Consider the following 57,671-nt stretch of genomic DNA (forward strand, 5'->3'; position numbering starts at 1 on the left):
GTGCGGGGGCGCTTTTCGCCGGACGCATTGGCCGCAGCGGGAGCGTGGTTCTGTTCTTTTGTCTGTGCCATCGAAAACCTCCAAAAATTCAATCAGCAAAGCACAGGTCTGCCCCGGAAGACAGCCTGCCCTGCATTAAGGGAAGCATAAAAACGCATCTGCTTCCGTCGGATGCATCGTATAGAAATCATTTTATCAGCGTTGTTTTCATGCCACGCTGTTGGTTCTGCAGGAAGCCTCTTGCCCATCCAGTCCATCTGTTCGATGCGACCGCGGCGCTTCGGCAGGAACGCTGTGAGCGCACCCACGGCGCGCCCCTATACGCATTTCGTTGCAACAAGTATAGTATTTCTCGCCTCTTTTGTCAATTCCAAGCTTGGGCCGGGCGGTGGCAAATTATGCCCTGCCCCTTGACAGACGGGCCAAAATGGCTCTAAATAATAGGTACTACAAACATGATGCAGGAGAGACGCATGAAACAGGTCGAAGTTTACACCGACGGCGCGTGCAGCGGCAACCCCGGCCCCGGCGGCTGGGGCGCGGTGCTGCGCTACCGCTTTAACGGCAAGGTCTACGAAAAGGAGCTCAGCGGCGGCGACGCCTCCACCACCAACAACCGGATGGAGCTGACGGCCTTCATCGAGGCGCTGCGCCAGCTCAAGGAGCCCTGCGAGGTGCGGCTGTGCTCCGACAGCCAGTACGTCATCAATGGGCTGGAAAAGGGCTGGGCCAGGGGCTGGAAGCGCCGGGGCTGGAAAAAGTCCGACGGCTCCCCTGCCCTGAACCCCGACCTCTGGGAGCAGGCGCTGGAGCAGGAGGCCCGCCACAAGCTCACCTACGTCTGGGTCAAAGGCCATGCAGGCCACCCGGAGAACGAACGCTGCGACCAGCTTGCGGTCGCCCAGAGCCAGGCACATGGCGGGAGACAGGGACGATGAACGATGCTTTTCTGCCCGGGAACGGGTTTGACACCTACGAAGAACAGGACCGGGTCCTGATGGGCCTGAGCGGCAGTGTGCGCAGCGGCGTGGCCGTCCGCATCCTGCAGCAGCAGGGCTTCGCCGTGGCGGCAGCGGTCGTCCGGCTGGCTGACACCCCCGAAGAACACGCCGCCGTGGACGCAGCCAAAGCTCTGGCAAAGAAGCTGGACGTGGAGTGCGTCACCCTCAACGCCGAGGCTCTGGCCGGACAGGATGCCGAAGCCGCCCGCTTCGCGGCCCTGCTCACTGCCGCCGACAAGCTGGGCATCCAGTATATTGCCTCCGGCCGCTACGCCCGCATCGAGACAGACGCACAGGGCATGAGCCACCTGTTCGCCCCCGAGAGCGGCGCACCGGACGAGAGCGGAACGCTTGCCGCCCTCCCGCCCGAGGTCCTGAGCCGCCTCATCCTGCCGCTGGGCGATTTCGCCCCGGAGGACGTGGCAGAGATGGCAGCAGCTCTCAAGCTCTGATATGCAAAAAATCCCCTGTGCCGCAGCACAGGGGATTTTTGTTGTTTCTATCAGTTCTGGGGATGCACGATGTCGCGCCAGTCTAGGTCGCCGCGCTCGAGGCCGTGGATCAGGACCTCAGCGGTGGCGATGTTGGTGGCCATCGGGATGTTGTGGACATCGCACAGGCGCAGCAGGGTCATCTCATTCGGCTCGCTGGGCTTTGCGTTGATGGGGTCGCGGAAGAACAGCAGCAGATCCACCTCGTTGCAGGCGATGCGGGACGCGATCTGCTGGTCGCCGCCCTGTACGCCCGCCAGAAAGCGCTGCACCTGCAGGCCGGTGGCTTCGGCGATCATCTTGCCGGTCGTACCGGTTGCCACCAATTTATGCTGGCTCAAAATCCGGCAGTACGCCGTACAGAACTGTACCATCAGCTCTTTTTTGGAGTCATGCGCAATCAGTGCAATCGTCATCGGTCAACCTCTCCTTTTCCCGCGCCCCTGTCTGGGGCAATCATCTTGCACATATCATAGTATCACAGTTTCCGTCTTTTTACAACTGTTTTTCGAGCAAAAGTTCTAATTTTTCATAGATTTCTGCCAAATCCACGCACCATCGCTCAGGCGGCGGGCTGCTCTGCGGGAGCTGTGTCGTCTGCAAGGGCGTCGTTGTTTTCCACCGTCTCCGGCACAGCATCCTGCCCGTCAGCTGTCGTGTCAGCCGTCTCGCCTGCTCCTGTCTCGTCCAGCGTCAGGCTGCCGTCCTTCATGGCGTAGTAGGCGTCGAAGATGTCGGCCACGAGGTTGCCCGCGCGGGCGCCGCCGCCGCCGTACTCGATGACGATGCCGAGGGCGATCTCAGCGTCCTCTGCCGGGCCGTAGGCGATCATCATGGTGTTGGTGTAGTGCTTGCGGGTGCTGCCGACGTAGTACGTCTCGCTGCGCTGAGGGGTGCCGCTCTTGCAGGCGATGGTGACGGGGTAGTTCTTCAGGCCCGACACCGTCTCCGACACGCCGATCATACCCTGCCGCACGAGGTCGAAGGTGTCGCCCCGGTCCTCGACGACGTCCATCACCTCGGGCTGGGTCTCCTGCAGGACTTTGCCGGTGTTGGTGTCGAGGATGGCCTTGACGAAGTGGGTGCGGTAGCGCACCCCCCGGTTGGCCAGCGTGCCGGCGTAAGTCGCCAGCTGGACGGGGGTGACGACAGTGTTGCCCTGACCGATAGCGGCCTGGACGTCCAGTGAGGCGATGTAGTTGGAGTCCTTCTTTGTGGTCAGGCGGCCGGTGGCCTCGTTGACCTCCACGCCGGTGCGGGTACCAAGGCCCATCTTGTAGGCGTAGGCGTCGTAGACGTCACTGGTGGTGCGGCGGCCCACATCGTAGAAGAAGATGTTGCAGCTCCACTTGATGGCCGTGATGACGTCGATGTTGCCGCTGTGGCCGTGGCGGGTACACTTGGGGCGGTAGTCGTCATAATAGGTATAGACACCGTTGCAGTAGACGGTGGAAGAGCGGTTGATGACGCCGGAATCCAGCGCCGCCACCGCCACCGCAGGCTTGAAGGTGGAGCCGGGGGTGTACAGGCCCTGCAACGCGCGGTTGAGCAGGGGCAGGCCCGGGTCCGAGCTGTACTGGCTGTACTGGGTGGCGAAGAGGTTCTGGTCGTAGCTGGGGTAGTTGGAGGCGGCCAGCACACTGCCGTCCTTGGTGCTGATGACCACCACCGCACCGGCGGCAGCCTTGGCAGAACTGCTGTTGTTGTAGGTGCTGTTTATCATCTCGATGTTCTTGGCCAGCGCCCTGTCCACCGCCTGCTGGAAGGCGCTGTCGATGGTGAGCTGTACGGTATGGCCCGGCTCCGGCACGGTGGTCATCGCAGTCCCCACGATGACGCCGTCCGAGCTGCGGGTGATGGTCTCAACGCCGTCCTTGCCCCGCAGCTCGTCTTCGTAGACGGCTTCGAGGCCCGACACGCCGATCATGTCGTTCATATTATAGCCCTTTTCCCGCAGAGGGTAGGTGGTCTGGCCGTTCTCGTCGGTCACCTTCCACTTTTCGGCGGTGATCTTGCCCACACGGCCCAGCACATGGGGGATGATGCCGCCCTCATCGTAGCTGCGGGTGCTGGTCTCCACGATCTCCACACCGGGCATGGTCAGGCTGTTCTCCTTGATGGTCGCCACGGTCACTTCGCTGACATTCTCGGCCATGACGAAGTTGTTGACGTTGGAGAACGCCTGCTGCTGCATCTCGTAGTGGATGCCGCCCAGCACCCTCTGCCAGTGGAAAGGATAGCTTTCCAGCTTGTAGTCCTCCACCAGCTTTTCCATCACGTCATCGGCGGTGGCGTACTGCTGTAAGCCCAGCGAGTCCTTCATGGCCGCGAGAGCCTTCTGGTCGCTGGTGCTGTCGGGCTGCGCAGTAAAGCTGTAGTGGCCCGCCGCGTCCGGCTCGCCGATGAGCAGCGAGTCGTTCCACTTTTCGCCGTGGGCTTCCAGCAGCTCCACGATGCGCTGCAGCATAGTGTCAAGGTCTTCGTCCCCCATCAGCAGCTTGCTGAGCACCACATTGTAGCTGGTGGTGCTGGCCGCGATGCGGCGTCCGGCGCTGTCCACGATGTCGCCGCGGGCAGCGGTGACGGTAAAGTTATAATCGGTGGTGTTGGTCGCCTGCGCCTTGAAGCTGTCGCTGTTGACGAGCTGCAAAAATATCAGCCGCAGCACATACACGGCGATGAGCACCGAGGCGGCAGCGATGAGTCCAGCCATCCGGCGCACCACGATCTTGTGTTCGTCTTGATTCATCCGTTTTCCTCCCGGCAGGGTCTGGCATCATACCACGCCGTTGTCTATCTTGAATTCCGTGCTGATGCGCTGCACTGCACGGTGGAGCAGCCAGCTCCCCGGGGCCGTCATCAGGGCCGACGGCAGCACGACCCAGAGAAAACGCTCCCCTGCGCCCGCATAGCCCGGCATATAGTAGAAAAACAGCCAGTCCGCCGACAGCACCAGCAGGGCGCAGGTCACGGCCAGCAGCACGAAGTTGGAGGGGGTGTCCTTCAGATAAAGCTGCACGACCACCGACACGCCGAAGCAGAGGATCATCAGCTCCAGCGCCAGCATCCCCACGGTGCGGCCGGCGGTGTAGTCCCACATCAGGCCGCACACCGCGCCAAAGATGGCCCCGGCGAACTCGCCCTCTGCGGCAGACACCGCCAGACAGAGCGGCAGCAGCCAGAGCGGCTTCGCGGCCCCGAACTGGAACAGCCCCGGCATGGTCTGCAGCACCGTACACACCACCAGCAGAAGGATATAGCAGCCCCATTTCAGCCTCTGGCTGCGGCTGCGCTTGCGGCGAGATTCCATCTCCGGCCCTCCTCAGTAGTTGGTGATGATGAACACATGGCGCACCGTGCGGGGGTCTGCGCCCGGCCGGATGACGGCCAGCGTCGATTTGCCGCTGGCCTCGGGGGTCAGCTCCTTGATGACGCCCACCAGCACGTCCGGCGGGAACACCCCGCCCAGACCCGTGGTGATGACCTGGTCCCCCTCTCTGCTCAGGGTGCTGCGGGCGAGGTTCGAGAGGATGCACAGGCCGTCGGCGGCGTAGTCGGCGCTGCCGGTGATGATGCCGTTGTCCCGGGTGCGGGACACGACGCCCGCCGCATTGAAGCTGGGGTGCAGGATGGTCATGATCTTGCAGCTGGTGAGGTCGGCTTCCCGCACCACGCCCAGCAGATAGCCCTCGTCGCTGATGACGGCGTCGTTGACGGCCACACCGTCCAGTGTGCCTCTGTCCAGCGTGAAGCCCCAGAAGGAGTCCAGCGGGTCGCGGCCAATGACGAAGGAGGACGTATAGCTCATCTCCGGGTGCTGCTCCTGGATGTTGGCCAGCGCCTTGTAGGCCTCGTTCTCGGCCTTGAGCTTGTCGTAGTCCACCATCTGGGAGCGCAGAGCGGCGTTTTCCTCGCTGAGCTGCTGGTTTTCTTCCAGAATGGCGTCGATGTCGGCGTAGTTCTCCCACAGGGAGGCCACGCCGCTGCTCACCGCCGCTGCTGCCCGCTGGAACGGGGCTGCGGCCACGCTCAGCAGCTCCTGCGGGGCGGCGGTCAGGCGTCCGTTCGCGCCTGCATAGGCCATGATGCCCACGAGGAAGACCGCGATGGCAATGAGTATCTTAAATTTCCATGTGTCAAAAAAATCCTTCAAGGCGGGTCCCTCCCGAATCTGCAAAAAAGCGCGGACAGCCGTGCCATCCGCGCTCAAAACTCATCTTCTGCGGCGCAGCAGCGCAAAGGTCCTCCCTCAGTGTACCGCCGCAAATGGCACAGCCGAGGCTTACATATGACCGCCGTCGGTATCCAGAACGTCGTGCAGGACATCCACATGGTCCAGCACAGCACCGGCACCCTTGGCCACGCAGTCCAGCGGGTCCTCAGCCACATGGACATCGATGCCGGTCTCGCTCTCAATGAGCTTGTCGAGGCCGCGCAGCAGTGCGCCGCCGCCGGTCAGGGTGATGCCGTGGTCGATGATGTCGGCGCTCAGCTCGGGCGGGGTGCGCTCCAGAGTCTCCTTGATGGCGCTGGTGATCTTGACCAGACACTCCAGCAGAGCCTCACGGACATCCTCGGAGTGGACGACGACGTTCTTGGGCAGGCCGTCCACGAGGTTGCGGCCCTTGATCTCGAGGGTCATCTCGGGGTCCATCGGGTAGGCGGAGCCGATCTCGATCTTGATCTGCTCGGCGGTGCGCTCACCGATGAGGAGGTTATACTTGCGCTTGATGAAGGCGATGATGGCCTGGTCGAACATATCGCCGGCCATGCGGACGCTGCGGGAGGCCACGATGCCGCCCAGAGAGATGACGGCGATCTCGGCCGTGCCGCCGCCGATGTCCACGATCATGCTGCCGGTGGGCTCGCTGATGGGCAGGCCCGCACCGATGGCAGCGGCCATGGGCTCCTCGATGACCGACACCTGACGGGCACCGGCCTTCAGAGCGGCCTCACGCACAGCGCGGCGCTCCACCTCGGTGACGCCCGACGGGATGCAGATGACCACGCGGGGGCGGGAGAACATGCTGTTGCCGCAGGCTTTTTTGAGGAAGGTCTCCAGCATATTGGCGGTGATGTCGAAGTCGGCGATGACCCCGTCCTTCAGGGGGCGGACCGCCACGATGCTGCCGGGGGTGCGGCCGATGACGGCCTTTGCCTCAGCGCCCACGCAGCGCACTTCGTCGCTCTTGGTATCCACGGCCACAACAGAGGGCTCACGCATGATGATGCCCTTGCCCTTCATGTAAACGAGGGTATTGGCAGTACCGAGATCGATACCAACATCCTTTGAAAACAAACTCATATAGTCTTCTCTCCTTACGATTTTCCAGGGTCTATTCCAAAACGCAGAGCCGCCCGCTCAGACCAACGGACAGCTCATCGCAGAATAACACGTTTTTATTATAGCCGCAAGGCGCGCTTTTCTCAAGCATTTCCGTAAACTTTTTCGAGTTTTTTCATTTTTTGCCGCCGAGGCCGCTTTTCTGCGTCCCGCATCAGAATCTGCTCAGCAGACGGGCCGTCCGGCTGACGGGCAGGCCCATGATGGTGTAGTAGTCCCCTTCCAGCCGGTCGAGCCAGAGGGCTGCGCGGCCCTGGATGGCGTAGGCACCGGCCTTGTCGTAGGGCTCCTTCGTGGCCGTGTAGGCGTCTATCTCCCCTTCCGAAATCGGGAAGAAGGTCACCCTGCAGCTGTCCACGAAGCTCTCGGTGCGTACGCCGTCCGATACGCAGACGCCGGTATGCACCTCGTGGGCCGCGCCGGACAGGGCGCGGAGCATCCGCTTTGCGTCCTCCACGCTGTGGGGCTTGCCGAAGACTTCGCCGCCCACATCCACGACGGTGTCACATCCCAGCACCACCGCGCCGGGATGGTCTTTTGCCACGGCGAGGCACTTGCCCCGGGCCAGCTTTTCCACCAGCTGGCCCGGAGTGGGCGCAGTGACTCCGCTCTCGTCGAAATCGCTGACGCAGATGGTGAAGTCCGTCGTGTATAAGCTCAGAAGCTCCTTCCGGCGCGGACTGCCGGAGGCTAAGATAAGATTCTTCATCATCATTTCCCCGTCGAGCCGAAGCCGCCCTCGCCGCGGGCGGTCTCATCCAGTGCGTCGGCCTGCACGAATGCCGCCGTGTACACCGGCGCGATGCAGAGCTGGGCCACCCGCTCGCCGGGCTGGATGGTATAAGCCTCCGCGCCCAGATTGACCATCGGGACTTTCAGCTCACCGCGGTAATCGCTGTCCACGACGCCGACGCCGTTTGCCATGCAGAGGCCGTGCTTGATGGACAGGCCGCTGCGGGCGTAGACCAGCGCCACAGCGTGGGCGCCGGGCAGCTCGATGGCAAGGCCGGTAGGCACCAGCACCCGCTGCATGGGCTGGACGGTCAGCGGCTCATCCAGCACAGCGCACAGGTCTGCAGCGGCAGAACCGGAGGTGGCGTAGGCGGGCGTCTTGGCGCGGGAGTCTAACACTTTGTATTTTACAGTGATGGGTTCCATAGTATACCTCATAAATTTATTTGCTGTTCAAGGGCAGGTGCGTCTTGGTATAACCTCTCAGTCTGCTTCCCTACCGAGGGGGAGCCTCTGGCGAAGAGGCGAAGCTTTACGGAATGCCAAAGCCTCTCCTACTAGGAGAGGTGGCACGCCGTAGGCGTGACGGAGAGGTTGTACAGAGGCACAGCCTCCCTTAGGCTATATTCAGTTCGTTCCCTTAAAGTACAATCCTCTCGTGAACTCACCCTCAAACGGTGCGTGCTGACGGATGCTGTCGAGGATGGCGGCGGCCTCTTCCCTGCTTTCCAGCGTGAAGTAAGCCACGCCGTAGTCCACGGTCAGTGCGCCGGGCTTGTCGCCCATATAGATGGGGACGGGATTATAAATAGTACGGACACCCAGCCCGCACCGCACCGGGAACTTCTTCGCCTTGCGGTCGGTGAGCAGGCCGGTCTTGTCGCAGTGGGCGCAGTCGTGGATGTTCTGCAGCGGGCAGGCGCGGGTGACCATCAGCGGCATATGGCCGTAGGTGATGACGCCGGTCGGCACAGGCTTGCCGTCACGAGTCGGCGCGATGGTGCTGATGTCGCTGTCCTTCACCTCGGGCAGGATGAGCACCGAGCTCAAGCCAAGGTCCGCGTAATACTGGGCCGCGAGGTCGTTGGTGACGTTGAGGCCGAAGCCGCCGGTCATGGGCAGGCCGCGGCAGAGCCGCAGATGGGCGATGTTGCTCACCTCATAGCCCGCAAAGCCCGCGTCCTGCGTAGCCGCGATGCGGCGGGCGGTATCCTCTTCCAGTGCGCCGAACATGACGCGGGGCAGTTCGAGAAGGGTCTTCTCCCGCCACTCGTGGGGGACGCGGTCGGCCTGCGCGATGGGCAGGATGAGGTATTCCACCCCGCTGAGTGCCTGCTCCGGCACCTGCTCCCAGCGCTCGAACCGGGCGCGGAGGGTACGGTGGGGCGGCAAAGTGCGCAGCGGCAGAGGCGGAAGCTCCACCTCATTCACCGGCCACGGGCGCAGGGTCTCCCGCTTTTTCAGCAGGGCGTCCAGTGCCTCACGGCGCAGCTCGTTGACGGCACTGCCCGGCACGAACCAGGGGCCGCCATCCATCTCCACGTCGATTTTTTCGGCAGAGAAAGGCGTGCCGCCGGTCTTGCTCAGGCTGCGGCTCAGGCTCTCGGTGGGGTCGGTGCGGGCGGGCTGAGGTTCGGCGTCGCCGTAGGCGAAGGCTTTGTTGGTGCCGTCGGTGACGGTCAGCTTCTCGCCGCCCTCTTCGATTTCAATTTTCATCTCCACCGGCACCCGGGAACGCTCCCGGCGGTACAGCTCCCGCAGGGCGGGCAGGGTCTTTTTGGTCAGCTCGGCGTCGGCCTCGCTGCGGACGCCGAACATCGTGCCGTCGATCTTTCCGTCCAGATAGCCGGAGGTGAAGCCGGAGCGGCTGAAGGCATTCTTCAGCAGGTCGCGGTCATAGGCGCGGCCCTCGCGGCCCGCCAGACAGGCGCTGACGGCAGCAGCGACATACTCCGGCGTCCGCAGACGGCCTTCGATTTTCGCCGATGCCACGCCGATGGCCTGCAGCTTGTCCAGCTTGTCGATGACGGAGTTGTCCTTGAGGGACAGGTGGTGCAGACGGCCCGGCTTGCCCTCGGGCAGAGCGTTGGCCTCGAAGGGCAGGCGGCAGGGGCCGGCGCAGGAGCCGCGGTTGCCGCTCCGTCCGCCCAGAAAAGCCGACATATAGCACTGGCCGCTGACGCACATGCAGAGTGCGCCGTGGACGAAGCACTCCGTCTCGATGCCGCAGTGCCTGGTGATGTGCTCCACCTCGGGCAGGCTCAGCTCACGGGCCAGCACGACCCGGGCAAAGCCCAGCTCTTTCAGCTCCAGTGCGCCCTGCAGGGTGTGGACGCTCATCTGGGTGGAGCCGTGGCGGGGCAGCTGGGGCGCGATGTCCCCGATGAGCTTCGCCACCGCGAGGTCCTGACAGATGACGGCGTCGGCCCCGCTGGCGGCGACGGCCCGCACGGCGTCGGCCAGACCCGCCAGCTCGCCGCCGTAGACGGTGGTATTCAGCGCCACATGGACGGCCACGCCCCGGGCATGGCAGAACCGGACGGCTTCTTTCAGGCTGTCGGCATCAAAATTGCCCGCACCGGTGCGGGCGTTGAAGCCGGAAAAACCCAGATATACTGCGTCCGCGCCGCTGAATACTGCTGCGCGGAGCATTTCTTCACTGCCCACAGGGGCAAGGATCTCAATTTTTGACATAGCTCTCCCTTTGACATTTATATAATGTAAGTCACTTCTGCTGCAGCTTGGCCAGCTGTTCCCGCAGAGCGGCATTTTCCCGCTTGAGGGTCTCGTTCTCCGCCTTGACCTTATCCGCTGCCAGCTTCGCCCTGGCTGCATCGGAAATGTAGTCCTGTATCTGGCTGCGCATATTCTCGGCGCTGCCCGCGCTCTTGCGGTACTCGTCCAGATAGTCCATCGCGCAGAACACCGCCGCCTTGGTCACAGAGAGGTTGCCGTTGTTGTCCAGCAGCTTCGTGATGTCATCGTCCAGCTTCTTGGCCAGTGTGGTGATGTAGTTCTCGGTATCGGTCGTTGCGATGGCGTAGGGTGCGCCTGCAATGGTCACTCTCACTTTATTTACCATATCGTCCTCACTTTGCGCGGCACACGCCCTGCTGGATCGGTCATTTCCGGTCATTTCCCGCTGTTTCCGGGATTTTCGGAAACCATTTCAGCCCTGACAGGAGCGCTTTGCTGCGGCTTTTTCATGTTCAGCCGAGTTTGTCCCCGAATTACCCGCCCGAACCGATGCATTTCGGGGCAAACACGGCCCTTGTCTCTCTTTATTATAATATAAATAGTGCGCGAGAAAAAGTGCTATTTTTGAATTTTTGGCATATTTGTCAGAAACATTGCTATAAAAATGTCAGATACGGCAAAAATGGTTCCTTTTTCTTGCAATCCCCATCCAGAGTGATTATAATACTATTGTTATGTGTTATGCGAGGGGCGAGGGAATTAGAGGAGAAATGCCCTGTCACCGTACTAATTCAAAAAATTTAAGCATTCGTGCGGATAGGAGTTCATTTATGACTACAAAAGAATTTGCAAAAATTCTTCAGGATAAGCTCACCAGCGAATATGGTGTTGACCTGAGCGTTGCATCTCATCAGCAGATCTACCGCGCTCTGGCCCTCATCTGCCGCCAGATGATGAGCGAGAACCATCAGAAGTTCCAGTCCAAGGCCATCGGCACCGGCTCCAAGCAGGTGTACTACCTGTGCATGGAGTTCCTGATGGGCCGCAGCCTCAAGATGAGCCTGTTCAATCTGGGCCTGAATGACGCTGCCCAGAAGGCTCTGGCCGAGGCTGACATCAGCCTGGACAGCATCTACGAGGAAGAGCCGGACGCAGGTCTGGGCAACGGCGGCCTGGGCCGTCTGGCCGCCTGCTATCTGGACGGCATGGCCACCACCAGCATCTGCGGCACCGGCTACTCCATCCTGTACGAGTACGGCATCTTCAAGCAGAAGATCGTGGACGGCTGGCAGCAGGAGCGCGCCGACAACTGGCTGCCCGGCGGTCAGGTCTGGCTCAAGAGCCACCCCGATCAGGCTGTGGAAGTCCGCTTCGACGGCGAGATCCACGAGAACTGGGACCATGGCTTCCACTATATCCAGCACACCAACTACAACAGCGTCATGGCCATCCCCTCTGATATGTACGTTCAGGGTTACGACGGCAAGGGCGTTGCAAAGCTGCGCCTGTGGCAGGCCAAGGCTCCCGACTTCGATATGTCCAGCTTCTCTCTGGGCAACTACAACACCGCAATGAGCAAGAACGCCAGCGCTGAGCTCATCTCCAAGGTGCTGTACCCCAACGACAACCACGTTGAGGGCAAGATCCTCCGCCTGCGCCAGCAGTACTTCCTGTCTGCCGCCTCCATCGGCGACATCGTCCAGAACCACCTGTCCACCTACGGCACCCTCGAGAACCTGCCCGACAAGGTAGCTATCCAGCTGAACGATACCCATCCGACCCTCGCCATCCCCGAGATGATGCGCATCCTGCTGGATGAGTGCGGCTTCGGCTGGGACAAGAGCTTCGACATCTGCCAGAAGGTCTTCTCCTACACCAACCACACCGTCATGGCCGAGGCTCTGGAGAAGTGGAACGTGGACATCTTCAAGATGACCCTGCCCCGCATCTACCAGATCGTGGTCGAGATGGACCGCCGCGCCCGCGAGAAGCTGGAAGCAGCCTTCCCCGGCGATCAGGGCAAGATCAACTATATGGCCCTCATCGGCGACAATCAGGTGCGCATGGCCAACATCTGCGCCTACACCGCCAACAGCATCAACGGCGTCTCCAAGCTCCACAGCGAGATCATCAAGGAGAGCGTCTTCCACGACTACTACCTGTTCAAGCCTCAGGCTTTCAAGAACGTGACCAACGGCATCGCTTACCGCCGCTGGCTGCTGGCCTCCAACCCCGAGCTGTGCAAGCTGCTGGACGAGACCATCGGCACCGGCTACAAGCACGACGCCGCCGACCTGTCCAAGCTGAACAAGTTCGCTGAGGACAAGACCGTCCTGAAGCGCCTGAATGAGATCAAGCTGGACAACAAGAAGAACTTTGCCGCTTACCTCGAGAAGAGCACCGGTCAGGTCATCGACCCCAACTCCATCTTCGACTGCCAGGTCAAGCGTATGCACGAGTACAAGCGCCAGCACCTGAATGCGCTGAACATCGCTGCTCAGTACCTGTACCTGAAGGAGAACCCCAACGCCGATTTCATCCCCAAGACCTATATCTTCGGCGCAAAGGCTGCTCCCGGCTACTATATGGCCAAGCAGATGATCCGCATGATCTGCAAGCTGGGCGACCTCATCAACAACGACCCCGCTGTCCGCGAGAAGCTGCGCGTGGTCTATCTGGAAGAGTACTGTGTCTCCCTGAGCGAGCACCTGATGCCCGCAGCCGAGGTCTCTGAGCAGATCTCTCTGGCAGGCACCGAGGCTTCCGGTACCGGCAACATGAAGTTCATGCTGAACGGTGCCATCACGCTGGGTACTCTGGACGGCGCAAACGTCGAGATCGCAGACGCCGCCGGCAAGGAGAATGAGCTTATCTTCGGTATGCTGACCCCCGAGGTCAACAACCTCAAGCAGGTGGGCTATCACCCCAACGCCTTCATCACGGGCGACGACGTTGCAAACGCCGCTCTGAACTTCCTGGAGCGCGGCTGGAACGGCGAGAGCTTCCACGAAGTCACCGAGAACCTGCGCAGCAGCGACCCCTATATGGTCATGGCCGACTTCAAGGACTACCGCCGTGCTCAGGCCGACCTGCAGCGCCTGTACGCTGACCGTGAGCACTGGGCTAAGATGAGCCTGAAGAACATCGCCAACAGCGGCATCTTCAGCGCTGACCGTGCCGTTCTGGACTACGCACGCGACATCTGGCATGCTTCTGCCGTCAAGTAATCTTTCCTAAATAACGCAACGCCCCGTGGCATCGCTGCCCGGGGCTTTTTTTGAGAAAGGACGATCCTTTTTGCCTTGTCTGTTCAATAGTTTCGACCCCTACTTCAAGCAGCCCTTCGGTGCGGTGCGCGCCGGTCAGAGTGTGCATTTGTCCCTCTGCATCCCGGAGGAGCTGGGCTATGTAGACCCTCATCTCGTCCTACAAAAAGAGGGCAGGTACGATGTCCCCGTCCACTACCGGATGAAGTTCGACGGCCAGACGCCCCATCAGAACCACTTCTCGGTGGACGTCACCCTCAACGACGTGGGCCTCTACTTTTACTATTTCGACCTCTACACCGACTTCCGCCGCATCGTGCGCGGGCCGGACAACTGCGGCGTCGTGAGCTGGCAGGAGGGCGAAAGCTGGCAGATCACGGTCTACGAGGCCGATTTTGAGACGCCCGACCCCATCAAGGGCAAAGTGTTCTACCAAATCTTCCCCGACCGTTTCTGCGAGGGTGTGGAGAACAAGCCCATGCCCTTCCCCGACCGGCTCTATCAGGCCGACAAACACGCCGAGCCCTTCTGGCAGCCCAATGAGGTGGGCGGCCACCTGAACGAGGACTATTTCGGCGGCGACCTCAAGGGCATCCAGATGAAGCTGCCCTACCTCCGCGAGATGGGGGTGGATTACCTTTACCTGAATCCCATCTTTGAAGCCCACTCCAACCACCGCTACAACACCGCCGACTACCTCAACGTAGACCCCCTGCTGGGTACCAACGAGGATTTCGAGACCCTCTGCGCTGAGGCCAGGAAGTACGGCATCGGCATCGTGCTGGACGGCGTGTTCAGCCACACCGGCTCCGACAGCCGCTATTTCAACTGCGAGGGCCGCTACGGCGAGGGCGGTGCCTATCGTGACCCCAACTCCCCCTACCGCAGCTGGTACGATTTCGATTCCAAGTATAAGGGCGGCTACCGCAGCTGGTGGGGCTTCGAGACCCTGCCCGAAGTCAACGAAGAAACGCCATCCTACGTCGAATTTATCACCGGCGAGGGCGGTGTCATCGACACCTGGCTCCGCCGGGGTGCAGCAGGCTTCCGTCTGGACGTGGCCGACGAGCTGCCCGACGAATTTATTGAGAAGGTCCGCACCGCCGTCAAGCGGGTCGGCCCGGATAAGTTCCTTCTGGGCGAGGTATGGGAGGACGCCACCACCAAGTTCGGCTTCGACAAGCGCCGCACCTACCTGCTGGGCAAGGGCCTCGACAGCGTGATGAACTACCCCTTCAAGAACGCCGTCCTGGGCTTCGTCTGCGGACGGGACGCCGGCCAGACCATGACCGACATCCTCACCCTCTGCGAGCACTACCCCGCCCCGGCCCTCGATACAGCCCTGAACTTCCTCTCCACCCACGACACCGAGCGCGCACTGACCGTCATTGCCGACGAGCCTGCCAATGGCCGGGGCCGCGAGTGGCAGAGCGGCCGCTGCGTCACCGGCGACGCCTACGAGGAAGGAATGCTCAAGCTGCGGATGGCCTATGCCATCATCTACACTCTGCCCGGCGTCCCCTGCCTCTACTACGGCGACGAGATCGGGATGCAGGGCTATCGCGACCCCTTCAACCGCGGCTTCTACTGCTGGAACAGCCACGAAGAGCGGCTGAAGCCTGTTCTGGCACAGCTGGCACAGCTCCGCCACACCTGCGAGGCCTTCCGCACCGGAGAGCTTCGTGTCCTGCGGGCCGAGGGCGGCGTCCTCCACTACCAGCGCATCGGCGAGTTTGAGGCGGCAGAGATCATCGTCAACCGCACCGAGCATATCATCGTAGAGCCGCTGGCCTCCGGCAAGCACACCGAGGTGAACCCCATGGGCTTCACCATCGTGGTGGAAGAGGTCGGCCACAACCCCAACCACAGCTACTACGACTATAAGTGACCCCCACCCCCCTGCCCTGCCTGCGGCATCCCGCCCGGCGTGAGCAAGGGGGTTATTCATAATCTGTCTCTGTACTTTTCAGACGTTTTGCTCTATAATGGGGAAAAAGGAGGGAGAACTCATGTCTGTTGACCCCATTTTCTGGCTTCTGGCCGCCATCGGCTTCGTCGTTCTCGAGGCCATGACCCTGAATCTCGTCTCCATCTGGTTCGCCGTGGGCAGCGCCGCAGCCCTGCTGAGCTGTCTGGTCACCGGCTCCTTCCGGGTGCAGGCGGTGGTGTTCGTGGCGGTCAGCACCCTCTGCCTGCTGGCCCTCAAGCCCCTGTGCGCCCGGCTGCGCAAGCCGCCCACGGCAACGAACGGCGACCGCGCCCTTGGCCGGGAGGCCGTCGCACTCACCCCTGTCTCCGCTGAGGCCACCGGCCGCGTCCGGCTGGACGGCGTGGACTGGAACGCCCGCTGCGCCACCCCCGGCGACACCCTGACCCCGGGCCAGAGCTGCCGGGTGGCCGAGATCCACAGCACCCTGCTCATCGTGGAGCCTGTCCTGACCGAGACCGCCGCACCGGCGGCTCACTGATATGAAAGGAGCGTCCCTATGCCTATCATGCTGTTCCTTATCCTCATCCTCATCTTTGTCATCCTGCTGGTGGTCGTCACCAACATCGTCATCGTGCCGCAGTCCATGGTCTACGTCGTGGAGCGTCTGGGCAGCTACTCCGAGACATGGAGCGCCGGCCTCCACGTCAAGATCCCGTTCCTCGAGCGGGTGGCGAAGAAAGTCAGCCTGAAAGAGCAGGTCGCCGACTTTCCCCCTCAGCCGGTCATCACCCGCGATAACGTCACCATGCAGATCGACACGGTGGTCTTCTTTCAGGTGATGGACGCCAAGCTCTACACTTACGGCGTCAACCAGCCCATCGCGGCCATCGAGAGCCTGTCGGCCACCACCCTGCGCAACATCATCGGCGAGATGGAGCTGGACCACACCCTCACCAGCCGTGACACCATCAACAGCAAGATCACGGCCATCCTTGATGAAGCCACCGACAAGTGGGGCATCAAGGTCAACCGTGTTGAGGTCAAGAACATCATCCCGCCGCGCGAGATCCAGGAGGCCATGGAAAAGCAGATGAAGGCAGAGCGCGAGAAGCGCGCCGTCATCCTGAAGGCCGACGGCGAGAAGCAGGCCGCCATTACTGCCGCCGAGGGCGAAAAGGAATCCGCCATCCTCCGCGCCGACGCCGTCAAACAGCAGCGCATCCTTGAGGCCGAGGGCGAGGCGCAGGCCATCCTCGCCGTCCAGAAGGCCAACGCCGATGCCATCCGCCTGCTGAACGAAGCCATGCCCACCGATAAGGTCCTTGCCCTGCGCAGTCTGGAAGCGCTGGCCAAGGTCGCCAACGGCAAGGCCACCAAGATCATCATTCCTTCAGACTTGCAGAATCTGGGCGGCGTCGTCCCCAGCATCAAAGAGCTGATGACCGACCCCAAAGATGCAGAATAAGAGGTTTCTCCTATGATTTACGATACCCTGAACAATCTCCCCAACTACCTCGGCATGAGCGACAACCTCGACGCTGTCATCGAGTTCGTCATGGCCCGGGACATCAACAATCTGCCCGCCGGAAAGACCCGCATCAGCGGCGACAAGGCCGTGGTCACGGTGAGCACCGTCACGCCGCAGACCTCGGACAAAGCGCTCTTCCAGCGCCGGGACGATCACCTGACCCTCGAGACCGACCTTGAGGGCAGCGAGCTGTTCGAAGTCTCACTTGGCGAGCTGACTCCCACCAAGCCCACCGATGAGGCTGCCGATTTGACCGTCGGCACCGCCGGCACCAGCATCGCCGGGATGCTCTGCGAGGGACGCTTTGCCCTCTATCTGGCCGGTGAGCCCTACAAGTCCGGCCTGAAGGCGCAGGGTTGCGGCAAGCTGAAAAAGGCCGTGTTCAGCATCGAGCTGGACGAGGACGAAGAAGCCGAGTAATTTCAAAAAGCAAAGCTCCACGCAGCGTAGGTTGTGTGGAGCTTTTTGTTATGGTATCCTTTGGACAGAGAGAAACAATCACAAAGGAGAGTTTTTATGGATTCTTACGTTACCGGCACTGCCATCCGGCGGCTGCGGGAAGCCAAACACATGACGCAGGCAGAGCTGGCCGAAAAGCTGGCCGTCAGCGCAAAGGCCATCTCCAAGTGGGAGACAGCCCACGGCCTGCCCGATATTTCCCTGCTGGAGCCGCTGGCGGCGGCTCTGGGCGTCAGCGTGCTCGAGCTGATGCAGGGCGAACCCGTCGTCAACCGGAACCGCTCCGCCAACCTGCTTCGCTCCAAGCTCTATGTCTGCCCCCTGTGCGGCAATGTGCTCCACGCTACCGGGCAGGCTGTCGTGAGCTGCTGCGGCATCACCCTGCCGCCGCTGGACATCTCTGAGGCGGACGACGCCGACGAACACCATCAGCTGACGCTCGAGCGGGTGGAAGATGAGCTTTTCGTCACCATCCACCACCCCATGACCAAAGACCACTACATTTCCTTCATTGCCTGCCTCACCGGCGACAAATTGCAGCTGGTCAAGCTCTACCCTGAGGGAGACGCCAGCTGCCGTTTCAAAATCACTGGTGCGGGCGTACTCTACTTCTACTGCAACCGCCACGGCCTGATGAAAGCACCGGACTTCCGCGCCGCAGCTCGCCATACGCCGTCCCAGAAACTCCATCTGCGGGAGCCGGACGAGGACGACCGGGAACAGGTCATGGCCTACCGGGAAGAATTTCTTGCCATCAGCTCCCGGCTCGACGGCACTTCGGCGCTGGACAAATACGACGACTTCGACCAGTGGCTGGCTAACATCCGCAGGCTGAAAGACCCAGCCACCACGCCTGCCGGGTTCGTACCGGCCACCCAGTATCTGGCTCTGGACGAGCAGGAACATCTTGTCGGCATGACCAACCTGCGCCACCACCTCAACGACTATCTGCTGGCCTACGGCGGTCATATCGGCTACAGCGTCCGCCCCTCGGAGCGGAAGAACGGCTACGCCAGCCAGATGCTCCGTCTGACCCTCGAAAAGGCCCGGGAACGCGGCATCTCCAAGGTGCGCATCTGCTGTGACCACTATAACATCGCCTCAGCAAAGACGATTCAGTCTAACGGCGGCGTACTGGAAGATGAGATGTTTGACTCCTCGGATGGGATGCTGACCCAGCGATACTGGATAGAGAATCGATAAGACACAAAAAGGCTCCGGCAGTGCCGGAGCCTTTGCTCTTATTCAAAAATCAGCCCAGATGGAACATATCAATGAGCACGATCATGGCCAGACCGTAGTACACCACGACGGCCACGAGGTCGTTGATGGTGGTGATGAGCGGGCCGGACGCCACGGCGGGGTCGATATGGATCTTATGGAACAGCATGGGGATGACCGTACCCACCAGGCTGGAAATGACCATCGCCACGATGAGGGAAACACCGACGCAGCCGGAGAGCAGGAACGCCTGCCCCCACGCATAGGCTTTGAAGAAGTGGATATAGCAGCCGAGGAAGCCCAGCGCCATGACGGCCAGAAGCGCACCGTTGACCAGACCCACCCGCATCTCCTTCCAGAGCAGATGCAGCTTTTTGGAGGTGGTCAGGTTCTCGTCCACCAGCACGCGGATGGTGACGGCCAGCGACTGGGTGCCGACATTGCCCGCCATATCCAGCACCATGGACTGGAAGCAGATGACGATGGGCAGGACAGCCACCACCGACTCAAAGGCACCCACCACCGAGGACACCAGCATCCCGAGGAAGAGCAGAGCGATCAGCCAGGGCAGGCGCTTCTTGACACTCTCGAAGACGCCCTCGTTCAAATCTTCTTCGCTGGTCAAGCCGCCCAGCTTTGCGTAATCGTCGCCCATCTCGTCATCCACCAGTTCGACGACATCCGCCGAAGTGATGATGCCCACCAGCTCGCCGGCATCGTTCAGGACAGGCAGAGAGCGCTCGGCGTAGTCTACGATGCGGTCGATGCAGTCGCTGATCTTTTCGTGGTCGGTCACATAAGGGTAGGACCGGGCAATGAGCTTTTCGAGGCTGTCCTCCGCCCGGGCGATGATGAGGTCTTTCAGGTCGATGGCGCCGTAGAACTTGTCGTTCTCGTCCACGACGTAGAGGGTGGAGATGTTGTCGTTCTCGCCCGCCTGCTTCACCAGCTCACTCATGGCCTGCCGGATGGTCATATCCTTCCGGATGCAGATGTAGTTGGTGGTCATGCTGCTGCCGATCTCGTCCTCGCCGTAGGAGAGCAGCATCTTCACATCTTCGGCGGAGTCTTTGTCCAGCTGGCCGACGATCTTGGCTTTATCCTCTTCCTCAAGGTCGTCCAGAGCGTCCACGGCGTCGTCCGAGTCCATGTGGGAAACGACGTTGGCGGCCTTCTCGCTGGGCAGTTCTTTCAGGTAAGGTTCTGCGTCGTCCAGATAGGAGAAGATCTCGGCCACGGTATCCACGCCCAGAACGGCATAGAGCTTCTGGCGCTCGTCGGGCGTCAGGGCTGCGAGGGCATCGGCAAGGTCGTTCTCGTGGTAATCCGAGAGCTTTTCGGCCAGCTCTGCCTGCGGCAGGCCGCTGTGGATGAGGGCGAGTATTTCCTGCTGGTAGTTCTTCTGCTGCATCTTGGGTTCCTCCTCCCCTTTTGGGGCATAAAAATACACCGCGTCGTCTTTTGGTCAGACTCCTGCGGTGTATCATGGGCAGATGCATTCAGGACGCGGCAGATTCAATCCATACTGCCCGCATCGCAGGAGGAGCGTTGTTTGGGGTTGTCTAAATGGTCGCCGGACATCGTGTTCGCTTCCTCCTGTAAAGTATTTGCCTTTTTCAGCCCCGTCATCATACTACGGCTGGACGATTTTTTCAACCCCTTTTACAGTTTTTTTACCGGATTATTGCTATATTGCACAAAGAAGAGCTTACTTCTTATACTTTCCATACCACTGCACTGACAGCCTCCAGGAAAGTGCATACAGCACCAGCACCGCTGCCAGCACACCGACGATGGCAATGGCCGCGCCCGGTTCCGGCACGGCATCCATCAGGACCATCCCGCCGCTCAGGGCAGCGCCCATTCCGGCAAACATCAGCATGTAGAGCATCCGCGCCTTTTCTGCGCCAAAACGGTAGTACAGCGGCAGCATGATCCCGTTTATCAGCAGGATGGAAGCTGCGCCCGCCCCCAGCAAAAGGCCGATCGGCATCGCAGGAAGCGGTTTTCCCATCCAGAACCGGATGCCGCAGAAAATTCCGTTCAGCGCCGCAGAGACCGCCGTGCAAAGCAGACCCACAAGATATTTTTCTGCTACCTGAAGCTCCTTGCTCAGCGGCAGGGCAAAGCTGTACTCCGTCCACCCGCTGGCGTGGTCGTAGGAAAGCAGGTAGGCGGGCATCATCCCCAGAAAAACAGCTGAATAATTCACCGCAAAGCTCGAATCCCCGGAAGTGCTCAGGATCCAGATCGCCAGCACAGCCAGCACCGTGAGGTACATCATCCACATATTTGTTTTGACTTGATACCAGTCTTTCAGCAGCAGCCCTTTCATCGCACATTCTCCCCTTTCACCATCAAAACGAACAGTTCTTCGATGCTCACCGGTGTCAGGGTGCTGCCCGCCGGGACAAGTTCCCTCTTCACCAGTGCCTCGGCCCCGTAGGCTGTCACCCGACGGCTGACGATGGCGTTTTTATCCAGCTCCTCCAATTGCCCGGCAGTGCCGTGCCAGAGAGCGTACTCCTCCCGCAGCGTGTCCTTGTCCTCACAGAGCAGAAGCTTCCCCTTGTGCAGAAAGGCAATGGTATCGCAGAGCTTTTCCAAATCGCTGACGATGTGGGACGAGATCAAAATTGCATGGTTCTCATCCCGCACAAAGTCCAGCAGCAGATCGATGAGCTCATCCCGCACCACCGGGTCCAGACCGCTGGTGGCTTCGTCCAGCAGCAGCAGCTTGGGGTGATGAGAAAGTGCCACGGCAAGGCACTGTTTCATCTTCATGCCGGTGGAGTAATCGGCGTAGCGCTTTTTCTCCGGCAGTTCAAAGCGCTTACAATAATCCGCGTAAGCTGCGGCATCCCAGTTCGTGTAGATGCCGGCCATCACTTTCCCCACCTGCGGCGCGGTCAGGCAGGTGGGGATGCCCTCGCCGCCCAGCACCACGCCGATATCGGCTTTGGCAAGCGGGGTGATTTCCTCCTGCCCGAACAGCTTCACAGTGCCAGCGTCCCCGTCGATCATGTCCAGGATCAGCTTAATGGTCGTGCTCTTGCCCGCGCCGTTCTCACCGATCAGCCCGCAGACTGTGCCGCCGGGCAGTTCCAGATCAATGGGCCCCAGCATAAAATCCGGGTAGTGCTTTTCAAGGCCGTGCAGTTCTAATGCGTTCATGGTTCATTCCTCCCACAGCAATTTCAACATTTCGGTCAGTTCCTGTTTGGTCAGCCCGCAGGGAGCCGCCAGCCGGACGGCTTCCGTCAGGTGTGCTTCGATTTTTTTCAGGTTCTCTTCCCGGAGCAGCTCGGTGTTTTTCGCTGCCACGAAAAAGCCCTTGGCGGGCACCGCATACAAAAAACCCTCCTGTTCCAGCTCATCGTAGGCCCGCTTTGTAGTAATAACACTGATGCGCAGGTCCCGCGCCAGCCCCCGGATGGATGGCATAGCTTCCTCCGGCTGCAGTTCCCCGCTCAAAATCTGGTTCTTGATCTGGGTGTAGAGCTGCTCGTAGATGGGTGCACCGCTCTTGTTATCGATGAAGAGATTCATGTCCGCCGCCTCCGTTGTGTCTGTATATTTACAGTATATACAGTAGATACACGGTTGTCAATAGGCAGATACAAAAAAGCAGCTCTCCCGTTGGACGGGAAAGCTGCTTTTCATCTGATCAGGCTCTGACTGTGGGGCGGCTTAGTAGGCCACGCCCCAGTAGACCATGGTCTTGGCGGGCTTGCCGCAGCAGGGGCAGACATCGCTCAGGTGCTCCTGCTCGAAGGGCATGCAGCGGCTGGACAGGCCGACTTCTTCCTTCATCTTCATCTCACAGGCCAGGTCGCCGCACCACATGGTCTTGATGTAGCCGGTGTTGGCCTTGGCCAGCTCCTTGACCTCGTCCATGGTGGTGGCAGCCCAGGTGCGCTTCTCACGGTTGGCAAGAGCGCGCTCGTACAGGTCCTTGCGCAGAGCCTCCAGCTGGGCCGGGATCGCGGTCTCCAGCTCGTCCAGAGAGACGAACACCTTCTCGCGGGTGTCGCGGCGGACGAGGACGCACTGGTTCTTCTCCAGGTCCTTGGGGCCGATCTCGAGGCGCAGAGGCACGCCCTTCATCTCCCACTGAGAGAACTTCCAGCCGGGAGCGTTGTCGCTGTCGTCCAGCTTGACGCGGGCGTACTTGGAGATCTTCTCGGCCAGCTCAGCAGCCTTCTCGGAGACGCCGGGCTTGTGGGCAGCGATAGGCACCACCACGACCTGGATGGGGGCGACAGCCGGGGGCAGGATGAGGCCATCGTCGTCGCCGTGGGTCATGATGATAGCGCCCACCAGACGGGTGGAAACGCCCCAGCTGGTCTGGAACGGATGATGCAGCTGGTTGTCGCGGCCGGTAAAGGTCACGTCGTAAGCCTTGCTGAACTTATCGCCGAAGTAGTGGCTGGTGCCGCTCTGCAGGGCCTTGCCGTCCTTCATCATGGCTTCGATGGTATAGGTAGCCTCCGCACCGGCGAACTTCTCCTTATCGGTCTTGCGGCCCTTGACAACAGGGATGGCCAGGTCCTGCTCGCAGACGTCTGCGTAGCAGTTCAGCTGCTGCTGGGTCTCAGCCTCAGCCTCGGCGGCAGTCTCGTGGATGGTGTGGCCCTCCTGCCACCAGAACTCGCGGCTGCGCAGGAAGGGACGGGTGGTCTTCTCCCAGCGCACGACGCTGCACCACTGGTTGTACTTCATGGGCAGCTCACGGTAGCTGTGCAGCACCCGGGACCAGTGGTCGCAGAACATGGTCTCGCTGGTGGGGCGGACAGCCAGACGCTCTTCCAGCTTGTCGGAGCCGCCCATCGTGACCCACGCCACCTCCGGCGCGAAGCCATTGACCAGCTCGCCTTCCTTCTGCAGCAGGCTCTCAGGGATCAGCACGGGCATTGCCACGTTCTCATGGCCGGTAGCCTTGAAGCGGGCATCCATATCCTTCTGGATGAGCTCCCAGATTGCCTGACCATAGGGGCGCAGGATGATGAAGCCTTTCACGCTGGAATACTCGACCAGCTCTGCCTTGACGCAGATGTCGGTATACCACTGTGCGAAGTTCTCTTCCTGACTGGTGATCGCCTGTACGAGCTTTTTGTTGTCTTTTGCCATTTTAATCTTATCCTCCCAAGGCCGTGCGCCAAACGCTCATCGTTCCGCACGAACCCATATATAAAGCCCCGCCGCCTACTCTGCCGTGTGCAGAGGCGCGGATGCGGGGCTTTTTTGCTTGTTGGTCGCTCAGCCCTTGTGGCTGTCCACAAACTTCACCACATCACCCACCGTGCGCAGGTTCTCGATGGCGTCGTCCGGCACCTCGATGCCAAACTCATCCTCCAGCGTCATCACCATATCCACGATGTCGAGGCTGTCGGCCTCAAAATCGCCCATAATGTCACTGTCCATCGTGATCTTAGCGGGGTCGATGTCCAGCTGTTCTGCCAGCAGTGCGCGGATCTTCTCAAACGTATCCATGATAGCGGTCTCCTTTTGCTTTAATTTCGCATCTTCACGCTGCGCAGACCATGGCAGCCTTTCCCTCCTCCCCTTTGGTGGGCAGACTGTCTCCCTGCGCAGAACGCTCTCTTTCTTTATATCCCATGATATGCTTATTGTCAAGCCCCGTTTTGCATCCGGCATGGTTTTCCGGGCAAAAATTCCGTTCAAAATCTCTCTGCCGCCCCTTTTCTGCTTGACAGAAGGGGGCTATTTTCTTATCATTATAGAGTGGCAAGTTTATGGGGACTGACCAGCAGCCCCAAAGGAGTTTTCAACATGAAGCTTTCATTTACCAAAATGCAGGGCTGTGCCAACGATTATATCTATCTCGACTGCCGCGAAAGCGGTGTGCCGGAGAACATCGCAGCCCTTTCGCAGGACCTCTCCCGCCGCCACTTTTCCATCGGCGCGGACGGAATCATCTGCATCTGCGCCCCGGTGACGGCCGGCGCAGACGGACGGATGCGCATCTTCAACGCCGACGGCAGCGAGGCCCAGATGTGCGGCAACGGCGTACGCTGCGTGGCCGAGTGGCTCTACACCCACGGCGTCGCCAAAGAGACGCTCGTCGTGGACACCAACAGCGGCACCAAGACCATCACCCGCAAGGGCCGCCAGCTCTGGCAGGTGGAGATGGGCGGATACTCCGCCATGGCGGCGGCTCTGCCCGCCGTGAATATGGGCGAAGGCCCGCTGGTGGACTGCCCCCTCACCGTGGAGGACAGGACCTGGCGTGTCACCTGCATCAGCGTGGGCAACCCCCACTGCGTCACCGTCGTGGACGATGTGGACAGCCTCAAGCTCGAGGACATCGGCCCGGCGTTCGAGAAGCACCCGAACTTCCCGGAGCGGGTCAACACCGAGTTCGTGCAGGTGGTGGACTCCACCCACCTGAAAATGCGGGTGTGGGAGCGGGGCAGCGGCGAGACCTGGGCCTGCGGCACCGGCACCTGTGCCACCGTGGCGGCGCTGACCGAGCTGGGCGTCTGCCCCGCCGGGGAGGACGTCCACGTCCAGCTGCGCGGCGGTGAGCTCATCATCCGGGTGCTGCCGGGCAAAAAGCTGCTGATGACCGGCAGCGCTGTCACCGTATGCGAAGGCGTCACTGAAGTTTAAGCATCCTTGCCCTCTCCGTTATGTTTTTGGCTTTCCCTCTGAGGGAGCCGGACGCGGAGCGGCCTGAGAGGGCAAGCCACTTATAAAGAAAGAATTGAGGGAAAGTATCATGAAAATGAACAAACATTACAATGAGCTGAAGGCCAGCTACCTCTTCGTGGACATTGCCCACAAGGTCGCCGCCTATCAGGAGGCACACCCTGAGAAGGAGATCATCCGTCTGGGCATCGGCGATGTGACCCAGCCGCTGGCCAAGTGCGTCGTGGACGCCATGCATGACGCCGTCACCGAGATGGGTACCAAGGAAGGCTTCCACGGCTACGGCCCCGAGCAGGGCTACCCCTTCCTCAAGCAGGCCATTCAGGGCTACTACGCAGGCCGCGGCACCAAGCTGGACGAGGACGAGATCTTCATCTCCGACGGTGCAAAGAGCGACCTTGCCAATGTGCTGGGCCTGTTCGACGTGGACAACACCGTCCTCGTTCCGGACCCCGTCTACCCCACCTATGTGGACGACAACGTCACCGATGGCCGCAAGATCATCTATGGCCGCACCAGTCAGGAGAACGGTTTCCTCGGGATGCCCGACGACAGCGTGAAGGCTGACATCATCTACATCTGCAGCCCCAACAACCCCACCGGCGCTGCCTACACCCGCGACCAGCTCAAGGCATGGGTGGAGTACGCCAGAAAGAACAACGCCATCATCCTCTACGACGCCGCTTACGAGTGCTTCATCTCCGACGGCGAGCTGGCCCGCAGCATCTTCGAGATCGAGGGTGCCCGCGAGTGCGCCATCGAGATCTGCTCCTTCTCCAAGATCGCAGGCTTCACCGGCACCCGCTGCGGCTACACCGTCGTGCCGAAAGATCTGGAACGTGACGGCATGAACATCAACAAGCTCTGGCTGCGCCGCCAGACCACCAAGTTCAACGGTGTGCCTTATGTCGTGCAGCGCGGCGCTGCCGCCGTCTTTACCGAGAGCGGCATGGCTGAGATCCAGCACAACCTCGACTACTACCGCAAGAACGCCAAGGTCATCGCCGACGCTCTGGACGAGTGCGGCGTGTGGTACTGCGGCGGCAAGAACAGCCCCTACATCTGGCTGCGCTGCCCCGGCAGCATGAAGAGCTGGGAGTTCTTCGACTGGCTGCTGGAGAACTGCGGCGTCGTCGGCACCCCGGGCGTGGGCTTCGGCGAGTGCGGTGAGGGCTACTTCCGCCTGACCGCCTTTGGTGACGCCGAGAAGACCAAAGAGGCCGCTGAGCGCATCAAGACCGCCATCCAGGCTCTGTAAATTTTATCGCACAAAAAGAGGGAGGCACCCCGCCGGGGCGCCTCCCTTTTTGCTTGCAGTTCAGCGGTTGAAGGTCGTGCTGAGGGTCGTGCTCCACTCCTCACCGGGGGCGAGGCAGGCCGCAGCGGCACGCTGCTCCCACTCCTGCGGATCGTTCACCGAGGCGGGCAGCGAGTTCCACGGCTCGATGCAGACGAAGCGCACCGGCTTGGACAGGGCCGACCAGATAAGGGTATAGGGGAAACCGGCCACATCGCAGACGATGCTGCGGCCCGTGTCCTTCTCGTAGATGCCCAGCGTCCTGGTGCGCAGGCCCGCCATGCAGAAGCTGTCGTTGTCGAAGAGGTCGTTGGTCAGCTGGATGGCCTGCTGGTTCTTCCACTGGTAGTAGCATTTGCCCGTCAGCAGGCCGCCCCCGCTGGCGTCGAGGATGACCGGGCTCTCGGGCTGGTCGAAGCGGAACTCGTAGTCCTCGACGGTGTGGCTGTCATCGAACGGCACCTGAAAGGCCGGGTGGTAGCCGATGCCGAACCGCAGCTCTTCGGCACCGGGGTTCGAGACGGTGAGGGTGTGGTGAAGGGTCTTTCCGTCCAGCCGGAAGGTACTGGTGAGCACGAAGTCGAAGGGGAACTTCTCCGCCTTCATGGCCTCATCCGGGCGCAGCTCGAGCTGGATGGTGTCGCCCTCCGCTTTCAGCAGGGTGTGCTCCACGTCCCGGGCAAAACCGTGCTGGCCGCCCTTGTAGGTCTTGCCGCCATGGGTGAAGCTGCCGCCTTTAAGCTTGCCCGTCCACGGGAAGAGGATGGGCGCGTGGCGCTTCCAGACCGCCGGGTCGGCCTGCCAGAGCAGCTCCTCCCCCGCCGCGTTCTTCAGGCTGACGGCCTCGGCACCGTGAGTGTCCACCGTAAGGCTCAGAAATTCGTTTTGAATGGTCGCCTGCATTTTCAGTATCTCCTTTGTCCTTCTTATTTTCCGGGGCCTGCTGTTTCCAGTATACTCCCCCGTGTGCCAAAAATAAAGCCCCCTTCCCATGCTTGCACAAATCGTCACTGGGCAAAAGCCTTCACCCCTTGGGGACAGATTTCCCCCGACCGGGGGAAGCCTTTATTCGGAAGCACGATTTCCATGCTCTGCTTGCTTCAACAGGGCTGTGCCAGCGGCAGGGTGACGACAAAGGTAGTGCCGTTTTCGCTGCTGCTCTCCACAGTCACACTGCCGCCGTGCAGTACGGCGATCTCCCGCACAAGGGTAAGGCCAAGCCCCACGCCGCCCATCTCCCGGCTGCGGGACTTATCCACCCGGAAAAAGGGCTGGAAGATGCTCTCCCGGCAGTCTGCGGGGATGCCCGGGCCGGTATCCGCAACGCGCAGCACGGCAGTTTGCTTTTCCCGCCGCAGAGTGACGCGCACCGCACCGTCGAGGCGGTTATACTTGATACCGTTTTCCACCAGATTGAACACCAGTCGGTAGATCAACGCATCACTGCCCACCATGCCCAGTTCCGCGCAGTCCTGCTGCAAGGAGATATTGTTTTTCTGGGCAAGGGGGGTCAGGTCGGTCAAAATTTCCTCCACCAGCGGTGCAAGGGCGATCTGGTCAGTACGGGAGATCGATTGCAGATTGCTCATCTCTAATAAAGTGCGCACAAGGGCGGTCAGGCGATCCAGTTGCTCCCGCAGAGAGCTGACCAGCCCGGCAGTCTCGGCATCCATGGCTGGGTGCTCCTCTGCAAACAGTTCCAGCTTCGTCTGCAAAATAGCCAGCGGGGTGCGCAGCTCGTGGGCTGCGTTGCCCGCAAACTGCCGTTGTAATTCAAAGGACTGTGCCAGGCCATCCAGCATCCGGTTTACCGACCGGCTCAACTGCCCGAATTCCTGCACGGTATCTTCGTCCAGACGGACGGTAGCAATGCTGTCCTGATCGACCCGCTGCGCCTGCTGCGCAAGCTGCTGCAACGGTTTCAGAGCTCTGCCGCTGACAAAATAAGCGATGGCCGCGCTGAGGATGGTGACCACAGCAGTGATGCACCAGCCCTTGCGGCCAAAAACCACCTTTGCATCGTAGACTTCCTGTGAAAAATGCGCCAGCAGGCTGGACATTTCCTCCTGCGGGATCTCGATGGTCAAGGAATCCTCACTGCCGGGCTGATACTGCATCATAAAGCCGTTGAGGGCATCCATGCCGGTTGCACCGGTGCGGTATAAAAGCAGGTTCATGCACACGCAGGCACAGGCGATGAGCAGCGCCGTCAGCAGGGTGATGCGCCATTGCAGGGACAACCGTTTCATTGTACCTCTCCTCCGATCTCGTAGCCTTCCCCGATGCGGTTGCGGATGGGGTCGTAGCCCAGCACCGCCCGCAGCTTTTTGCGCAGGGCAGAGATATGTACCCGGATGGAGTTGCTGAAACTGTCCACGCTTCCGTCCCAGACGTGCTCAATCAGCTCTTCCTGACTGACCGGGCGTCCCTGATGCAGCAGCAGATATTCCAGTACGCCGCTCTCCTTCCGCGTCAGGGCAAGGGTCTGACCATCCACCGTGGCAACGCGGCTGCGGGTGTTGAAGCTGAGCCGCCCGCAGCACAGGCAGACGTCCTGCTGGATGAACTTGCGCCGGGTCAGGCTGCGCACCCGGGCTTCCAATTCTGCAAGGTGGAATGGCTTGGAAAGATAATCGTTCGCCCCGGCATCCAGCCCCTCCACCTTATCTGAAATTTCACTGCGCGCTGATAAGATCAGCACACAGGTCTCAAGGTCGTGCTGCCGTAAGCTGCGCAACACCTGCATCCCGTCCACCTTGGGCAGATTGAGGTCCAGCAGTACAAGGTCGTACCGCTCTGCCGTCAGCGCTTCCAATGCGGCTTCGCCGTCTGCACAGGCGTCCACCTCGTACCCGGACAACCGCAGCTTCCGGGCAATGTCCTCCCGCAGGGAGTGCTCGTCCTCTACCACCAAAAGGCGCATTTTGTTTTCCACCCTTCCCGTAAAAAATCCATTTCTTGCGTTTTTCTTCATTATAACAGATTATAGCAGACGGTGTTAAGATTCGTGTTAAGATTTTCCTAGGGTGTATCTGAAAAGTCGAAAATTTAGTCTATTTCTACAAGCACAGCTGGATTTTGCGTTAAACAGCCTTGAAATCCACAAAGGATTCCTGCGGCTATTTGCCTTAAATCCCGCTTGTGCTTGCGAAATATTCGTCATTTTCTTTGTTTTCAGATACACCTTAGCAGAAATTTTATCCCGCATGGTGTATACTGGTGCCATCAAACAACAGGAGGCTATGATGTTCATGCCAAAAAAACAGGCGCAGCTGCTTTTGCTTGCTGCCGGGGTACTGATGCTGCTGTTCGGCGTATGGCGGGGCGAGGCAGACACCGTATTTTCAAAAGCCATCCGGCTGTGTATGGAGTGTGTGGGCATTGGATAAGAAAAAATTAAATCCCCTTGCCCGGTTCCGGGGCTTTATACAGGCCGGAGCGACCCTTTTAACCAACATCCACCTGCCCAACTTTGCTAAAGGAACGCTGTATCAGGGCAATGGAAAATACGTCTGCGTCCCGGGGCTGAACTGCTATTCCTGCCCGGGCGCTGCCGGTGCCTGCCCGGTGGGGGCGTTTCAGGCGGTAGTGGGCTCTTCCAAATTCCGCTTTTCCTACTACATCACCGGCATTCTCATCCTTTTCGGGGTGCTGCTGGGACGGTTCATCTGCGGTTTCCTCTGCCCGTTCGGGTGGTTTCAGGAGCTTTTGCACAAGATTCCCTCTCCCAAGCTTTCCACCAAAAAGCTAAAGCCGCTGCGCTATTTAAAGTATGCGGTGCTGCTGGTCATGGTGGTGCTGCTGCCATTGCTGGCGGTCAACGAGCTGGGCATGGGCGACCCCTTCTTCTGCAAATATCTCTGCCCACAGGGCGTGCTGGAAGGCGCCCTTCCCCTCTCCCTGACCAATGCTGGCATCCGCGCCGCGCTGGGCAAGCTGTTCACATGGAAAGCCTGCATTCTGCTGGCAGTCATTATGGGCAGCGTGGTGTTCTACCGCCCCTTCTGCAAGTGGCTGTGCCCGCTGGGCGCGTTTTATGCGCTGCTGAACAAGGTCTCGCTGTTCCAGATGCGTGTAGACACCCACAAATGCGTCTCCTGCGGCGCCTGCGCAAGGGCCTGTAAGATGGACGTAGACATTACCAAGACCCCCAACCACGCCGAATGTATCCGCTGTGGGATGTGTATGAAAGCCTGCCCCACGGACGCCATCCAGTACAAGTTCGGGCTGGGAGACCAATCAAACACCGAAACAACAAAGGAGTAAAACCATGAAATTCAACCGTGTAACCGCACTTTTGCTCAGCCTTACGCTGGCTTTCAGCCTTGCCGCCTGCGGGCAGGGCGCGTCCTCTGCATCTTCTGCATCCTCTTCTTCTGCCGCTTCCTCTGCGGCAGCGGAAACCAAGACCGAGGAGCAGCTGCTGGCCGAGGAAAACGAGATCCTTTCCGCAAACGATGCCCTGTGGGAGAAGGTGTTCGCTTCCATGGACAAAAACATGACTGAGACCACCCTCAGCACGAACTACGGCGATTTTCTGCGCAGCTCCGTGGAAAAGACAAAGGACCAATTCTCGGATGAGGAGTACAAGACCCTGACCGCCGATGCAGAAAAAATCCGTGCCATCGAGGAGCAGATTGCCACCCTTGCCCTCGCGGACGCGGCCGCTTCCGGCGCTGCCGCACAGGGCACTGCCTTCCCCCAGTTTGAGGGCAGCGATTTAGAGGGCAACCCGGTGGACAACAGTCTGTTTGCGGGCAACGCCTTTACGGTGGTGAACTTCTGGTTCAACGGCTGCAAGCCCTGCGTAGAGGAACTGGACGACCTGAACGCCCTGAACGAGAAGGTCAAGGCACAGGGCGGCGAGGTTGTCGGCATCAACACCGAGACGCTAGACGGCAACCAGCAGGGCATTGATGCCGCCAAAAAACTGCTGGCTGCAACGGGCGCAAGCTACCGCAACATCTATTTTGCCTCCGGCAGCGACGCCGGCAAGTTTGCGCTGAACATCATGGCCTTCCCCACCACCTACGTTTTTGACCGGGACGGCAACGTTGTGGGCCAGCCCCTGCTGGGCGGCATCGACAAGGAAGAAAACCTTGCCGCCCTGCAAAAAAATATTGACGCTGCCCTTTCCAAGGACAACGCCAAATAAGCTATTCTCCCCTGCCACGGAAATCAACTTTTAGAGTTCGTCCCAGAGCAGCCGGATGAGGGGCAATTTCCCGTAAGCTGCTGCTCGTTTGCGCCCTCATCAGTCACCTGCGGTGACAGCTTCCCCCCAACCGGGGGAAGCCTTTAGAGAAAATTTGATTTCTGTAATTCCCTGCCGCCTACGGGCGGCTTTTTTTGTTTGCACCGGGCATTGTCATGCACGCCCGGGCGCCGGACGGAATACGCTGGGGCAAAAGCATACTTTTACCAGCAAAGGAGCGTATCTCCATGAAGAACACCGGAACTCTCCGCATCCAGGCCTTTGCGGCCCGTCAGTCCAGCCCTGTCGAGGGTGTGACCGTCACCGTCAGCGGCAACGGCTTCACCGCCACCCGCCTGACCGACGCCGAAGGCAACGCCGACGACGTCACCCTTACCACCCCCGCCTGTGCTCTCTCGCTGGACGAGAACAACACCACGCAGCGCCCCTACGCGGTCTGTGACCTCGTGGCCTCCAAGACCGGCTACCGCACCGTCCGCATCCAGGGCGTGCAGGTCTTTCCCGGGCAGGTGACGCTGGCCCAGCCCGAGATGATACCCGACACCGAGGAGATTCGGGACACGCCCAACGTCCCCATCGTCATCCCACCTCACAGCCTCTTCACCGGCGACGGCGGCAGCGGCCCGAACCCGTTCCTCTCCTGTACGCCGCGGGTGCTGGACCGGGTCATCATCCCGAAGAACATCACCGTCCATCTCGGCAGGCCCGCCGCCTCGGCCCGGAACGTCACCGTCTCGTTCCGCAGCTATATCGCCAACGTGGCGTCCAGTGAGGTGTATCCGACCTGGGCTGACGAAAATAGCCCAGCGGGGCAGTCGAACTGCCTGCCGACTCAGAAATTCCATTCGATCGTTATTTTTTGTTCTCCGGTAAGCGGATCTTTTGGGCTGACAATAACACGATGGACCAACAGTACAACAAGTTCGCGGGTCAACTGCGAAACCTGTGACAGTTCACGGACACGCTGCCTCTGTGTCTGGACTCCACCGGTTTCTTCCTGCTGTTGTTCCAGTTCCGTTTCCAATGTATCGATCCGGGTCTCTGCCTTTTTCACTTCTTCCAGAAAGGTCTGGTTCATTTCAGAAAACTGAACGGTATCAATCAGACCAGACACCTTATCCAGATACAACTCCTGCATGGCCTTGCGCCGCCGGGCTGCTTCGCTCTTCAACCGCTTCAGCTCGTCGCGCCTGGCCTGCTCTCGCTGCCGGATGGGGTCATCCTGTTCTGGAAGGGTAACTTTTTCAGGGTCAAAATAGTCTGCCGCATACGCCCGGATACGTTCCAGTACCGCATTCTCCAATGCGTTCATATCGGTACAGGTCTTGTTGCCGCACACTTCCGGTGCGCGCTGGTGCATCCGGCAGCGAACATAGCGTCTTTGTGTTCCATCCGCTCTCGGCTGACGGCCAGTTTGCTCCATGCAGCTGCCACAGCATCCACAAACCACTTTTTTTGCCAGCGGATGGATCGTTCCCTTCTCGCCGCTCCGGGTGCGCTCCTGCATCATCCTCTGGACCGTTTCAAACATTTCCCGCTCAATGATCGCTTCATGCGTATTTTCTACAACGATCCACTGCGATTTTGGAAGCCAAATCGTCTTTTCAGACTTGTAACTTATCTTTTTATGCTTTCCCTGCACCATATTTCCGATATAAAGCTGATCATGTAATATTTGATATACGGTGGGACTGCTCCAAAGAGCCGCATTTGTATTCTTTAATGCACTGCGGTAATGGATGCCATGCAGCTGCTTATAGGCTGTTGGGCTTGGAATTTTTTCGTCATTCAGGATGCGTGCGATCTTGTGTGCGCCGATCCCGTTAAGAGCCATGGAGAAGATCCGCCTTACCACTTCGGCCGCTTCCGGGTCGATGATGAGTTTTCCTTTTGCATTTGGGTCTTTGCAGTATCCATACCGTGCAAAAGAGCCGATGAACAGCCCCTCTTTCCGCTTGTGGTCAAGCACCGAGCGGACATTGGTGGACAGATCTTCCAGATACCACTCGTTGATCAGGCCGTTGATCTGGCGGGATTTTTTGTTCGCGGTATCGTTGGTATCCACATGGTCTACCACCGCAATGAAGCGGACGCCCCACTCCATGAACTTTCCGTGCAGATACTTTTCCACGAGCTCCATGTCACGGGTGAAACGGGATTGTGTTTTGGCCAGTACCACATCAAACCGATGTTCGCTTGCGGCTTGCAGCATCGAATTGAATGCCGGACGGTTCCGGTCGATGCCGGAATAGTCCTCATCCGAATAGATCTGGTAAATCTCAAATCCTTTCTCCAGGGCGTACTGGAGCAGCATCGACTTTTGATTCTGAATGCTCTCCGATTCACCAATTTTATCTTCATCTTCTTTGCTCAGGCGGCAATAAATTGCTGCTTTCATGATCTGCCCCCTTCTTTTTGTACACGAGCATCCATGCGCAGCATAACGCATCTCTCCTTCCAATTCAGGGATGCCGCATCAGGCGCAGGAGCTTGGAGGAACGGCATTGAGCAATCCATCGATGATATATCGCTCAAATTCCTTTTGAAACCGTTCTTTGCGCTGTTCATTGTTGTCCGAACGAAATTTTTCGTGCAGAATAAAAGGAGTTTTTTTCATCGAATCCCCCTTTTCGGTCCATCTGGTCGTGATATGGGTCACTTCAGTCTATTTCCAGTCAGCGAAATTCAGAACTTTCCATATTTTTTATGCAAAATATGGAAAGACGTTCAAAATCAACTTGAAACGCCTTTGCCGCAATGGTACAATTATACTGTCATTTTATGGAAACTCGGCGCAAAGCCCCGTGCGGACAGGCCGCAAGCGTCGGAGTTCCTGTGGGATGTGTAAGAGTAGCTAAGGCAGCACTGCGCTCCTGCACTTGCGTAGTATTGCTTTCCGAAAATGTGAGAAAGTATATTTATATGATGAAAAAGATCTCCCGCCGCTCGTTTTTGCAGGTCTGCGGCATTACTGCGGCAGCGGCAGCACTGACCGCCTGCGGCGGCACTAAGACCGAAACGGCTAAAAAAGACGCTACTCACGAAGCCATCACCTTTATGGCACCTTATAAGGAGATAGAAGCCTTTATTGAGCAGGTACACAGCGTTTACCCGGAAGTGAACATCGAGGTCGTGCCCTACAGCGGCGATAACACCACCACCTGTCTGCAGAATATGTTTGCGGCGGGCGACCTGCCGGACGTCTGCACCTTGACCTACTACGACCCCCGGATCGATCTGGTCTCCGACAAACTGCTGGACCTTTCCGGCTACGATTTTACGGATAACTATGTGGAGTCCCGTCTGCAGGACGTGTTCGACAACGGTGCCATCTACCTGCTGCCCTCGACCTACAACTGCTACGGCATCACCTACAACAAGACCCTGCTGAAGAAATACGGCTGGGAGCTGCCCAATTCTTTCGCTGAGCTGGAAGAACTGGCCGCAAAGACAAAGGAAGCCGGGGTCGATCTCTGTCTGCCGCAGATCCAGTACCCGGGCTACGGTTTCCAGTACCTGTGCAACATTGCGGATGCCGATTTCCTCGGCACACTGGACGGCAGGCTGTGGCAGCGGGATTATCTGTCCGGTAAGGCAAATGTCAGCAATACCCCCGGCATGATGCAGGCCATGGCCTATGTCCAGAAGTGGAAGGACATCGGGATGCTGAACGACTCCGGCGATGCTCTTGACGACAATGTGACCCGGCAGAGGATGACCGAGGGGAACACCCTGTTTCTGATCGGAAACACCAACGGCATTGTGGAGGCAGACGGCAACGCCGATAAATTCGGCCTGATGCCGTATCTTTCCGAGGACGGCACCCAGAACGTCTTTGTGCTGAATGTGAACCGCTTCTACGGTCTGAATAAAAAGCTGGAGCAGGACCCCCAGAAACTGGAAGATGCGCTCAAGGTGATGCGTGTGCTTTCCACCGTTGCAGGCACCAGCGCTCTGCAGCCCGCAACGGCGTTGAAAAGCAGCCTGCTGCCCTTCAAGGACGCAAAAGCGGACGGCACCTACTATGCCGACATCGCCGATGCCCTGAACGCAGGCAACACCGCGCCCTTTATCTATTCCGGCTGGGAAAACACCATCGTGACCACCGGCCTTAAAATGCTGGACTTCATGAAGGGCAACGCCACCATGGAGGATGTCATCCGTCAGATGGACGAGGATCAGGATAGTGTGGTGAACAACACCCCGGATGTCATCACTACCGTCACCGAAGAACTTTCGCAGGAGGACTGCGCCATGCTGGTGGGGCGCTGCTTCGCACAGGCCACCGACAGCGACCTTGCGCTGGTCTCACTGAGCACATGGATCCCCGGCAACCCCACCGATCAGAACCACCACGGCGTAGCGGCCAAACTGTACGCCAAGGATATTACGGATTACGACCTTTCGGTCATTCTGCCCACCGGCTGGAACCGCACCATCCAGACCGTCACCCTAACCGGGCAGCAGATCAGCGGCCTGCTTGCTTCTGGTTACGATGCCTACGGCAACGGCAAGGGCTACCCCTATGTGCTGGTAAGCCCGGTGCAGCCGGAGGCGGACAAAACTTATCAGGTAGCCATCTGCGGTGTGAGCGACCAGCTGGCTGCCGAAGCAACGGTCACAGACAGCGGCGTGGTGGGCATGGATGCCGCAAAAGCCTTCTTTGGCGCATACACCACCATCAGCCGGGCAGATACCGCATGGAGCTGAACAAAACGGACAGGAGATACTGGATGTGAACAACAAAATCTATAAAAAGCTGTTTGGCGGCTTCGGCTTTGTCATCATCGTGTCGCTCCTGACCCTTTTTGTCATGAGCCAGACCTACATCCAGAACCTTGTCTACCATGAGCGGCTGAGCCAGATGGAAGAAGTCACCCACCAGATGTTCCACAGTCTGGAAGATGTCATCGACACCCACTGGGACGAGGTGGATGTACAATGCAATTATTTGTACTACACCACGCTAAAGACCGATACCGATCTCTACCGCTATCTGAAAAAGCTGTCGGAGCTTTCCAATTACCATGAAAAACAGATCGAACTGGTAGCCGTGGATTCTGCCGGACATTATTATACCGAGTATGGCCGCATGGGGCTGCTGCGGGGAATGAACTATCTGGAAAGCGCACCGGAGTGGGTCAGCTATGTTTCCAACTCGCTGACCGAGGACGACTCCCGGATGGTATTTCTGGAGCAGCTTTCCACCCCCATCACACTGCAAAGCGGAGAAAAAGAGATCACCCTGCGCTACTTTGGCATCTCCCAGAGCATGACCCAGCTGAACGATTATTTCCGCTGTGACGCCTACGAAAACAACAACAGCGTCTATGTGCTGGATCACGATGGCTTCAAGCTGTTTAACGCCAATGACACCGAGCTGCTGAAGGGACACAACGTATACACCGTCCTCTCCCAGATGTCCTATCTGCACGGCTCTTCCTTTGCGGGGGCAAAGGAGCGGCTTGCCCGCACAGGCTCCTGCTATTCCAACGCCGTGCTGGATGGGACTGAGTATTTCTACGCCCTGAAGCAGATGGAAAACGCCCAGTGGACACTGGCGTTCCTTGTTCCGGCAGAATATGTGGCCGTGAATACGCAGAAGCTGGTCAACATCGTCATGGTCATCATCATCGTCATTGCGATGATGTTCTCGGTCATAACAGTTTTCGTCGGCTGGTTTCTCCTGCGGCAAAAGCAGCAGCAGGAGCTGCGGGCTGAAAAAGAAGCGAACCTCCGTCTGGAACAATACAACATCCATCTGACGCAGGTAAACGATGAGCTGCGGCAGGCGCAGGATGCTGCCGCAGAGGCGTTACAGTCCGCAGAGCGCGCCAGCAAGGCCAAGACGGACTTCCTCTCCAACATGAGCCACGACATCCGTACCCCCATGAACGCCATCATCGGCATTACCACCCTGATGAAAAACGAGCTGCACCAGCCGGAAAAGCTGGCCGAACATCTGGACAAGCTGGAAACTTCCGGTCAGCTGCTGCTGGGCATCATCAACAATATTCTGGACATGAGCCGCATCGAGAGCGGCAAGACCACCCTGAATGTGGAAAAAATGAACCTGCCCCAGCAGGTCAGCCAGCTGGACAGCATCATCCGTCAGCAGGCAGGCCAGCGCCGCCAGACCTTTACGGTAAACACCCATCTGCAGCACGAAAACGTACTGGCAGACCCCAACCGCCTGAATCAGGTGCTGATGAACATCCTCTCCAACGCGGTCAAATATACGCCCAAGGGCGGGCATATCCGGTTGGAGATGGAAGAGCTGCCCCGGAACGAGCACTTCGCCCGGTACCGCTTTGTGGTGCAGGATGACGGCATCGGCATGAGCGAGGAGTTTCAAAAGACCCTTTTTGACCCCTTTACCCGCGAGGAAAGATCCGGCACCAATAAGGTGCAGGGCACCGGCCTTGGCATGGCCATCACCAGGAGCATCGTAGACCTGATGGGCGGTTCCATCAGCGTGGAGAGCGCCCCCGGTAAGGGTACCCGCTTTGAGGTCGTGCTGGAATTTCCCATTGATGCCGAAGCAGATACGGTGCAAGAGGCACAGGTGCTCCCGGAGGAAGAAGAGACCGCTTCTCCCCTGTCCGGCATGAAGTTCCTCTGCGCCGAGGATAACGCCATCAACGCCGAGATCCTGGAAATGCTGCTGGAGTCCAAGGGCGCAAGCTGCACCGTCTGCTCCAACGGTCAGGAGATCGTGGATGCCTTTGCCAGCGTCAAGCCCGGCGAGTACGACATGATTTTGATGGACGTGCAGATGCCGGTGATGGACGGCCTGGAGGCCACCCGCCGCATCCGCAATGGCGAAAATCCGCTGGGCAGGATCATCCCCATCCTTGCCATGACCGCCAACGCCTTCCTTGAGGATATGCAAAAGAGCAAGGAAGCCGGCATGGACGAACATCTCTCCAAACCCGTTGACATTGCAGCTCTGGAACAGACGGTGAAACGCTTCCGCGTTACCCCTCCCCATTAAAAATAGCGGAAAAGCGCGTTTCCGCAGATGAAACACACAAATGATGTAGAAGAGGGTCAGAACGTGAATACACTTTCCGAGATCGAGGAATATTACAAAGCGCGTGAGCAGCAGCTGTTGAAAAAACTTCATCAACAGGGAGCCGCTCTTGCCGCAGCGGAGCAGGCGCTGAAACAACTGACCGAAAATCAGAAAGTATCGGAGGACGAAACAGCCCGACAGCGCGCTGCACGGGAGCAGCAGCTCAAAGACGAGCTTTATCGGGATCCGCTGACAGGAATTTACAACCGCCGCTATTACGAAGAAGTTGCCCGCAAAACCATCGGCCCGGCGGGTGTCGCACTGATGGATGTGGATGATTTCAAGATCTGCAACGATACCTATGGGCATTACGCCGGAGATATGGCACTGAAAACGGTGGCAAACACCATCCAGTCCTGCATCCGGAAGTCGGACCTGCTCATCCGCTACGGCGGAGACGAATTTCTGCTGGTGTTACCCGGCATTCCGGGAGACTTTTTGCAGACCAAACTGGAACAGATCTGCACCGCCGCGCAGATGGCATCTGTACCCGGCTATTCGCATTTTCGTATCTCGCTGAGCATTGGCGGAACGATACAGTCCCTCGCCGACCCTATGGAAAACATCGTTCGCCGGGCGGATCGGCTGATGTATCAGGCAAAGTGCCGCAAGAATGCCGTCATGGTGGAGGTTCCGGGGCATAACCTGGCGGCTTTGGAAAAACTTTTGCAGAACAAGCCACAGATCTTACTTGTGGATGACTCCGCAATGAACCGCATGATGCTGACAGAGATCCTGGGAGACAGTTACCACATTCTGGAAGCCGAAAACGGACAGGAATGCATGGAAAAATTGCAGGCCGAAACCGGAAACATTGCACTGGTGCTGCTGGACATCAATATGCCCGTTATGGACGGCTTTGAAGTGCTGAAAGCCATGAATACCAACCACACCATCGAGGATATCCCGGTCATTATGATCTCCAGCGAGGACTCCGATGCGACGATCCGGCGTTCCTATGAGCTGGGCGCAAGTGATTATGTCAATCGCCCCTTCGATGCTCGTATCGTGTACCGCCGTGTGACCAACACCATCAAGCTGTACGCCAAGCAGCGGCGGCTGGTGCAGATGGTCTCTGAGCAGATCCGCGCCCGTGAAAATAATACGGATACGCTGGTGGGTGTGCTGAGTCATATCGTAGAATTCCGCAACGGCGAAAGCGGCGCCCATGTGCGGCACATCCGTATCATCACCGAGCTGCTGCTCCGCCGTCTGTTGGAGACCAGCAGCAGATACTCGATCACTGCGGAACAGCAGGATATGATCCCGCTGGCTTCTGCCCTGCACGACATCGGAAAAATCGGCATTGACGAAAAGGTCCTTAATAAGCCCGGCAAACTGACCCCGGAGGAATTCGAGGTCATGAAGACCCACAGTATGCTGGGAGCCAAGATGCTGCATGATCTGGATAATTTTGCCGAGCAGCCGCTGCTGCAAACGGCCTACGAGATCGCCCGCTGGCACCACGAACGCTGGGATGGGCGCGGCTACCCGGATGGACTGAAGGGCGATGAGATCCCCATCAGCGCACAACTGGTCTCGCTGGCTGATGTGTACGATGCACTGACCAGCGAACGCTGCTACAAAAAAGCCTTCTCCCACAAAAAAGCCGTGCAGATGATCCTGAACGGCGAGTGCGGAGCGTTCAACCCGCTGCTGCTGCAGTGCCTGACGGATATTCAGGCTGACCTGAAAGAAGAATTACAGCAGCACAACTGAGCAATGGATGCAATAAAACAGGAGAACAAAAAGCCCAAATGAAACACAGAATCTCACGCCGTGCATTTCTGCGCGGCTGCACGCTGCTGGCGGCATCTGCTGCCGTCGGCAGTCTGACTTCCTGCGACGAAACGAACGCGAAGGACAGCAGTCTTCCGCAGCTCATTGTGGGAAGCGATACCTATCCGCCCTATATTTATCTGAACAATGACGGCATTCCCGCCGGGATCGACGTGGAGATCGCCACCGAAGCCTTCCGCCGCATGGGATATGCTGCCCGGTTTGAACCGATCGATTGGGAGCAAAAAACAGATCTGGTGGAAAGCGGTACCATCGACTGCATCTGGGGCTGCTTTTCCATGGATGGGCGCGAGGAGCTATACCGCTGGGCGGGACCCTACATGGTGAGCCGTCAGGTGGCTGCGGTGGATGCCGACAGCAGCATCCGGACACTCGGCGACCTTGCCGGAAAGACCATCGCCGTGCAGAGCACCGGCAAGCCGGAGGAGATCTTTCTCAGCGGCTCCGACCCGCGCATCCCGCAGACCGTCGAGGTATTCAGCACCGAAGACCGCAGCGTGCAGTATGCGATGCTGGCCTGCGGCTATGTGGATGCCATCGCTGCCCATGAGACGGCCATCCTGCAATACATGAAGGACAATTCCGTGGAGTTCCGCATCCTCGAAGAACCGCTGCTGGTCACCGGTCTGGGCATCGCCTTTGCCAAAAACGACAGCCGCAGGCTGGACATCCAGCTGAACGCTGTTCTTGCGCAGATGCGCACAGACGGCTCACTGGAGCAGATCCTTGGCAAGTATCTTGAACATGCTTCGCAGTATCTGGAGGTGGACACCATTGGCATGTAAAAACAGAACCATCTCAGATACATGGAGATGGGGGCTCTATCTGGTCATCGGCGTGCTTTTTATGGCCGGCGTCGTTTTTTTCTCGAGTTGGCAGGCACTGCGTGCAACGGAGGCTCGTTTCTGCCAGATCCTTGATTTTGTCAAATCCCAGTCCACCAGCTTTGAAAAGCACAACGATACGGTTGTGGCCAAAGCGCTCCGCCGCGCGGCGGTATCGGTGCATCAGCTGGCACAGGACCCTGCGCTCGACCTTTCCGACCCGCAATGCCTGAACAGGCAGGCAGAGCTGCTCTGGCTCACAGGTATTTCGGTTCTGGCCCCGGACGGTACGCTCCTGTGCGAATCCACAACGAACGGCATCGGCTATGCCCGGTTTGGGTCGCAGCTCAATACGGTTCTGGACGTTTTCTCTTACCCGCAAAAAACCTATCTGAAGCGGGTCCTGCTGGAGGATGGGTCTGCCGTGGATGTTGCGGCACACCGGGCAGAAAGCAAAGAGGTCATCCTGCTTGCCTACCGCTATACCCCGGCAGAATTTGTAGAAGGAACGGCCTTGTCCATCCAGAGCGTACTGGACGGTTACTCGGTTGAGACCAGCGGCACATTGTTCATCGTGCAGAACAATCAGGTCATTGCCTCCAACCGCCCGGAGCTGATCGGGCAGGATGCTGCGGACAGTCCGCCGGTGCGGGAGATCCGTAAAGCCGGGGCTGCCAAAACGCTGACCCATACCCACGATTGGAACGGCTCCGGCTGCTATGTTGGAATGTACTGCCACGGAAGGTCTTTCGATCTCTATGCGTATACGGATGAAAAATCCGTCTTCCGTGAATCGTTTCCGTTGATTTTGATGGCGCTGGCCGGTTACATCCTGCTTGTAATGGTCCTTCGGGTGCTGCGCAGACGCTCCGTGCAGGAGATGGAGCAGCAGAAGAAAGAGCAGGAGAAGAAGTATCAGGCTCAGCTGGAGGAACAGAACCGCAAACTGGAGATCGCACTCCAGCACGAGGGTGCGGCAAACCGTGCCAAGCGGGAGTTCCTGTTCAATATGAGCCACGATATTCGCACCCCCATGAACGCCATCATCGGCTTCACCTCGCTGGCTGCGACCCATATTGATAATAAGGAACAGGTGCTGGACTACCTGAAAAAGATCTCTACCTCCAGCCAGCATCTGCTTTCCCTCATCAATGATGTGCTGGATATGAGCCGCATCGAGAGCGGAAAAGTAAAAATTGAAGAAAAAGCGGTGCATCTGCCGGACCTCGTCCACGGTGTGCGCTCCATCATCCAACCCGATGTTTCGGCAAAGCGGCTGTCGCTTTTCATCGATACCATGGACGTGGAGAACGAGGACATCATCACCGACCCGCTGCGGCTGAACCAGATCCTGCTGAACATTTTGTCCAACGCCATCAAGTTCACTCCCACAGGCGGTACGATCAGCATCCGCATTGCCCAGAAGAACGGTGCGCCCAAGGGCCGTGGCTGCTATGAGTTCCGCATCAAGGACAATGGCATCGGTATGAGCGAAGAGTTCCAGAAGCACATCTTTGAGGCGTTCAGCCGGGAGGAAAGCTCCACCGTCAGCGGCATTCAGGGTACCGGCCTGGGCATGTCCATCACCAAGAACATTGTGGATATGATGGGCGGCACCATTGCGATCGAAAGTGAACCGGGCAAGGGCAGCGAATTCATCGTAGATCTCTGCTTCGCACTCAGCGGACAAAAGGTGGAGCCCAAGCAGCTCCCGCAGTTGGAAGGGCTGCGCGCATTGGTAGCAGACGACGATACCGACACCTGCCTGAGCGTCAGCACCATGCTGTCCAAGATCGGGATGCGGCCGGAGTGGACGATCTCCGGCCGGGAAGCGGTGATCCGCACCCGATACGCCATGGAGCAGGGCGACGAATTCAGCGTCTACATCATCGACTGGCTCATCCCCGATATGAACGGCATCGAGGTCGCGCGGCAGATCCGCAAGGTGATCGGGAAAAGCTGCCCTATCATCATTCTGACGGCCTACGATTGGACGGATATTGAAGAGGAAGCCCGCGCTGCCGGAGTGACCGCCTTCTGCGAAAAGCCGCTGTTCCTTTCCGAACTGCGCAGAGTGCTGGCAGAACCGTACGGTGCAGAGCCTGCCTGTAAGCCAGCGCAGCCAGATGCCTCCGAGCTCAAGAGAAAGAAACTTTTGCTGGTGGAGGACAATGCCTTGAACCGCGAGCTCGCACTGGAGATCCTGAAGGAAGCGGGCTTTGCGGTAGACACTGCTGAGGATGGCGAGATCGCTGTCCAGAAGATGAAGCAGGCGGCCCCCGGGCAGTACGATTTGATCTTAATGGACATCCAGATGCCCAAGATGGACGGTTACGAGGCGACGCGGCAGATCCGCGCCCTGCCGGATGCTGCAAAGGCAGGCATTCCCATCTTTGCAATGACGGCAAATGCCTTTGAAGAAGACCGTCAGAATGCATTGAAGGCCGGTATGGACGGCCACATTGCAAAGCCGCTGGATATTCCGCATCTGCTGCAGGTCCTTGCAGATGTACTGAAATCATAACGGCTGCCAGCCGACAAAAGCAAAAGCACCCGCAGCAGGCTTCGCAGAGGCTCTTGACCTCTGGAAGCGAATGCTGCGGGTGCTTTATTTCTTTTCTGTCTGACAGGCGTTTGGCTCACAAAATTTTGCGCAGCTCCTGCACGAGGTCGCCGATCACGATGGGCTTGGACAAAAAGCCGTTCATGCCGCTTTCCAAGGCGTTGCGGCGGTCCTCGTCGAAGGCGTTGGCGGTCATGGCAAGGATCGGGAGCTTTGCCCGGGCAGGGTCATCCAGTGCGCGGATCTTCTGGGTGGCGGTGTAGCCGTCCATCACCGGCATCTGCACATCCATCAGCACCAGATCATAGCTGCCCGGCGCTGCGGTGCTCACCTTTTCCACCGCCACTTCACCGTTTTCCGCCGTATCGACCCGGAAGCCGTACTCGCGCAGGATCTCCTGTGCGATCTCGCGGTTCAGCTCGTTGTCCTCTACCAACAGGATATGTCTGTCTTTGAAGTCGGCATTCTTTTCCGGCAGAAGCTCCTGCGACGCATCTGTCAGCTTCTGGCCGAGAGCGCTCATCAGGGTCTCGCGCAGGTCAGACATGAACATGGGCTTTTCGCAGAAGGCAGTCACACCGGCGGCCTTTGCCTCCACCTCAATGTCAGACCAGTCGTAGGCCGTCAGGATGATGATGGGGGTATCGTCGTTCAGGCTGCGTATCTGGCGGGTGACCTCGATGCCGTTCATATCCGGCAGCCGCCAGTCGATGATATAGGCGTGGTAGACATCGCTCATCTCGATGGACTGCCGCGCGCGCAGCACCGCTTCCTTGCCGGAAAGGGTCCACTCCGCGCGCATTCCCACCTTGACCAGCATCTTTGTCACGCTGTCGCAGGTGTTGAAATCGTCGTCCACCACCAGAGCCTTCAGACCCTCCAGTTCAACGATCTTTTCCACCGGGCGGTGCTCTGCCTGCACCCGCAGCGGCACACGAATGATAAACTCGCTGCCCTTGCCCTGCGCTGTCTGCACCTCGATGGTGCCGCCCATCATATCCACGATGTTCTTGGTGATGGCCATGCCAAGGCCGGTTCCTTGGATACGGCTGACCGTGGAGGTGCGCTCCCGCTCAAACGGCTCAAAGATTTTTTTGGCAAATTCTGGGCTCATGCCGATGCCGTTGTCCTTGATGCGGAACTCGTACTGCCCGCAGCCGCGCACCTGCCCGGCAAGCTGGCGCACCCGCACCGAGACCGTGCCGCCCGCCGGGGTAAACTTGATGGCGTTGGACAGCAGGTTCAGCAGGATCTGGTTCAGCCGGGTCTTATCGCAGTAGACATCCTCGTCGGTCACATCCATCGCGTCCATATAAAGTTCCAGCTGTTTTGCGTAGATCTGCCCGCTGACGATGGTTTTCAGATCGTGCAGCACCTCCGAAAGGTTGACTTCCACCTCTTCCAGATGGAGCTTTCCGCTTTCGATGCGGCTCATATCCAGCACATCGTTGATGAGCGAGAGCAGATGGTTGCTGGAAGCAAGGGTCTTGGCCAGATAATCCTTCACCCGCTCCTTGTCGTCGATATTGCTGATCGCCAGTGTGGTAAAGCCGATGATGGCGTTCATGGGGGTGCGGATGTCGTGGGACATATTGGAAAGGAAGGTGCTCTTGGCGCGGTTGGCAGTCTCGGCGGCGGCAACGGCATCCGAAAGCGCCTGATTCACCTGTTTGTCGGCGGTGCGGTCAGACATGACAAGGATGTATTTGGTCCTGCCCTCCACCTCGCTGCCTATGGCGATGTTATGGAACCAGCGGCGCTCTTTGGTTTCCAGATGCTCAAACTCGAGATCCCATTCCCGCTGCTGCCCGCTGAGAAGCCCATCCAGAAAGTTTTTGCCCTGCTCCGGGGCGCCCAGCTTGTCCAGAGCGAAGGCATTTTGCCGGACTTCTCTCCACGGGATGCCCAGCAGCCGCTCAATGTTCGGGCTGACATAATCCACCTTGGAGGTCTCTGCGTCCAACATCAGGAAAACGTCGTCCACGTTCAGCGAGAGCTTCTGGAACAATTCATCCCGGTACAGGAGCTTGGTGTTCTTCTGGCGCAGTGCGGCATGGCTTCTGCGCACAATGAGCAGAATGGCCAGCACCGCAAGACCTGCGGCGATGCCCGCTACGATCTGTATCGTATGGAACCACAGCTTATCCAGATTGGCATTGACGATCTTGGTCGGCACAAGTCCCACCATCGTCCAGCTCTGGACAGCAGTACCCTCGTAAACCAGATAATAGCTGATGTCGCCCAGTTTGACCTTCATGTTTCCGCTGCTGCCCTGTGCAAAGGCATTGGACAGATCCAGGATCTGCGCCTCGGAAAAATCGGAATGGTCGCGCAGCATCGCAATGAAGTTGTAGATCGTTTCCGTGCGGTTTACGGAATTGTCGATGACCACCCGCCCATCCGAGTAGATGACATAGTTGCTGGCATTGCCCTCAAAGGCAGAGCTGTCCAGCAATCTAAGCACCGCATCATTATAATAAGAGATGGCAATGGCATCGTAGGCAAAGCCCCGGTAGCTGCCCTGCGTTTCAGGACAGATGAACGCCAGCATCTGGGGCTTGCCGGGCAGCGCCGTGTTCACGACGACATCCTCATCGTGAGCGAGCTTTTCGTCCAGATTGGTCTGCAGGCCAAGGTAGCCCGTTTTCCCGGTCACGGTCATGTAGTTGCCGTCATAGGTAAGAAAGTAGAATTCGGCAAACCCAGCCTCCTGCTGTGCCGCCCTGATATACGCCTGTATTTCGGCCTCATCCGAGGTACTTTCCAGAAAGCCGTTGTACAGATGCAGGTAGCTCACATTTTTGCGCACCAGCTCTTTCAGCATATTATTGGATTTATGCAGCACCTCTTCCAGATGCGAGGTACTTTCCTGATAGATGGTCTGGGACACAAACGAGATGTACCGAACGCTGAAACCTGCTATCAGCAAGACCAGAAGAAGGATGGCCGCAACAGGGAGCCACTTTTGCCGGGGATGGCAGTTTCGTTTGGATCCATGCTTTTCGTCTTCCATCCCGCTCACCTCAGTGTCATGTAGTTTTCAGGCTCTGCAAGCGCTGCGCCGCCGCCGGAGAGATGATCGCGCCATCTGTTTTTTACCCATGTATCTCCGTCCAAAGACCTGCCGCTCTCGCTTACAAGCAGCGCTTCCATCTGATTTTCCGCTGCCAGACAGGTCACGGTAACGGTGTCGTCGTCCCGGAGCGGCTGTCCGTTCCGGGTGATGCCGGTCAGGGTATAGCTGCCGCCTGCCTCTTTGACCTCCACGGCAATGCCGCTGACCACCGGCAGAGAGCCGCGGTTGAAGGGCACAAACCCACCCTCGCAGCCCTCCACAAAGGCGCGGACGGTCTCCTTCAGCTCTGCGCCGGTCATGGTGCGCTGGCGGGACATCAGACCGTTGGGCATGATCATGGAAGCGGCCATTTTCTTGTTATAATCTGCCTGCAGCACACTGCCGGTAAAGCTGTTTGCGGTGGCAAGCAGCACATCGGTGCCATAAACGCCCCGCAGCGTGTTCGCCATGACGGAGAAGGAGGCGCTGCCGCCGTTTGCGTGGAAGACATTGGAATAGCTCTTCCCGGAAGTCAGCACGATCTCGTCATCGGCAGGCGTTTCTTCGGCAAGAAGCTGGGCATTGAACGCACGATAAGCCTGCTGTGCCGTGTACTCGCCCGCGATCATTTTGGAGACAACGTCCTTGGAGACGGCAAAGAAATCGTTGGAGGCGATGCGGATATACATGTGGTTTTCTTCCACCACATCGCGCACATCCTTCATGCACTCGGTCAGGCGCAGGGGGACGTTCTGGCTGTAGCTCAGCAGGTCCTGTCCATCGGAGATAATGCGGCTCTGCGCCTCCTCAGAGAGCATGACGTTCAGCACTTTCATGGCTTTTTCGCGGCGCGCGGTGTCCTGCTCGAGGTCACGGTTCAGAGCGATCTGGAAATACGGGGTGGTCATGATCCACTTTTCGCCGTTCTGGCTGAAGAAGGGCATAAATATCGTGTCGATGCCCTCATCCCGAAACATCTTGACACCGGCAGAGCTGCCAAAGTACATGGCAACTTCTCCGTTCCGGAACATCCCGATCACATCGTCATAATTCAACGCAAGATCGTCTGCCGTGAGGTGGGTATCCTGAATGAACTGCGCCATCCGCTCAAACGCCCCCGGCCACACGGTGTCGTCCAGACCCACCCGTTCGGTGCTGGCAGGGTCGCTGTAAGCAGTGCGCCACTTGCGCCCATCAGTCGTGGTAAGCTCGGCAGCGGAAAGCCCCTGCAGCGTTTCCATGCAGGTGTAGTCGTAGGTATAATCGGCGGTAAAGCCGCGGATGCCCACCTTCTCAAACGCCTGACAGGCCGAAACGAAGCTCTCGTAATCGGTGGGCAGAGGAATATCGTACTGCTCAAAAAGGCCGCGGTTGACCACAAAGCCGTGGGCATCCGCGCAGACCGGCAGCCAGTTCACGCTGCCGTCCTCGTTTTTGAAGCTGTTGAGGTAGGTGTTGTACACAGCGCCCGCCTCGTTGGTCAAGGCAAGGTTCATCAGGCTGTCCTTCAAGGGAGCCGCATCGTGCAGCGAGAAGCGGCAGCTGGTGATAATATCCGGCAGACCGCCGTTCTCCTCCAAAAACTTGTAAAAATCCAGATCGTTGTTTCCCACGATGAATTCAATATTTACATCCGGCAGCTGGGACTGGATATAAGGCGCATAGGTCTCGTACAGGCTTGTACTCCACAGATACACCTGAATGGTCTGGGCATCCTCCTGCTTTTCCACATTTTCGGCGGTTTTTGTTCCGCAGCCGGTCAGCAGGGAGACCGCCATCACCAGTGCCATAAGCGCGGAAAACAGGCGGTGCAATGTTCTTTTGTTCATCAAATCGTTCCCCTCACAACTCTTGGGCAGCTGCCGTTCTGCACTCCCGAATACCACAAAAAGGCATCGATACAGCATGACAGAACTATAGGAATATTTTACCACCGCCATGATGGATTTTCAATAAAATTTCATATGTTGATTCATAAAAGCAGCGTGTCCGATTTCTTTGCGCCAGTCGATGCAACTTTTTTGAACAGTATATATACCAACGTATACAGTATGTAGTGTAACATTATAACAGAAGCATTTCAAGCGTTCATGCTTGTGAATACTGCTTATGTTCTATGATTATCCCTTGACAAAAAGGCAGCTTTGGCCAGTTGGGTTATTTTGCTCTCCGTGGCCCGAGCAGGCCCTGCGGGCCAACATCCACTGCCAGATCTCGCTGGCTCTCAACCGCATCTACACCGAGTGGTACCCCAGCAAGGGCTACAGTTTCAACATCACCAACTCCACCAGCTACGACCAATACTACGTCCATGGCCGGACGGTGTTCGACGTCATGGTGCGGCTGACGGACGACATCTTCAACACCTATATCCGCAAGACCGGCACCGTGAACCCCTACTACGCTGAATATTGCGACGGCAAATCCGTCACCTGCCCCGGCCTCAAGCAGTGGGGGACGGTCACGCTGGCCAATCAGGGCCGCAATGCACTGAGCATCCTCAAATACTACTATGGCAACAACATCGAGATCATCCGCACCAACAACATCCAGTCCATCCCCCAGAGCTACCCCGGAAGCCCTCTGCGGCAGGGCAGCACCGGAGCGGCGGTGTTCACCCTGCAGCGGCAGCTCAACCGCATCACCAAAGACTATCCCTTCCTCGGCCTGCTGACGGTGGACGGCATCTTCGGCCGCAAGATGACCGAGACGGTCAAAAAGTTCCAGAGGCAGTTCAACCTCACCGCCGACGGCGTGGTGGGCCGCAGCACCTGGTATAAGATCAGCTATATCTATGTCTCGGTGAAGGACCTCGCCGAGCTGACCAGTGAAGGCGAGACATTCAGCGGCACCCTCCCGGACGGCCCATGGAACTTCGGCAGCAGCGTCCTTAAACAGGGCTCCACCGGCAGCGAGGTAGAGCAGGTGCAGTTCTGGCTGAGTACGCTGGCTCAGTATGAGAGCCGCATCCCCTCTGTCACGGTGGATGGCGTCTACGGCAGCGGCACAGCGGCGGCTGTCCGGGCGTTCCAGCGGCTCTACGGCCTGACGGTGGACGGCATCGTGGGCCTCACCACATGGACCGAGCTGTACGACCAGTTCCGCAGCATCCAGTCCGACAACGGCACCCCCAACGCCTACCCCGGCACCGCCCTGCGCCAGGGCAGCAGCGGCCAGAACGTCCGGCTGGTACAGTTCTGGCTGAAGATCGCGCGGACGGTCTATTCCAGTCTCAACAACATCACCGTGGACGGCATCTTCGGCTCGTCTACCGCAGCGGCCGTGCGGCGGTTCCAGACCTACTTCGGCCTCACCAGCGACGGCGTCGTGGGCCGGACGACATGGAACAAGCTCTACGAAGTCTACAACGACATCGCCAACCGCCTGCTTTCGCCCAGCCTGCGGCCCGGCGAGTACCCGGGCGTGCTGCGCAATGGCTCCACCGGCACCGCCGTCCGGGAGCTGCAATTCTATCTCTACCTCATGAGCGCCTACCAGAGCAGCATCCCCTCTGTCTCCATCGATGGCCGTTTCGGCGCGGCCACCGAGGCCGCCGTGCGGGCCTACCAGCGGTTCGCCGGGCTGACGGTGGACGGCATCGTAGGCCGGAAGACATGGGATTCGCTCTACGGCAAAGCGTCGGCCCTCCGCTCGTCCGGGCCGGTGGTCACCCTCAAGCGTCTCCCCTACCCCGGCGCGCCGCTCACCGTCGGCACCGACAGCAGCGCCGTGCTCTACTACACCCTGCTTTTGCAGCGCATCGCCTACTACTACGACAGTGTGGCGTCCCCCGCGCTTTCCAGACAGTACACACAGGAGACCGCGGACGCCACCGCCAGCGCGCAGGAGCTTCTGGGCCTGCCCGCCACCGGCGTGGCAGACGCCGAGACGTGGACAGCAGTGGAAGCCCTGAGCTTACAGCTGGCGGCCTTCACCCCCAACCCCGACCGGCATCCCGAGCAGGGGCCGGACTACCCGGACCGGGCCATGAAGGAGGGCAGCGCAGGGCCTGACGTCAGCCTCATCGAAGGCTGGCTCAATGGCCGCTCCCAGCTCTACTGCGAGGAGGACTACGTCGCCGACAACGCTATCTTCGGCCCGGAGGACACCGCCGCTGTGAAGGAGACGCAGCAGCGGGCGGGCCTTGAGCCGAACGGCGTCGTGGACCGGCCCACCTGGGCCGCACTCCGCGCCCAGAGCCATACTGCCTGCGACAGCTGCACCGAGGAGGGATGAGAGATGGCACGCTTACTGGTCTATGACGCCTACGAGAACAGAGTCTACACCTATTCGAGCCTGCGCGAGAACGACCCCATGCCCTACAGCACCGGCAGGACTCTGACCGTGCGGGAGTTCCGGGGCAAATCGAACAGCCCGGTGCTCTGGACGACCATCGCGGCAATGGAAGCGTGGAACCTCACCCGCCGCAAATACGGCAGGGGCATCCCGGTGGGATACGCCTTCCGCCGCATCTGGGAGGGAGGCCACGGCACCCGCAGCCAGCACTATGCCGGCGTGGCCTTCGATGTGGGGCAGAGCTTCAGCCGGACCCAGCGCACCGCCATCTACAACGCCGCCCGCTCCACCGGGGCGTGGGGCTATGTCGAGCCGCTGAGCCAGACCCCCACATGGGTCCACTTCGACCGGCGCTACGGCACGCCTGCCTGCAGAGGCACCACGGCAGGCTACCCCACCCTCCGCCGGGGCAGCCGGGGCTGCTACGTCATGATCCTCCAGGACGCCCTCTCGACGCTGGGCTACCAGACCGGGAACCGCATCGACGGCATCTTCGGCAGCCGGACGGAAGAAGCCCTCAGGGGCTTCCAGCGGCGCACCAGCCTGCGCGCCGACGGCGTCTGCGGCTGCAACAGCTGGAAAAAGATCTCCACCGCCGTGCTGGGCGTGGGACGAACCAAGACGACTATTGACTGAACTTTTTGCAGACAAAATGGGAGCCCCCGGCAGTGCCGGGGGCTCCCATACTTCACTCCTCCACCACAACATCCTCGCTGAGCACCTGTCCGATGGGCTTTGCAATGCACAGATCGGCCTCGGCGTCCGCATTCGTGGGCTGCATATTGATGACAACGAGGTGGTCGCCCCGGAAGTACCGGATGAGTCCCGCCGCCGGGTAGACCACAAGGCTGGTACCGCCGACGATGAGGGTATCAGCGCGGCGGATGGCCGAGACAGCGCCGGACAATACCTGCTCATCCAGCCCCTCTTCGTAGAGGACGACGTCCGGCTTGATGATGCCGCCGCATTTGGGGCAGCGCGGCACACCGGTGCTGTTGGCGATGAAGTCCACATCGTAGAACGCACCGCACTTGACGCAGTAGTTGCGCAGGGTGCTGCCGTGGAGCTCGTACACCATCTTGGAGCCTGCCGCCTGATGGAGGCCGTCGATGTTCTGGGTGATGACGGCTTTCAGCCTGCCCTCCCGCTCGAGCTTTGCCAGACGCAGATGCGCCGCGTTGGGCTTTGCTCCCTTGACGATGAGCTTATCGCGGTAGAAGCGGTAGAACTCCTCGGGGCGCTCTTCCCAGAAGGTGTGGCTCAAGATCGTCTCGGGCGGGTAATCGTATTTCTGATGGTAGAGGCCGTCCACACTGCGGAAGTCCGGGATGCCGCTCTCGGTGGACACGCCCGCACCACCGAAAAAGACGATGTTCTGGCTCTGCGAAATGATTTTTTCCAACTTTTCAACCATATTCAACACCTCTTTTGTATCTATCGACGGAAATCAGTGCAAAATTTTATGGATTCTGCATTTTGTTTTTCACATTTCAACGGTCATTTTCCGCAAGCATCTGCCCCAGATGGGCGAAAATATCCTGCGGGAGCATCCCGTACTCGCCTTTTTGGCGGGCGGCACGGTCAGCGGCGGCACCGTGGAGCCAGACCGCACAGGCGGCGGCTTCGCAGGCGGACAGACCGCAGGCCAGCAGGGCCGACATCATACCGGCCAGCACATCGCCGCTCCCGCCCCGGGCAAGACCGGGATTGCCGGTGGGGTTGACGCAGACGCGGCCATCCGGGGCGGCGGCCACGGTCCGCGCCCCTTTCAGCACCACCACCGCATTCCACTGAGCGGCATACCGCCGGGCGACGCCCTCCCGGTCGGCCTGAACGGCCTCCACCGAAAGCCCCGTCAGCCGGGCCATCTCCCCCGGGTGGGGCGTCAAAATCAGCTCTTTGGCCGGGCGCGGCAGTTCCTCACCCGCGTTCATGAGGCTGGCGGCGGCGTTGAGGCCATCGGCGTCCAGCACCGCACTGCCCGAAAAGCCGGTGAGCAGCTTCTTCACCAGCGTCCGCGTCTCGGCGGCGCGGGCCGTGCTCTGGGCAAGATAGCCCAGCCCCGGCCCGATGAGCAGGACGGCGGCCTTCTGCCGGAGGATGCGGGGGATGCTCTGGGGGGAGATGCCCCCTTCTGCCCCCGGCTCACAGGGGCAGAGACAGCATTCCGGCAGGCGTGCCGACACCGCCGCCAGCACCGGCTCGACGCTTGCCAGCGTGACGATGCCTGCGCCGGTGCGCAGAGCGCCCTCGACGGTCAGCGACGCCGCACCGCGGTAGCAGGCACTTCCCGCCACAGCCAGCACCGCGCCGAAGCTGCCCTTGTTGCTCTCCCTCGGGCGTTTTGGGATGTGTGACCAGACAAATTCAGCCGTAATTTCGGGTGTCATGCTCACGCCTCCCCCTGAATGCAGCGCCTTATCTCTTTTTCCACGTCCTGCACCTCTTCGTGGAACATCCGGGCCGAGACGCGGAGGGCGCCGTGGCCCAGAATGATGACCTGTTCCATGCCGTCGGAGGTCGCCACCCGGACCCGGCGGTTTTTGCCGATCTCGTGGGTGACGCGCTCGATGAACATATCCGCCGTTTCGGCCTCTTTGGTGTAGACGACGTGGATGTTGTGGTACTGCTCGATGCTGCCGGGACTGCCCGGCACACGGTAGGCATCGAACACGAGGATGAGGACGCACTTTTTGAAGCCCTGATAGTTGCAGAGAATGTCCATCAGCCGGTGGCGGGCGGCGTCGAGGCTCTCCTTGGAGAGGGCGTTCAGCTCGTCCCACGCAAAGATGATGTTGTAGCCGTCCACCAGCAGGTATTCGGGGGCGATCTCCCACTGCTCGGCGGCGAAATCGGGCCGTTCCCGCTTCTGCACCGGGCGGAACGCCGCCAGCGGATCCCGTTTGATGGGGCCGTAGGTGCGCTCAAAAATTTTCAGCAGTTCGGCGTCCTCTTCCAGCGTAGCGCGGTAAGCCGCCATCCGGCGGGGACGGGCAGCGGTCTCTTCTGCTGTCGGGGCGGTGCGGCCCCAGCCGCTGTCCACGTGCATATGGCTGCGCACCTGCTCCCACGGCACCACAAAGCCCGCACCGTGGGAGCAGAACACCGAGTCCGCGGGGTTGTCCAGGTCGTGTTCCGGCTCATAGCCCACTGCCTCGATGACCTCCGCCGCGTTGTGGCAGGGGCGGTAGCCGTCCAGCGTCAGGTTCAGGTGTCCCCTGCCCCGGGTGTAGCTGACCACCTCCATGGGGTAGCTGCGCATGGCAGCCACCGGTGCAAAACCGGTGAGGGTGGCGGTCTGGCCGTCCGGTGCCGTCTCGGGCGGGTCAAAGCTGCCCTCCATCCGCTGGACGTCGCTCATGGCGCGGCCAATGTTCTCCGCAGGCACTTCCAGCCGGAAGGAATACCACGGCTCGAGGAGCTGGGTCTTTTTGATTTGGTTTGCCATCATGAGGCCCTGCCGCACGGCGCGGTAGGTGGCCTGCCGGAAGTCGCCGCCCTCGGTATGCTTGAGATGGGCGCGGCCTGCGATGAGGGTGATCTTCATATCTGTCAGCGGCGCGCCGATAAGGACGCCGAGGTGCTGCTTTTCTTCCAGATGGGTCAGCACGAGGCGCTGCCAGTTTTTGTCCAGCTCTTCCTCCCGGCAGTTGGCGGCAAACTGCATCCCGCTGCCCCGGGGCAGCGGCTCGAGCTTCAGATGCACCTCGGCATAGTGGCGCAGAGGCTCATAATGGCCCACGCCCTCGATGGCCTCGGTGATGGTTTCCTTATATAATATGCCGCCGGAGTCGAACTCCACGTCCAGCCCGTACCGCTCGGCCAGCAGGCTCTTGAGCACCTCGAGCTGAATCTCGCCCATGAGCTGGACGTGTATCTCGCCCAGCGTCTCGTTCCAGACGACATGGAGCTGAGGTTCTTCCTCTTCCAGACGGTGGAGCTTGCCCAATGCGGCATGAACATCCGCGCCCTCGGGCAGACATACCCGATAGCTCAGGACAGGTTCCAGCACCGGGAGGTCACTGTCCCGCTCGGCCCCGAGGCCGGTGCCGGGCTTCGCCTTTGTCAGCCCGGTGACGGCGCAGACCTGCCCCGGGCCGATGGCCTCTGCCAGCGTATATTTTGCGCCGGAGTAAAGCCGCAGCTGGTTGGCCTTTTCTGCCCAGGGCTCGCCGTCCGCTTCGCCGGTGAGCTGGGCTTTGACTTTCAGCTCACCGCCGGTGACGCGCAGCCAGGTCAGCCGCTCGCCCCGCTCATCCTGCGAGACTTTGAACACCCGCGCACCGAAAGCTTCCAGCGCCGGGGCGGCGCGGGTGTATTCGTCGAGGCCGGCCAGCAGCTCGTCCACACCCTGTAAGCCGCCGGCATTCTCCCTCTGCAGGGCCACGCCAAACCAGCAGGGAAAGACGTGCCGCCGGGCGATGGCGGGGATGATGTCCTCCGCCGTCAGGCTGCCCGCGTCCAGCATCTTTTCCATCAGGCGCTCGTCGCAAAGGGCCAGCGCCTCGTCCCGTTCGGCCTGCTCTGCGCCGAAATCCACGAATCCGTCGCCCAGACGGCGGGAAAGCTGGCTCAGCAGCGCCTCTTTGCCCGGGCCGGGCAGGTCCATTTTATTGATGAACACGAAGGTCGGGATATGATACCGCCGCAGCAGACGCCAGAGCGTCTCGGTATGGCTCTGGACGCCGTCGGTGCCGCTGATGACCAGCACTGCGTAGTCGAGCACCTGCAACGTGCGCTCCGTCTCGGTGGAAAAGTCCACATGGCCGGGGGTGTCCAGCAGGGTGATATTCGTACTTCCCGTTTTCAGCAGGGCCTGCTTGGAAAAGATGGTGATCCCACGCGCCTTTTCCAGCGTGTCGGTGTCGAGAAAGGCATCTTTGTTATCCACCCGGCCCAGCTTGCGGATGCTGCCCGTGCGGTAGAGCATTGCCTCAGAGAGGGTGGTCTTGCCGGAGTCTACATGGGCAAGGATGCCCACCACCAGCTGTTTTTCGCTTTTTTCTGCCATGTCCGCTGCCCTCACACTGCGCCTGCGATGAGTCCGATGATGAGCAGCGCTCCGCCCAGGAGCAGATTCGAGAGCATACTGCAATAGGTGCGCTCTTCCGGTTCCAGCTCCTCGAAGGAGACGATGCGCTCATCAGCAAAATCCACGATGGACTTGGTGGAGTGGAACTTCTTCTTTTTGCCCATATCCTTGAACTCTTCGCCCAGATGATGGATGGTCACACCGTCCAGACGCAGGTAGTTCACCCACGCCCACGCCAGCAGCACGACGCCCAGCAGCAGGGCCGGGGCCTGCCACATGGTAAACGTGCCGTCGCTGACGTAGCGGTCCCACAGCAGCATCAGCACAGCCACCACCGACACCCGGGTGACGGATTTATACAGAATGGGGCGGAACATATATTTTTGATACATCGAAACCAGCTTTTTCATCCAAGGACGCTCCTTTTATGGAAGTAACATTCTTTTTTATTGTAGCATGATTTTGTGAAAAAAGATAGCCGCTTTGCGTTTTCCAACTTTCGTTGTATCCATTCGTCATCTTGCAAAGGTATGACTTCTTTCCATCCTTTACCGTTTTTTTGCCGTCATTTTTCAGAAAAAAGCATCCGTTACCATTTTGTTTCTATTTCAGCGCTGTATGTCATTGACTTCTTTTGCCCACAATGTTAGAATACGAAAGGTGCGGTCCCGGGCGCTTTGTGCGTTTTTGGCACCCGGAGCGCGCCGTTTTTTGCATTTAGGATAGGAAAAAAGGAAAACAATATCTCGGAGGAGCGTATCTCAATGAACATCGATTTTGAGTCCCGCAACATCACCCGCCGCAGCTTCCTGAAGGGCGCAGGCGTCGTGGGTGCCGCCGGCCTGCTGTCCGCCTGCGGCGGCAGCAAGTCCAACAACTCCGGCAGCACGGCTGCTTCCGGCGCACAGGCCCCCAACTCTACCGGTGCCACCCCCCTCAAGGAGTACATCTCCTGGGAGTCTGCCAACCGCGAGATCGAGAGCTGGAACCTGCTGTACAGCCAGACCCTCAGCGACGCCAACGTCGTCACCAACCTGTGGGACGGCCTGATGAGCTTCGACTGCTACGGCAAGCTGGTGCCCGCCATCGCCACGAGCTGGGAGGCCAACGAGGACTCCACCGTCTGGACCTTCCACCTGCGCGACGATGTGGACTGGGTGGACTGCAACGGCG

General features: G+C 59.3%; 47 protein-coding genes (1 of these 47 running past the window's edge). 22 read left to right on the forward strand and 25 right to left on the reverse strand.

What is annotated here, in order from left to right:
- Window positions 1-473 precede the first annotated feature (473 nt).
- Both rnhA and F3G95_RS11015 read left to right on the forward strand, forming a co-directional pair.
- On the forward strand, window positions 474-938 hold the full coding sequence (gene rnhA, locus F3G95_RS11010) for a ribonuclease HI (RefSeq protein WP_015564734.1): 465 nt from the start codon (window positions 474-476) through the stop codon (window positions 936-938).
- Entirely contained in the window at window positions 935-1,453 is a 519-nt protein-coding gene (locus F3G95_RS11015) for a hypothetical protein (protein ID WP_149794965.1), read from the forward strand. The genes rnhA and F3G95_RS11015 overlap by 4 nt, the downstream gene beginning before the upstream one ends.
- 50 nt (window positions 1,454-1,503) lie before the next feature.
- Here F3G95_RS11015 and mgsA read toward each other — a convergent pair whose 3' ends face one another.
- From mgsA to zapA, 9 genes are all read right to left on the reverse strand, one after another.
- Entirely contained in the window at window positions 1,504-1,908 is a 405-nt protein-coding gene (gene mgsA / locus F3G95_RS11020; RefSeq protein WP_015564732.1) for a methylglyoxal synthase, read from the reverse strand.
- Window positions 1,909-2,054: 146 nt separating this feature from the next.
- A complete protein-coding gene (locus F3G95_RS11025; RefSeq protein WP_149794966.1) occupies window positions 2,055-4,241 on the reverse strand; it encodes a penicillin-binding transpeptidase domain-containing protein in 2,187 nt (728 codons plus the stop codon).
- Window positions 4,242-4,268: 27 nt separating this feature from the next.
- Entirely contained in the window at window positions 4,269-4,802 is a 534-nt protein-coding gene (gene mreD, locus F3G95_RS11030; protein ID WP_149794967.1) for a rod shape-determining protein MreD, read from the reverse strand.
- A 12-nt stretch (window positions 4,803-4,814) separates the two neighbouring features.
- Window positions 4,815-5,645, reverse strand: a complete 831-nt coding sequence (gene mreC / locus F3G95_RS11035; RefSeq protein ID WP_149794968.1) for a rod shape-determining protein MreC — start codon at window positions 5,643-5,645, stop codon at window positions 4,815-4,817.
- Between the two features lie 129 nt (window positions 5,646-5,774).
- Window positions 5,775-6,797, reverse strand: coding sequence for a rod shape-determining protein (locus tag F3G95_RS11040; protein ID WP_015564729.1), 1,023 nt, complete (start codon window positions 6,795-6,797; stop codon window positions 5,775-5,777).
- A gap of 193 nt (window positions 6,798-6,990) precedes the next feature.
- The gene (locus F3G95_RS11045; RefSeq protein WP_149795015.1) at window positions 6,991-7,545 is read right to left on the reverse strand and encodes a Maf family protein; all 555 of its coding nucleotides are present in this window, start codon (window positions 7,543-7,545) and stop codon (window positions 6,991-6,993) included.
- A gap of 2 nt (window positions 7,546-7,547) precedes the next feature.
- Complete coding sequence (gene dut, locus F3G95_RS11050; protein ID WP_015564727.1) at window positions 7,548-7,994, reverse strand: dUTP diphosphatase; 447 nt, start codon at window positions 7,992-7,994, stop codon at window positions 7,548-7,550.
- A 201-nt stretch (window positions 7,995-8,195) separates the two neighbouring features.
- Window positions 8,196-10,262 (reverse strand): U32 family peptidase, encoded by a 2,067-nt coding sequence (locus tag F3G95_RS11055; protein ID WP_149794969.1) that lies wholly within the window; start codon window positions 10,260-10,262, stop codon window positions 8,196-8,198.
- A gap of 31 nt (window positions 10,263-10,293) precedes the next feature.
- On the reverse strand, window positions 10,294-10,650 hold the full coding sequence (zapA, locus tag F3G95_RS11060; RefSeq protein ID WP_149794970.1) for a cell division protein ZapA: 357 nt from the start codon (window positions 10,648-10,650) through the stop codon (window positions 10,294-10,296).
- Between the two features lie 445 nt (window positions 10,651-11,095).
- On the opposite strand from zapA, the gene F3G95_RS11065 reads away from it, so the two are divergent.
- From F3G95_RS11065 to F3G95_RS14110, 6 genes are all read left to right on the forward strand, one after another.
- Window positions 11,096-13,492: a glycogen/starch/alpha-glucan phosphorylase gene (locus tag F3G95_RS11065; protein WP_149794971.1), complete on the forward strand. Its 2,397-nt coding sequence runs from the start codon at window positions 11,096-11,098 to the stop codon at window positions 13,490-13,492.
- 70 nt (window positions 13,493-13,562) lie between these two features.
- Window positions 13,563-15,419: a glycoside hydrolase family 13 protein gene (locus tag F3G95_RS11070; RefSeq protein ID WP_149794972.1), complete on the forward strand. Its 1,857-nt coding sequence runs from the start codon at window positions 13,563-13,565 to the stop codon at window positions 15,417-15,419.
- Window positions 15,420-15,540: 121 nt separating this feature from the next.
- The gene (locus tag F3G95_RS11075; protein WP_149794973.1) at window positions 15,541-15,999 is read left to right on the forward strand and encodes an NfeD family protein; all 459 of its coding nucleotides are present in this window, start codon (window positions 15,541-15,543) and stop codon (window positions 15,997-15,999) included.
- Window positions 16,000-16,026: 27 nt separating this feature from the next.
- Window positions 16,027-16,926 (forward strand): SPFH domain-containing protein, encoded by a 900-nt coding sequence (locus tag F3G95_RS11080; RefSeq protein ID WP_149795016.1) that lies wholly within the window; start codon window positions 16,027-16,029, stop codon window positions 16,924-16,926.
- 12 nt (window positions 16,927-16,938) lie between these two features.
- Window positions 16,939-17,409 (forward strand): YhcH/YjgK/YiaL family protein, encoded by a 471-nt coding sequence (locus F3G95_RS11085; protein ID WP_149794974.1) that lies wholly within the window; start codon window positions 16,939-16,941, stop codon window positions 17,407-17,409.
- A gap of 96 nt (window positions 17,410-17,505) precedes the next feature.
- Window positions 17,506-18,651 (forward strand): GNAT family N-acetyltransferase, encoded by a 1,146-nt coding sequence (locus tag F3G95_RS14110; protein ID WP_149794975.1) that lies wholly within the window; start codon window positions 17,506-17,508, stop codon window positions 18,649-18,651.
- Window positions 18,652-18,700: 49 nt separating this feature from the next.
- Here F3G95_RS14110 and mgtE read toward each other — a convergent pair whose 3' ends face one another.
- The 6 genes from mgtE to acpP form a co-directional block, all read right to left on the reverse strand.
- Window positions 18,701-20,080, reverse strand: coding sequence for a magnesium transporter (mgtE, locus tag F3G95_RS11095; RefSeq protein WP_149794976.1), 1,380 nt, complete (start codon window positions 20,078-20,080; stop codon window positions 18,701-18,703).
- A gap of 297 nt (window positions 20,081-20,377) precedes the next feature.
- A complete protein-coding gene (locus F3G95_RS11100) occupies window positions 20,378-21,004 on the reverse strand; it encodes an ABC-2 transporter permease (RefSeq protein ID WP_149794977.1) in 627 nt (208 codons plus the stop codon).
- A complete protein-coding gene (locus tag F3G95_RS11105; protein WP_149794978.1) occupies window positions 21,001-21,843 on the reverse strand; it encodes an ABC transporter ATP-binding protein in 843 nt (280 codons plus the stop codon). Before F3G95_RS11105 ends, F3G95_RS11100 begins: the two co-directional genes overlap by 4 nt.
- 3 nt (window positions 21,844-21,846) lie before the next feature.
- Window positions 21,847-22,218, reverse strand: a complete 372-nt coding sequence (locus tag F3G95_RS11110; RefSeq protein ID WP_149794979.1) for a GntR family transcriptional regulator — start codon at window positions 22,216-22,218, stop codon at window positions 21,847-21,849.
- 141 nt (window positions 22,219-22,359) lie between these two features.
- Entirely contained in the window at window positions 22,360-23,799 is a 1,440-nt protein-coding gene (proS, locus tag F3G95_RS11115; protein ID WP_149794980.1) for a proline--tRNA ligase, read from the reverse strand.
- 129 nt (window positions 23,800-23,928) lie between these two features.
- Window positions 23,929-24,162 (reverse strand): acyl carrier protein, encoded by a 234-nt coding sequence (gene acpP, locus F3G95_RS11120; protein ID WP_015564715.1) that lies wholly within the window; start codon window positions 24,160-24,162, stop codon window positions 23,929-23,931.
- Between the two features lie 300 nt (window positions 24,163-24,462).
- On the opposite strand from acpP, the gene dapF reads away from it, so the two are divergent.
- Window positions 24,463-25,302, forward strand: a complete 840-nt coding sequence (dapF, locus tag F3G95_RS11125) for a diaminopimelate epimerase (protein ID WP_149794981.1) — start codon at window positions 24,463-24,465, stop codon at window positions 25,300-25,302.
- 109 nt (window positions 25,303-25,411) lie between these two features.
- Window positions 25,412-26,599: an LL-diaminopimelate aminotransferase gene (locus tag F3G95_RS11130; RefSeq protein WP_149794982.1), complete on the forward strand. Its 1,188-nt coding sequence runs from the start codon at window positions 25,412-25,414 to the stop codon at window positions 26,597-26,599.
- 60 nt (window positions 26,600-26,659) lie between these two features.
- Here the strand turns inward: F3G95_RS11130 and F3G95_RS11135 are convergent, their stop codons facing one another.
- The 3 genes from F3G95_RS11135 to F3G95_RS11145 all read right to left on the reverse strand — a co-directional run bounded on the left by F3G95_RS11135 (window position 26,660) and on the right by F3G95_RS11145 (window position 29,561).
- Window positions 26,660-27,541, reverse strand: coding sequence for an aldose 1-epimerase family protein (locus F3G95_RS11135; RefSeq protein WP_149794983.1), 882 nt, complete (start codon window positions 27,539-27,541; stop codon window positions 26,660-26,662).
- Between the two features lie 197 nt (window positions 27,542-27,738).
- The gene (locus F3G95_RS11140; protein WP_149794984.1) at window positions 27,739-28,887 is read right to left on the reverse strand and encodes a HAMP domain-containing sensor histidine kinase; all 1,149 of its coding nucleotides are present in this window, start codon (window positions 28,885-28,887) and stop codon (window positions 27,739-27,741) included.
- A complete protein-coding gene (locus F3G95_RS11145) occupies window positions 28,884-29,561 on the reverse strand; it encodes a response regulator transcription factor (RefSeq protein WP_149795017.1) in 678 nt (225 codons plus the stop codon). Before F3G95_RS11145 ends, F3G95_RS11140 begins: the two co-directional genes overlap by 4 nt.
- A gap of 322 nt (window positions 29,562-29,883) precedes the next feature.
- On the opposite strand from F3G95_RS11145, the gene F3G95_RS14090 reads away from it, so the two are divergent.
- From F3G95_RS14090 to F3G95_RS11160, 3 genes are read left to right on the forward strand one after another with little or no spacing between them, the layout of a single operon-like run.
- On the forward strand, window positions 29,884-30,027 hold the full coding sequence (locus F3G95_RS14090; protein WP_347562913.1) for a CD1871A family CXXC motif-containing protein: 144 nt from the start codon (window positions 29,884-29,886) through the stop codon (window positions 30,025-30,027).
- Window positions 30,020-30,904, forward strand: coding sequence for a 4Fe-4S binding protein (locus F3G95_RS11155; protein ID WP_149794985.1), 885 nt, complete (start codon window positions 30,020-30,022; stop codon window positions 30,902-30,904). The genes F3G95_RS14090 and F3G95_RS11155 overlap by 8 nt, the downstream gene beginning before the upstream one ends.
- A gap of 4 nt (window positions 30,905-30,908) precedes the next feature.
- Window positions 30,909-31,793: a TlpA disulfide reductase family protein gene (locus F3G95_RS11160; protein WP_149794986.1), complete on the forward strand. Its 885-nt coding sequence runs from the start codon at window positions 30,909-30,911 to the stop codon at window positions 31,791-31,793.
- An 892-nt stretch (window positions 31,794-32,685) separates the two neighbouring features.
- Here F3G95_RS11160 and F3G95_RS11170 read toward each other — a convergent pair.
- Window positions 32,686-34,251: a recombinase family protein gene (locus tag F3G95_RS11170; protein WP_149794987.1), complete on the reverse strand. Its 1,566-nt coding sequence runs from the start codon at window positions 34,249-34,251 to the stop codon at window positions 32,686-32,688.
- 33 nt (window positions 34,252-34,284) lie between these two features.
- Between F3G95_RS11170 and F3G95_RS11175 the strand changes: the two genes are divergently transcribed.
- From F3G95_RS11175 to F3G95_RS11200, 6 genes are all read left to right on the forward strand, one after another.
- Window positions 34,285-34,701, forward strand: coding sequence for a hypothetical protein (locus F3G95_RS11175; protein ID WP_149794988.1), 417 nt, complete (start codon window positions 34,285-34,287; stop codon window positions 34,699-34,701).
- Window positions 34,702-34,775: 74 nt separating this feature from the next.
- Window positions 34,776-36,563, forward strand: coding sequence for an extracellular solute-binding protein (locus tag F3G95_RS11180; protein ID WP_149794989.1), 1,788 nt, complete (start codon window positions 34,776-34,778; stop codon window positions 36,561-36,563).
- 25 nt (window positions 36,564-36,588) lie between these two features.
- On the forward strand, window positions 36,589-38,847 hold the full coding sequence (locus F3G95_RS11185; RefSeq protein WP_149794990.1) for an ATP-binding protein: 2,259 nt from the start codon (window positions 36,589-36,591) through the stop codon (window positions 38,845-38,847).
- A gap of 63 nt (window positions 38,848-38,910) precedes the next feature.
- Window positions 38,911-40,647 (forward strand): diguanylate cyclase, encoded by a 1,737-nt coding sequence (locus F3G95_RS11190; RefSeq protein WP_347562912.1) that lies wholly within the window; start codon window positions 38,911-38,913, stop codon window positions 40,645-40,647.
- Between the two features lie 38 nt (window positions 40,648-40,685).
- Window positions 40,686-41,513 carry a transporter substrate-binding domain-containing protein gene (locus F3G95_RS11195; protein WP_149794992.1) on the forward strand — a complete coding sequence of 276 codons (828 nt, stop codon included), beginning with the start codon at window positions 40,686-40,688 and terminating at the stop codon, window positions 41,511-41,513.
- Window positions 41,503-44,076, forward strand: coding sequence for a response regulator (locus F3G95_RS11200; protein ID WP_149794993.1), 2,574 nt, complete (start codon window positions 41,503-41,505; stop codon window positions 44,074-44,076). Before F3G95_RS11195 ends, F3G95_RS11200 begins: the two co-directional genes overlap by 11 nt.
- 115 nt (window positions 44,077-44,191) lie before the next feature.
- Here the strand turns inward: F3G95_RS11200 and F3G95_RS11205 are convergent, their stop codons facing one another.
- Window positions 44,192-47,128 carry a response regulator gene (locus tag F3G95_RS11205; protein ID WP_149794994.1) on the reverse strand — a complete coding sequence of 979 codons (2,937 nt, stop codon included), beginning with the start codon at window positions 47,126-47,128 and terminating at the stop codon, window positions 44,192-44,194.
- 5 nt (window positions 47,129-47,133) lie between these two features.
- The gene (locus F3G95_RS11210) at window positions 47,134-48,999 is read right to left on the reverse strand and encodes an ABC transporter substrate-binding protein (RefSeq protein WP_149794995.1); all 1,866 of its coding nucleotides are present in this window, start codon (window positions 48,997-48,999) and stop codon (window positions 47,134-47,136) included.
- A 280-nt stretch (window positions 49,000-49,279) separates the two neighbouring features.
- Between F3G95_RS11210 and F3G95_RS11215 the strand changes: the two genes are divergently transcribed.
- Window positions 49,280-51,406, forward strand: a complete 2,127-nt coding sequence (locus F3G95_RS11215; protein ID WP_149794996.1) for a peptidoglycan-binding protein — start codon at window positions 49,280-49,282, stop codon at window positions 51,404-51,406.
- Window positions 51,407-51,409: 3 nt separating this feature from the next.
- Complete coding sequence (locus tag F3G95_RS11220) at window positions 51,410-52,102, forward strand: peptidoglycan-binding protein (protein ID WP_149794997.1); 693 nt, start codon at window positions 51,410-51,412, stop codon at window positions 52,100-52,102.
- 52 nt (window positions 52,103-52,154) lie between these two features.
- Here F3G95_RS11220 and F3G95_RS11225 read toward each other — a convergent pair whose 3' ends face one another.
- The 4 genes from F3G95_RS11225 to F3G95_RS11240 form a co-directional block, all read right to left on the reverse strand.
- Window positions 52,155-52,880 carry an NAD-dependent protein deacylase gene (locus F3G95_RS11225; RefSeq protein WP_149794998.1) on the reverse strand — a complete coding sequence of 242 codons (726 nt, stop codon included), beginning with the start codon at window positions 52,878-52,880 and terminating at the stop codon, window positions 52,155-52,157.
- A 76-nt stretch (window positions 52,881-52,956) separates the two neighbouring features.
- Window positions 52,957-53,856, reverse strand: a complete 900-nt coding sequence (locus F3G95_RS11230; RefSeq protein WP_149794999.1) for an NAD(P)H-hydrate dehydratase — start codon at window positions 53,854-53,856, stop codon at window positions 52,957-52,959.
- A 2-nt stretch (window positions 53,857-53,858) separates the two neighbouring features.
- The gene (locus F3G95_RS11235; RefSeq protein ID WP_149795000.1) at window positions 53,859-56,477 is read right to left on the reverse strand and encodes a TetM/TetW/TetO/TetS family tetracycline resistance ribosomal protection protein; all 2,619 of its coding nucleotides are present in this window, start codon (window positions 56,475-56,477) and stop codon (window positions 53,859-53,861) included.
- Between the two features lie 11 nt (window positions 56,478-56,488).
- On the reverse strand, window positions 56,489-56,908 hold the full coding sequence (locus F3G95_RS11240; RefSeq protein ID WP_149795001.1) for a hypothetical protein: 420 nt from the start codon (window positions 56,906-56,908) through the stop codon (window positions 56,489-56,491).
- Window positions 56,909-57,262: 354 nt separating this feature from the next.
- On the opposite strand from F3G95_RS11240, the gene F3G95_RS11245 reads away from it, so the two are divergent.
- A protein-coding gene (locus F3G95_RS11245) for an ABC transporter substrate-binding protein (RefSeq protein WP_149795002.1) crosses the window boundary here: on the forward strand, window positions 57,263-57,671 show its beginning. 1,619 nt of this gene lie beyond the right edge of the window; the window shows 409 of its 2,028 coding nt (coding positions 1-409); the start codon lies at window positions 57,263-57,265; its stop codon lies off the right edge, out of view.

Source organism: Faecalibacterium sp. Marseille-P9312 (assembly GCF_902497445.1).
Classification (GTDB): domain Bacteria; phylum Bacillota; class Clostridia; order Oscillospirales; family Ruminococcaceae; genus Faecalibacterium; species Faecalibacterium longum.

What these genes read in the sequence shown, in the direction of transcription:
- rnhA (WP_015564734.1), top strand. Translation starts at nt 474, where the DNA reads ATGAAACAGGTCGAAGTTTACACCGACGGCGCGTGCAGCGGCAACCCC.
- F3G95_RS11015 (WP_149794965.1), top strand. Translation starts at nt 935, where the DNA reads ATGAACGATGCTTTTCTGCCCGGGAACGGGTTTGACACCTACGAAGAA.
- mgsA (WP_015564732.1), bottom strand. Translation starts at nt 1,908, where the DNA reads ATGACGATTGCACTGATTGCGCATGACTCCAAAAAAGAGCTGATGGTA.
- F3G95_RS11025 (WP_149794966.1), bottom strand. Translation starts at nt 4,241, where the DNA reads ATGAATCAAGACGAACACAAGATCGTGGTGCGCCGGATGGCTGGACTC.
- mreD (WP_149794967.1), bottom strand. Translation starts at nt 4,802, where the DNA reads ATGGAATCTCGCCGCAAGCGCAGCCGCAGCCAGAGGCTGAAATGGGGC.
- F3G95_RS11040 (WP_015564729.1), bottom strand. Translation starts at nt 6,797, where the DNA reads ATGAGTTTGTTTTCAAAGGATGTTGGTATCGATCTCGGTACTGCCAAT.
- F3G95_RS11045 (WP_149795015.1), bottom strand. Translation starts at nt 7,545, where the DNA reads ATGAAGAATCTTATCTTAGCCTCCGGCAGTCCGCGCCGGAAGGAGCTT.
- dut (WP_015564727.1), bottom strand. Translation starts at nt 7,994, where the DNA reads ATGGAACCCATCACTGTAAAATACAAAGTGTTAGACTCCCGCGCCAAG.
- F3G95_RS11055 (WP_149794969.1), bottom strand. Translation starts at nt 10,262, where the DNA reads ATGTCAAAAATTGAGATCCTTGCCCCTGTGGGCAGTGAAGAAATGCTC.
- zapA (WP_149794970.1), bottom strand. Translation starts at nt 10,650, where the DNA reads ATGGTAAATAAAGTGAGAGTGACCATTGCAGGCGCACCCTACGCCATC.
- F3G95_RS11065 (WP_149794971.1), top strand. Translation starts at nt 11,096, where the DNA reads ATGACTACAAAAGAATTTGCAAAAATTCTTCAGGATAAGCTCACCAGC.
- F3G95_RS11075 (WP_149794973.1), top strand. Translation starts at nt 15,541, where the DNA reads ATGTCTGTTGACCCCATTTTCTGGCTTCTGGCCGCCATCGGCTTCGTC.
- F3G95_RS11080 (WP_149795016.1), top strand. Translation starts at nt 16,027, where the DNA reads ATGCTGTTCCTTATCCTCATCCTCATCTTTGTCATCCTGCTGGTGGTC.
- F3G95_RS11085 (WP_149794974.1), top strand. Translation starts at nt 16,939, where the DNA reads ATGATTTACGATACCCTGAACAATCTCCCCAACTACCTCGGCATGAGC.
- F3G95_RS14110 (WP_149794975.1), top strand. Translation starts at nt 17,506, where the DNA reads ATGGATTCTTACGTTACCGGCACTGCCATCCGGCGGCTGCGGGAAGCC.
- mgtE (WP_149794976.1), bottom strand. Translation starts at nt 20,080, where the DNA reads ATGCAGCAGAAGAACTACCAGCAGGAAATACTCGCCCTCATCCACAGC.
- F3G95_RS11100 (WP_149794977.1), bottom strand. Translation starts at nt 21,004, where the DNA reads ATGAAAGGGCTGCTGCTGAAAGACTGGTATCAAGTCAAAACAAATATG.
- F3G95_RS11105 (WP_149794978.1), bottom strand. Translation starts at nt 21,843, where the DNA reads ATGAACGCATTAGAACTGCACGGCCTTGAAAAGCACTACCCGGATTTT.
- F3G95_RS11110 (WP_149794979.1), bottom strand. Translation starts at nt 22,218, where the DNA reads ATGAATCTCTTCATCGATAACAAGAGCGGTGCACCCATCTACGAGCAG.
- proS (WP_149794980.1), bottom strand. Translation starts at nt 23,799, where the DNA reads ATGGCAAAAGACAACAAAAAGCTCGTACAGGCGATCACCAGTCAGGAA.
- acpP (WP_015564715.1), bottom strand. Translation starts at nt 24,162, where the DNA reads ATGGATACGTTTGAGAAGATCCGCGCACTGCTGGCAGAACAGCTGGAC.
- dapF (WP_149794981.1), top strand. Translation starts at nt 24,463, where the DNA reads ATGAAGCTTTCATTTACCAAAATGCAGGGCTGTGCCAACGATTATATC.
- F3G95_RS11130 (WP_149794982.1), top strand. Translation starts at nt 25,412, where the DNA reads ATGAAAATGAACAAACATTACAATGAGCTGAAGGCCAGCTACCTCTTC.
- F3G95_RS11135 (WP_149794983.1), bottom strand. Translation starts at nt 27,541, where the DNA reads ATGCAGGCGACCATTCAAAACGAATTTCTGAGCCTTACGGTGGACACT.
- F3G95_RS11140 (WP_149794984.1), bottom strand. Translation starts at nt 28,887, where the DNA reads ATGAAACGGTTGTCCCTGCAATGGCGCATCACCCTGCTGACGGCGCTG.
- F3G95_RS11145 (WP_149795017.1), bottom strand. Translation starts at nt 29,561, where the DNA reads ATGCGCCTTTTGGTGGTAGAGGACGAGCACTCCCTGCGGGAGGACATT.
- F3G95_RS14090 (WP_347562913.1), top strand. Translation starts at nt 29,884, where the DNA reads ATGTTCATGCCAAAAAAACAGGCGCAGCTGCTTTTGCTTGCTGCCGGG.
- F3G95_RS11160 (WP_149794986.1), top strand. Translation starts at nt 30,909, where the DNA reads ATGAAATTCAACCGTGTAACCGCACTTTTGCTCAGCCTTACGCTGGCT.
- F3G95_RS11170 (WP_149794987.1), bottom strand. Translation starts at nt 34,251, where the DNA reads ATGAAAGCAGCAATTTATTGCCGCCTGAGCAAAGAAGATGAAGATAAA.
- F3G95_RS11175 (WP_149794988.1), top strand. Translation starts at nt 34,285, where the DNA reads ATGCGCAGCATAACGCATCTCTCCTTCCAATTCAGGGATGCCGCATCA.
- F3G95_RS11180 (WP_149794989.1), top strand. Translation starts at nt 34,776, where the DNA reads ATGATGAAAAAGATCTCCCGCCGCTCGTTTTTGCAGGTCTGCGGCATT.
- F3G95_RS11195 (WP_149794992.1), top strand. Translation starts at nt 40,686, where the DNA reads ATGAAACACAGAATCTCACGCCGTGCATTTCTGCGCGGCTGCACGCTG.
- F3G95_RS11205 (WP_149794994.1), bottom strand. Translation starts at nt 47,128, where the DNA reads ATGGAAGACGAAAAGCATGGATCCAAACGAAACTGCCATCCCCGGCAA.
- F3G95_RS11210 (WP_149794995.1), bottom strand. Translation starts at nt 48,999, where the DNA reads ATGAACAAAAGAACATTGCACCGCCTGTTTTCCGCGCTTATGGCACTG.
- F3G95_RS11215 (WP_149794996.1), top strand. Translation starts at nt 49,280, where the DNA reads ATGTTCTATGATTATCCCTTGACAAAAAGGCAGCTTTGGCCAGTTGGG.
- F3G95_RS11220 (WP_149794997.1), top strand. Translation starts at nt 51,410, where the DNA reads ATGGCACGCTTACTGGTCTATGACGCCTACGAGAACAGAGTCTACACC.
- F3G95_RS11225 (WP_149794998.1), bottom strand. Translation starts at nt 52,880, where the DNA reads ATGGTTGAAAAGTTGGAAAAAATCATTTCGCAGAGCCAGAACATCGTC.
- F3G95_RS11230 (WP_149794999.1), bottom strand. Translation starts at nt 53,856, where the DNA reads ATGACACCCGAAATTACGGCTGAATTTGTCTGGTCACACATCCCAAAA.
- F3G95_RS11235 (WP_149795000.1), bottom strand. Translation starts at nt 56,477, where the DNA reads ATGGCAGAAAAAAGCGAAAAACAGCTGGTGGTGGGCATCCTTGCCCAT.
- F3G95_RS11240 (WP_149795001.1), bottom strand. Translation starts at nt 56,908, where the DNA reads ATGAAAAAGCTGGTTTCGATGTATCAAAAATATATGTTCCGCCCCATT.